This window comes from Streptomyces sp. NPDC001153, assembly GCF_053598315.1.
This window is the reverse complement of record NZ_JBSFJZ010000001.1, coordinates 282,007-339,276: the sequence shown is the minus strand read 5'-3', so window position 1 is coordinate 339,276 and position 57,270 is coordinate 282,007. Positions and strand designations below refer to the sequence as shown.

General features: G+C 70.4%; 45 protein-coding genes and 9 pseudogenes (2 of these 54 cut by a window edge). 24 read left to right on the top strand and 30 right to left on the bottom strand.

What is annotated here, in order from left to right; translation table 11 throughout:
* A protein-coding gene (locus tag ACWDEN_RS01535) for a universal stress protein (RefSeq protein WP_351610952.1) crosses the window boundary here: on the top strand, positions 1–394 show its 3' portion. The gene continues 107 nt to the left of window position 1, outside the view; only the last 394 of its 501 coding nucleotides appear in the window; its start codon lies beyond the left edge, outside the window; the stop codon is at positions 392–394.
* A 94-nt stretch (positions 395–488) separates the two neighbouring features.
* Here the strand turns inward: ACWDEN_RS01535 and ACWDEN_RS01530 are convergent, their stop codons facing one another.
* The 12 genes from ACWDEN_RS01530 to ACWDEN_RS01475 form a co-directional block, all read right to left on the bottom strand.
* The gene (locus ACWDEN_RS01530) at positions 489–1,247 is read right to left on the bottom strand and encodes a FadR/GntR family transcriptional regulator (RefSeq protein WP_351610955.1); all 759 of its coding nucleotides are present in this window, start codon (positions 1,245–1,247) and stop codon (positions 489–491) included.
* Positions 1,238–2,266, bottom strand: a complete 1,029-nt coding sequence (locus ACWDEN_RS01525) for an aldo/keto reductase (protein ID WP_351610957.1) — start codon at positions 2,264–2,266, stop codon at positions 1,238–1,240. Before ACWDEN_RS01525 ends, ACWDEN_RS01530 begins: the two co-directional genes overlap by 10 nt.
* Before the next feature lie 57 nt (positions 2,267–2,323).
* Positions 2,324–3,421 (bottom strand): sugar kinase, encoded by a 1,098-nt coding sequence (locus ACWDEN_RS01520; protein ID WP_351610960.1) that lies wholly within the window; start codon positions 3,419–3,421, stop codon positions 2,324–2,326.
* The gene (locus ACWDEN_RS01515) at positions 3,418–4,047 is read right to left on the bottom strand and encodes a bifunctional 4-hydroxy-2-oxoglutarate aldolase/2-dehydro-3-deoxy-phosphogluconate aldolase (protein WP_351610963.1); all 630 of its coding nucleotides are present in this window, start codon (positions 4,045–4,047) and stop codon (positions 3,418–3,420) included. The genes ACWDEN_RS01520 and ACWDEN_RS01515 overlap by 4 nt, the downstream gene beginning before the upstream one ends.
* Complete coding sequence (locus ACWDEN_RS01510) at positions 4,044–4,805, bottom strand: SDR family oxidoreductase (protein ID WP_351610966.1); 762 nt, start codon at positions 4,803–4,805, stop codon at positions 4,044–4,046. The genes ACWDEN_RS01515 and ACWDEN_RS01510 overlap by 4 nt, the downstream gene beginning before the upstream one ends.
* A gap of 1 nt (position 4,806) precedes the next feature.
* Entirely contained in the window at positions 4,807–5,844 is a 1,038-nt protein-coding gene (locus ACWDEN_RS01505; protein WP_351610968.1) for a zinc-dependent alcohol dehydrogenase, read from the bottom strand.
* Positions 5,841–6,278, bottom strand: coding sequence for an RbsD/FucU domain-containing protein (locus ACWDEN_RS01500; protein ID WP_351610971.1), 438 nt, complete (start codon positions 6,276–6,278; stop codon positions 5,841–5,843). Before ACWDEN_RS01500 ends, ACWDEN_RS01505 begins: the two co-directional genes overlap by 4 nt.
* A complete protein-coding gene (locus ACWDEN_RS01495; RefSeq protein WP_351610974.1) occupies positions 6,269–7,171 on the bottom strand; it encodes an amidohydrolase family protein in 903 nt (300 codons plus the stop codon). The genes ACWDEN_RS01500 and ACWDEN_RS01495 overlap by 10 nt, the downstream gene beginning before the upstream one ends.
* Positions 7,164–8,489 carry an L-fuconate dehydratase gene (locus tag ACWDEN_RS01490; protein WP_351610977.1) on the bottom strand — a complete coding sequence of 442 codons (1,326 nt, stop codon included), beginning with the start codon at positions 8,487–8,489 and terminating at the stop codon, positions 7,164–7,166. Before ACWDEN_RS01490 ends, ACWDEN_RS01495 begins: the two co-directional genes overlap by 8 nt.
* 89 nt (positions 8,490–8,578) lie before the next feature.
* On the bottom strand, positions 8,579–9,622 hold the full coding sequence (locus ACWDEN_RS01485; RefSeq protein WP_351610980.1) for an ABC transporter permease: 1,044 nt from the start codon (positions 9,620–9,622) through the stop codon (positions 8,579–8,581).
* A complete protein-coding gene (locus ACWDEN_RS01480; RefSeq protein ID WP_351610983.1) occupies positions 9,615–11,144 on the bottom strand; it encodes a sugar ABC transporter ATP-binding protein in 1,530 nt (509 codons plus the stop codon). The genes ACWDEN_RS01485 and ACWDEN_RS01480 overlap by 8 nt, the downstream gene beginning before the upstream one ends.
* A 29-nt stretch (positions 11,145–11,173) precedes the next feature.
* Positions 11,174–12,232: a sugar ABC transporter substrate-binding protein gene (locus tag ACWDEN_RS01475; RefSeq protein WP_351610986.1), complete on the bottom strand. Its 1,059-nt coding sequence runs from the start codon at positions 12,230–12,232 to the stop codon at positions 11,174–11,176.
* A gap of 273 nt (positions 12,233–12,505) precedes the next feature.
* Between ACWDEN_RS01475 and ACWDEN_RS01470 the strand changes: the two genes are divergently transcribed.
* A complete protein-coding gene (locus ACWDEN_RS01470; RefSeq protein WP_351610989.1) occupies positions 12,506–14,737 on the top strand; it encodes an alpha-L-fucosidase in 2,232 nt (743 codons plus the stop codon).
* An 85-nt stretch (positions 14,738–14,822) separates the two neighbouring features.
* Here the strand turns inward: ACWDEN_RS01470 and ACWDEN_RS01465 are convergent, their stop codons facing one another.
* Entirely contained in the window at positions 14,823–15,749 is a 927-nt protein-coding gene (locus ACWDEN_RS01465; protein ID WP_351610991.1) for an expansin EXLX1 family cellulose-binding protein, read from the bottom strand.
* A gap of 1,284 nt (positions 15,750–17,033) precedes the next feature.
* On the opposite strand from ACWDEN_RS01465, the gene ACWDEN_RS01460 reads away from it, so the two are divergent.
* The 8 genes from ACWDEN_RS01460 to ACWDEN_RS01425 all read left to right on the top strand — a co-directional run bounded on the left by ACWDEN_RS01460 (position 17,034) and on the right by ACWDEN_RS01425 (position 25,674).
* Positions 17,034–18,080, top strand: a complete 1,047-nt coding sequence (locus tag ACWDEN_RS01460; protein ID WP_351610994.1) for a LacI family DNA-binding transcriptional regulator — start codon at positions 17,034–17,036, stop codon at positions 18,078–18,080.
* 152 nt (positions 18,081–18,232) lie between these two features.
* Complete coding sequence (locus ACWDEN_RS01455; protein WP_351610997.1) at positions 18,233–19,480, top strand: sugar ABC transporter substrate-binding protein; 1,248 nt, start codon at positions 18,233–18,235, stop codon at positions 19,478–19,480.
* A 10-nt stretch (positions 19,481–19,490) separates the two neighbouring features.
* On the top strand, positions 19,491–20,474 hold the full coding sequence (locus tag ACWDEN_RS01450; protein WP_351611000.1) for a carbohydrate ABC transporter permease: 984 nt from the start codon (positions 19,491–19,493) through the stop codon (positions 20,472–20,474).
* On the top strand, positions 20,471–21,295 hold the full coding sequence (locus ACWDEN_RS01445; protein WP_351611003.1) for a carbohydrate ABC transporter permease: 825 nt from the start codon (positions 20,471–20,473) through the stop codon (positions 21,293–21,295). Before ACWDEN_RS01450 ends, ACWDEN_RS01445 begins: the two co-directional genes overlap by 4 nt.
* A 79-nt stretch (positions 21,296–21,374) precedes the next feature.
* On the top strand, positions 21,375–23,111 hold the full coding sequence (locus ACWDEN_RS01440; protein WP_351611005.1) for an amylo-alpha-1,6-glucosidase: 1,737 nt from the start codon (positions 21,375–21,377) through the stop codon (positions 23,109–23,111).
* Between the two features lie 65 nt (positions 23,112–23,176).
* Complete coding sequence (locus ACWDEN_RS01435) at positions 23,177–25,027, top strand: RICIN domain-containing protein (protein WP_351611008.1); 1,851 nt, start codon at positions 23,177–23,179, stop codon at positions 25,025–25,027.
* A gap of 45 nt (positions 25,028–25,072) precedes the next feature.
* Positions 25,073–25,588 (top strand): glycoside hydrolase family 5 protein, encoded by a 516-nt coding sequence (locus tag ACWDEN_RS01430; protein WP_351611011.1) that lies wholly within the window; start codon positions 25,073–25,075, stop codon positions 25,586–25,588.
* Positions 25,585–25,674 carry a hypothetical protein gene (locus ACWDEN_RS01425; protein WP_351611014.1) on the top strand — a complete coding sequence of 30 codons (90 nt, stop codon included), beginning with the start codon at positions 25,585–25,587 and terminating at the stop codon, positions 25,672–25,674. The genes ACWDEN_RS01430 and ACWDEN_RS01425 overlap by 4 nt, the downstream gene beginning before the upstream one ends.
* Positions 25,675–25,743: 69 nt before the next feature.
* Here ACWDEN_RS01425 and ACWDEN_RS01420 read toward each other — a convergent pair whose 3' ends face one another.
* Positions 25,744–26,601 (bottom strand): acetylxylan esterase, encoded by an 858-nt coding sequence (locus ACWDEN_RS01420; RefSeq protein ID WP_450856611.1) that lies wholly within the window; start codon positions 26,599–26,601, stop codon positions 25,744–25,746.
* A gap of 169 nt (positions 26,602–26,770) precedes the next feature.
* Positions 26,771–28,648: an alpha-L-fucosidase gene (locus ACWDEN_RS01415; RefSeq protein ID WP_351611017.1), complete on the bottom strand. Its 1,878-nt coding sequence runs from the start codon at positions 28,646–28,648 to the stop codon at positions 26,771–26,773.
* A 293-nt stretch (positions 28,649–28,941) separates the two neighbouring features.
* Between ACWDEN_RS01415 and ACWDEN_RS01410 the strand changes: the two genes are divergently transcribed.
* Both ACWDEN_RS01410 and ACWDEN_RS01405 read left to right on the top strand, forming a co-directional pair.
* Complete coding sequence (locus tag ACWDEN_RS01410) at positions 28,942–29,073, top strand: hypothetical protein (RefSeq protein ID WP_450856609.1); 132 nt, start codon at positions 28,942–28,944, stop codon at positions 29,071–29,073.
* A 94-nt stretch (positions 29,074–29,167) separates the two neighbouring features.
* Positions 29,168–29,690, top strand: a pseudogene (locus tag ACWDEN_RS01405) (substrate-binding domain-containing protein).
* A gap of 74 nt (positions 29,691–29,764) precedes the next feature.
* Here the strand turns inward: ACWDEN_RS01405 and ACWDEN_RS01400 are convergent.
* The 4 genes from ACWDEN_RS01400 to ACWDEN_RS01385 all read right to left on the bottom strand — a co-directional run bounded on the left by ACWDEN_RS01400 (position 29,765) and on the right by ACWDEN_RS01385 (position 35,360).
* Positions 29,765–31,570, bottom strand: coding sequence for a cellulase family glycosylhydrolase (locus ACWDEN_RS01400; protein ID WP_351611020.1), 1,806 nt, complete (start codon positions 31,568–31,570; stop codon positions 29,765–29,767).
* Positions 31,567–33,066, bottom strand: coding sequence for a glycoside hydrolase family 43 protein (locus ACWDEN_RS01395; protein ID WP_351611023.1), 1,500 nt, complete (start codon positions 33,064–33,066; stop codon positions 31,567–31,569). The genes ACWDEN_RS01400 and ACWDEN_RS01395 overlap by 4 nt, the downstream gene beginning before the upstream one ends.
* Before the next feature lie 37 nt (positions 33,067–33,103).
* The gene (locus tag ACWDEN_RS01390) at positions 33,104–33,256 is read right to left on the bottom strand and encodes a hypothetical protein (protein WP_351611025.1); all 153 of its coding nucleotides are present in this window, start codon (positions 33,254–33,256) and stop codon (positions 33,104–33,106) included.
* 118 nt (positions 33,257–33,374) lie between these two features.
* Positions 33,375–35,360: a beta-galactosidase gene (locus ACWDEN_RS01385; RefSeq protein WP_351611028.1), complete on the bottom strand. Its 1,986-nt coding sequence runs from the start codon at positions 35,358–35,360 to the stop codon at positions 33,375–33,377.
* Between the two features lie 924 nt (positions 35,361–36,284).
* Between ACWDEN_RS01385 and ACWDEN_RS01380 the strand changes: the two are divergent.
* Positions 36,285–36,651, top strand: a pseudogene (locus ACWDEN_RS01380) (1,4-beta-glucanase); the annotation flags it as partial.
* A gap of 104 nt (positions 36,652–36,755) precedes the next feature.
* The gene (locus tag ACWDEN_RS01375) at positions 36,756–37,409 is read left to right on the top strand and encodes a class I SAM-dependent methyltransferase (RefSeq protein ID WP_450856605.1); all 654 of its coding nucleotides are present in this window, start codon (positions 36,756–36,758) and stop codon (positions 37,407–37,409) included.
* A 59-nt stretch (positions 37,410–37,468) separates the two neighbouring features.
* On the opposite strand, the pseudogene ACWDEN_RS01370 reads toward ACWDEN_RS01375, so the two are convergent.
* A pseudogene (locus tag ACWDEN_RS01370) lies at positions 37,469–38,008 on the bottom strand (IS630 family transposase); the annotation flags it as partial.
* A gap of 209 nt (positions 38,009–38,217) precedes the next feature.
* The gene (locus ACWDEN_RS01365) at positions 38,218–41,055 is read right to left on the bottom strand and encodes a hypothetical protein (RefSeq protein ID WP_351622208.1); all 2,838 of its coding nucleotides are present in this window, start codon (positions 41,053–41,055) and stop codon (positions 38,218–38,220) included.
* A 301-nt stretch (positions 41,056–41,356) separates the two neighbouring features.
* Here ACWDEN_RS01365 and ACWDEN_RS01360 point away from each other — a divergent pair, with 301 nt between their 5' ends.
* The 4 genes and pseudogenes from ACWDEN_RS01360 to ACWDEN_RS01345 all read left to right on the top strand — a co-directional run bounded on the left by ACWDEN_RS01360 (position 41,357) and on the right by ACWDEN_RS01345 (position 44,413).
* Positions 41,357–42,073, top strand: coding sequence for a helix-turn-helix transcriptional regulator (locus ACWDEN_RS01360; protein WP_351622211.1), 717 nt, complete (start codon positions 41,357–41,359; stop codon positions 42,071–42,073).
* Positions 42,074–42,104: 31 nt separating this feature from the next.
* Positions 42,105–42,620: a DUF3291 domain-containing protein gene (locus tag ACWDEN_RS01355; RefSeq protein ID WP_351622214.1), complete on the top strand. Its 516-nt coding sequence runs from the start codon at positions 42,105–42,107 to the stop codon at positions 42,618–42,620.
* A gap of 96 nt (positions 42,621–42,716) precedes the next feature.
* Positions 42,717–43,033 (top strand): annotated as a pseudogene (locus ACWDEN_RS01350) (MepB family protein); the annotation flags it as partial.
* A 235-nt stretch (positions 43,034–43,268) separates the two neighbouring features.
* Positions 43,269–44,413: pseudogene (locus ACWDEN_RS01345) on the top strand (globin domain-containing protein).
* A gap of 272 nt (positions 44,414–44,685) precedes the next feature.
* On the opposite strand, the pseudogene ACWDEN_RS01340 reads toward ACWDEN_RS01345, so the two are convergent.
* Positions 44,686–45,018: pseudogene (locus ACWDEN_RS01340) on the bottom strand (cupin domain-containing protein).
* 251 nt (positions 45,019–45,269) lie between these two features.
* On the opposite strand from ACWDEN_RS01340, the gene ACWDEN_RS01335 reads away from it, so the two are divergent.
* The gene (locus ACWDEN_RS01335; RefSeq protein WP_450856602.1) at positions 45,270–46,604 is read left to right on the top strand and encodes a PP2C family protein-serine/threonine phosphatase; all 1,335 of its coding nucleotides are present in this window, start codon (positions 45,270–45,272) and stop codon (positions 46,602–46,604) included.
* A gap of 47 nt (positions 46,605–46,651) precedes the next feature.
* Here ACWDEN_RS01335 and ACWDEN_RS01330 read toward each other — a convergent pair whose 3' ends face one another.
* From ACWDEN_RS01330 to ACWDEN_RS01320, 3 genes and pseudogenes are all read right to left on the bottom strand, one after another.
* Entirely contained in the window at positions 46,652–47,059 is a 408-nt protein-coding gene (locus tag ACWDEN_RS01330) for an STAS domain-containing protein (RefSeq protein ID WP_351622223.1), read from the bottom strand.
* 196 nt (positions 47,060–47,255) lie between these two features.
* On the bottom strand, positions 47,256–48,071 hold the full coding sequence (locus tag ACWDEN_RS01325) for an SAM-dependent methyltransferase (protein ID WP_450856600.1): 816 nt from the start codon (positions 48,069–48,071) through the stop codon (positions 47,256–47,258).
* A 111-nt stretch (positions 48,072–48,182) separates the two neighbouring features.
* A pseudogene (locus tag ACWDEN_RS01320) lies at positions 48,183–48,398 on the bottom strand (DUF6457 domain-containing protein); the annotation flags it as partial.
* A 215-nt stretch (positions 48,399–48,613) separates the two neighbouring features.
* On the opposite strand from ACWDEN_RS01320, the gene ACWDEN_RS01315 reads away from it, so the two are divergent.
* Positions 48,614–49,594 carry an Acg family FMN-binding oxidoreductase gene (locus tag ACWDEN_RS01315; RefSeq protein WP_450856598.1) on the top strand — a complete coding sequence of 327 codons (981 nt, stop codon included), beginning with the start codon at positions 48,614–48,616 and terminating at the stop codon, positions 49,592–49,594.
* A 62-nt stretch (positions 49,595–49,656) separates the two neighbouring features.
* On the opposite strand, the pseudogene ACWDEN_RS01310 reads toward ACWDEN_RS01315, so the two are convergent.
* Positions 49,657–49,746: pseudogene (locus tag ACWDEN_RS01310) on the bottom strand (pyridoxamine 5'-phosphate oxidase family protein); the annotation flags it as partial.
* A gap of 113 nt (positions 49,747–49,859) precedes the next feature.
* On the opposite strand from ACWDEN_RS01310, the gene ACWDEN_RS01305 reads away from it, so the two are divergent.
* From ACWDEN_RS01305 to ACWDEN_RS01295, 3 genes and pseudogenes are all read left to right on the top strand, one after another.
* Positions 49,860–50,624: a YqjF family protein gene (locus ACWDEN_RS01305; RefSeq protein ID WP_450856596.1), complete on the top strand. Its 765-nt coding sequence runs from the start codon at positions 49,860–49,862 to the stop codon at positions 50,622–50,624.
* A 265-nt stretch (positions 50,625–50,889) separates the two neighbouring features.
* Positions 50,890–51,987 (top strand): annotated as a pseudogene (locus ACWDEN_RS01300) (MFS transporter).
* A 36-nt stretch (positions 51,988–52,023) separates the two neighbouring features.
* The gene (locus ACWDEN_RS01295; RefSeq protein WP_450856594.1) at positions 52,024–52,779 is read left to right on the top strand and encodes a hemerythrin domain-containing protein; all 756 of its coding nucleotides are present in this window, start codon (positions 52,024–52,026) and stop codon (positions 52,777–52,779) included.
* Between the two features lie 314 nt (positions 52,780–53,093).
* Here ACWDEN_RS01295 and ACWDEN_RS01290 read toward each other — a convergent pair whose 3' ends face one another.
* The 3 genes from ACWDEN_RS01290 to ACWDEN_RS01280 all read right to left on the bottom strand — a co-directional run bounded on the left by ACWDEN_RS01290 (position 53,094) and on the right by ACWDEN_RS01280 (position 55,058).
* Entirely contained in the window at positions 53,094–53,447 is a 354-nt protein-coding gene (locus tag ACWDEN_RS01290) for a hypothetical protein (protein WP_351604171.1), read from the bottom strand.
* 670 nt (positions 53,448–54,117) lie between these two features.
* Positions 54,118–54,288 (bottom strand): hypothetical protein, encoded by a 171-nt coding sequence (locus ACWDEN_RS01285; RefSeq protein ID WP_351604169.1) that lies wholly within the window; start codon positions 54,286–54,288, stop codon positions 54,118–54,120.
* 65 nt (positions 54,289–54,353) lie between these two features.
* Positions 54,354–55,058, bottom strand: coding sequence for a TetR/AcrR family transcriptional regulator (locus ACWDEN_RS01280; RefSeq protein ID WP_351604168.1), 705 nt, complete (start codon positions 55,056–55,058; stop codon positions 54,354–54,356).
* Positions 55,059–55,134: 76 nt separating this feature from the next.
* Here ACWDEN_RS01280 and ACWDEN_RS01275 point away from each other — a divergent pair, with 76 nt between their 5' ends.
* On the top strand, positions 55,135–56,244 hold the full coding sequence (locus ACWDEN_RS01275; RefSeq protein WP_351604167.1) for an FAD-dependent oxidoreductase: 1,110 nt from the start codon (positions 55,135–55,137) through the stop codon (positions 56,242–56,244).
* A gap of 230 nt (positions 56,245–56,474) precedes the next feature.
* Here the strand turns inward: ACWDEN_RS01275 and ACWDEN_RS01270 are convergent, their stop codons facing one another.
* Positions 56,475–57,270, bottom strand: partial view of an MFS transporter gene (locus ACWDEN_RS01270; RefSeq protein ID WP_351604187.1) — the 3' portion only. 359 nt of this gene lie beyond the right edge of the window; only the last 796 of its 1,155 coding nucleotides appear in the window; the start codon falls outside the window, past its right edge; the stop codon is at positions 56,475–56,477.

Below are 57,270 nucleotides of genomic sequence, written 5' to 3'. Positions count from 1 at the left end.
GGCCGACGTCCCGGGCGCGGCGCACGGCGCCTTCGCCGGTCTGCTCGGCCGCGGCCATGGCGAACGTGACCCCGGCACGCGGGTGGAGCATCTCGCCGCTGCCTCCGCCGAGACATTCCTGGCCGAGGCCGCGCGGCGTCTGGGCCGCCCGTGCACCCGCGTCGAGCGGACCGGCCGCGTCGAGCGGGAGGTCGTCGCCGCTGCCGAGGGAGCCGACCTGCTCATCCTCACCCGCGACGGTGACCGGACCCATCTCGGGCCGCGCAGCCTCGGGCATGCCGGCCGTTTCATCGTCGACCACGCCCCGTGCCCCGTCCTGCTGGTGTGGCCCGAGCCCGCGCCAGGCATCGACACCATCCCGCCCCCGCCACCCCACCCGCCGCACCACCGATGACGGCAGGCACCCGGCATCGGACCGCGCCGGCAGCGAGCCGACGCCCCGTCGACATGGCCTGTAGGGCGTCCACAGGCAGGCCCTCGGGAAGTCCTCACGCCTCCTGGTGGGGAGGCTTCGCCGGAGCACCCCGGCGAAGCCCCGCTGTACCGGTGGCGGGTGACTCCGAGGAGCGCAGGTGTTCCCTCAGCCACTGCTCGGTGTTGTTGACGTGCAGGAGGGCGGTGGCCTGGCTCAGGAAGGCGTCGCGGGTGGACAGGGCCGTGAAGATCGCCTCGTGTTCGGCGAGGGTGCGGCCCGCGGCCTGGTCGTCGACCAGGCCGCGCCAGATCCGGGCGCGCAGCGTGCGGCCCGATATGCCTTCCAGGAGCGTGAGCAGCGAGTCGTTGCCCGTCGCGGAGATCACGGCCCGGTGGAAGGCCGCGTCGTGGGCGTTGAGCTGTTCTACGTCGTCGCGGGCCTCGCGCATGGCGTCCAGATGGCGCTTGACCTCGACCAGTTGGTCGTCGGAGATCCGGGTGGCGGCCAGGGCGGTGGCCGCCGGCTCCAGGAGTCGGCGGACCTCCATCAGGTCCAGCAGCGCGGCCGAGTCGCTCTGGAGGAGTTCCACGGCTCCGCCCAGGCCCTCGAACAGCAGGCTGGGCTCCAGACTGGTCACGTACGTTCCGTCGCCTCGCCGGACGTCCAGCACGCGTGCGACGGCCAGTGCCTTGACGGCCTCGCGGGCGAGGTTGCGGGACAGGCCCAGCTGAGCGGCGAGGTCCGCCTCCGGCGGCAGCTTCGAACCCGGAGGCAGCGCGCCGCTGCGGATCAGCTCACGGATGTGCTCGATGGCCTTGTCGGTCAAAGACACCGCGCACTCCTCCCGCGACCGGCCCGCGCCGGCACGTCCGCCCTCATCAGGCCCCGAGTACGAAGGTCGGCCCACAGACCGTCGGGAACGGGCCGGTGGTGAAGCTCCGCGTTCCGCTCGACCTGTTCGAGGTTTCGCATGCCCAGGGTGACGTTGATGATACTGGGATGCGTGCGGGGGAAGGCCATGGCCGCGGCGGGCAGGCTCGTCCCGTGCTCCGCGCAGACCTGGGCGATCTCGCGGGTGCGCGCGACCAGCTCCGGCGGGGCCTCCCGGTAGTCGTACATCATTCCCTCGGCGGGCCGGTCGTGGGAGAGCAGCCCGGAGTTGAACACGCCGACGGCGACCACGCTTTTGCCGAGTTCCCGCGCGGCGGGCAGGACGTCGTCCAGCGCCGACTGGTCGAGAAGTGTGTAGCGCCCGGCCAGCATCACCACGTCGGCGGCGGTCTCGCGCAGGAAGCGGGCGAGCATCGCCGACTGGTTCATGCCCGCGCCGATCGCGCCGATCACTCCCTGGTCGCGCAGCTCCGCCAGCGCGGGCATGGCCTCCTCGGCGGCCTGCCGCCAGTGGTCGTCCGGGTCGTGCAGGTAGACCACGTCGAGGCGGTCCAGCCCCGTGCGCTCCAGGGTCTCCTCGATCGAGCGCAGCACTCCGTCCCGGCTGAAGTCCCACCGCCTGCGCAGGTCGTCCCGTACGACGAAGCCCTCGCTGTCGACCCCGCGCGGCCGCTCGTTGGGCACGAGGAGCCGGCCCACCTTGGAGGACACGACGTACTCGGCGCGCGGCAGGTGCCGCAGCGCCGCGCCCAGCCGGCGCTCGGACAGGCCGAGACCGTAGTGCGGCGCGGTGTCGAAGTACCGGATGCCGGCCGTCCAGGCCGCCTCCACCGCGGCAGCCGCGTCCTTCGCGGGGGTGGCCTCGTAGAGGTTGCCGATGGCGGAGGCTCCGAAGCCGAGTTCGGTCAGCTGCACCGTGGTGTTCCTGATCTTCCGGCGTCCGATGGGCCGATGGCTCACTTGCGCTCCCTGCGCTGTTCCCGGGTGGCGTTCTGAAGGGCCTGGTCAAAGGCCGGCTCAGCGGCTGATGTGGGCGGATCCGCCGGCGATCAGGGCGTCCACCTCGGCGAGCGATGCCATGGAGACGTCGCCGGGGGTGGTCATGACGAGGGCGCCGTGAGCCGTTCCATAGGCGAGGGCGCGCTGGAGTCCAGGGACATCCGGGGACGGCGGACGCCCGTCGGCGGGCCGTCCGCACCCGCCCGCGGTCAGCAGGCCGTAAATCAGGCCTGCCGCGAAGCCGTCGCCGGAGCCGATACGGTCCAGCACGTGCAGACCGCGCATCACCGGTCCGGCGATGAAACCGGTCTGGGGCGACCAGGCGGCCGTGGACCAGTCGTTCACCCCGGCGGAGGGGACCTCCCGCAGGGTCGTCGCCAGCACTGTGGCACCTGGCGCCCGGGCGGCCGCCTCGGCGAGCGCGTCCGCGACCTCATCGGCTGTGATCCGCACGGCACCCGGGCGGGGGCCGACCAGCCCGAGCGCGCCCACCACCACGTCGGCGTGCCGGACGAGCCGCAGGTCCACCTCGCGGGCCCGTTCCGCGCCGCCGCGGTCGGCCCATAGGCTGGGACGGTAGTTGGGGTCGTAGGACACCGTGACGCCGTGCCGCCGTGCCGCGGCCATCGCCTCGTCCGCCACGTCCACCGTGGTGTCGGACAGACCGGCGAAGATGCCGCCCGTGTGGAACCAGCGCGGACCGGAACCGAACACCGTCTCCCAGTCCACGTCTCCCCTGCGCAGCTGGGACACCGCCGTGTTGGCGCGGTCGCTCACCCCCAGCGCGCCGCGGACGCCGAAGCCCCGCTCCACGAAGTTCAGTCCGTTGCGGGCGATGCGGCCGATGCCATCGCCGGGCACCCAGCGGATCAGTGATGTGCCGACGCCGCCCTGGAGGACCAGGTCCTCGGCCAGTCTCCCCACCGCGTTGTCGACCAGGGTGGTCACAACGGCCGTGCTCAGGCCGAAACAGCGGCGCAGTCCGCGTACGACGTTGTACTCGCCGCCGCCCTCCCAGACCTGGAAGGTGCGGGCGGTGCGGATGCGGCCCTCGCCGGGGTCGAAGCGGAGCATCACCTCGCCGAGTGCGATGACGTCAGGACCGCCGCCGGTCATGTCATGCCCCTCTCCACGGCCTCCGCGGTCAGCCGGCGGACCTCGTCGTAGTCGCCGCGCTCCAGGTGGCCGGCGGTCGCCATCCAGCTGCCGCCGACGGTGACGACCGCAGAGTGGGAGAGATAGCCGGGCAGGTGCACCGGGCCGATTCCGCCCGTGGGCAGGAAGCGCGCTTGGGGGAACGGAGCCGCGAGCGCCTTGAGGAACCCCAGGCCGCCGAGCGGCTCGGCGGGGAACAGTTTGACCGTGTCCAGGCCCGCGCGCAGGGCGCGCATCAGCTCCGTGGCGGTGGCGATGCCCGGCACGACGGGGACCGCCAACTCCCGGCACCTGGCTACGACATCCGCGTCGAAGCCGGGTGACACCACGAAGCGGGCGCCGGCCTCCACGGCCCGCTCCACCTGCTCGGGCGTGAGCACGGTGCCGGCGCCGACCGTCAGCCCGCCGTGCGCCGCCATCGCCTTGACCACCTGTTCGGCGTCGGGGGTACGGAAGGTGACCTCGGCGCACCGGGCTCCGCCCGCCGCGAGAGCGTCGGCCAGCGGAGCGGCGGTGGCCGCCGAGGGCACGGTCAGCACGGGCAGGATCCGGGTTCCGGCCGACACGGAGGCGAAATCCGCAGTCATCGACCCAGCCATCCGCCGTCGACGGGCAGGAGGGTGCCGTGCACATAGGCGGCGGCGTCCGAGGCCAGGAACACGGTGGCGCCCGCGAGGTCGCCGGCGTCGCCCCAGCGCCCGGCGGGGATGCGGTCCAGGATCGCCCGGCTGCGCATCGGATCGTCCCGCAGCGCCTGGGTGTTGTCGGTGGCGATGTAGCCCGGGGCGATGGCGTTGACGTTGACGCCGTGCGGTGCCCACTCGTTCGCCAGTGCCTTGGTCAGTCCGGCGATGCCGTGCTTGGCGGCCGTGTAGCCGGGGACGGTGATGCCACCCTGGAGGCTGAGCAGCGACGCCGTGAAGACGATCTTTCCCTGGCCCCTGGCGACCATCGTCGCGCCGATCGCCCTAGTGAGCGCGAACTGGGCGCTGAGATTGACCTGGAGGACCAAATCCCAGTCGGCATCGGAGTGTTGCGCTGCGGGGGTACGGCGGATCGTGCCCGCATTGTTGATCAGGATGTCCACCGGTCGCTCGCGGCCCGCGAGGTCCGCGCCCAGGGCGCGTACGGCGTCGGAATCGGCGAAGTCGGCGCGGATCGACTCGAAGGAGCGCCCCGCGGCTCGTACGTCCTTCTCCACCTCGCTGCCGGATGCCTCCAGTTGGGCGCTGACGCCGATGACGTCGGCGCCGGCTTCGGCGAGGGCTCGGGCCATGGCCCGGCCGATGCCGCGCCGGGCGCCGGTGACGACGGCGAGCCGGCCGGTCAGGTCGAAGAGGGGCATCTCAGGCTCCCTTCGTGTCGTTGCCGCAGTCCACGAGGATCTTCATCACGTCGCCGCCCGCCTCCAGGGCCTCGAAGGCCGCGGGTGCCTCGGTGAGCGGTACGACCTTGCTGATCAGCCGTTCGGCGGGAACCGTGCCGTCCGCGACCAGTTTCACGGCTTGTTCGAAGTCGCGGCGGTCGTACAACCGGGCCCCGACGAGGGTGAGTTCGCGCCAGAAGAAGCGATGCAGATCCACCTCGCGGGGCCGGGGGTGGATCGCCACCAGACACAGCCGGCCGCGTACGCCCAGCACCTCCACGGCCGTTTCGACACCGGCCGCAGCACCGGAGACCTCGAAGGCGACGTCCGCGCCCGAGGCTCCGGTCCACCGCCAGACCTGCTCGGGCACGTCGTCGGTGGCCGGGTCCCAGACGGAAAGGCCCAACTGCTCGGCCAGCAGGCGCCGGTGGGCGCTCGGCTCCACCACGCGGACTTCGGCGCCGGCGGCCCGCGCGACCAGCGCGATGAGCACCCCGACCGGTCCGCCGCCGACCACGACGACCCGCTCGCCCTCCCGGACCCGGGCGCGGCCGACGTCGTGCACGGCCACGGCCGTGGGCTCCACGAGGGCGGCCCGGTCCAGGGCCAGGGATCCGGGTAGCCGGACGAGGGTGTCGGCGGGCACCGTCCAGCGCTGCTGCATCGCGCCGGGCGAGTCGATGCCGATGAAGTCGAGGTGCTGGCACACGTGCCGGTGCCCGGCGGCGCATGCCGGGCAGGTGCCGTCCCAGCGCAGCGGCATCACGGTCACCGGGTCACCGGGCCGCCAGCCCTCCACGTCCGGCCCGACGCGCACGATCCGGCCGGACATCTCGTGCCCGAGTACGGCGGGTGTGTTGACCCGGGCGTCCATGTCGCCGTGGAAGATGTGCAGGTCGGTGCCGCAGATGCCGACGTAGGCGGGGGCCAGTTCCACCTCGCCGGGGCCCGGGGAGCGGGGCTCGGCGGGTGCCGTGCCGAGGGTGCGGGCGGACGTGTAGCGGACGGCGAGTGTCATCGCGGGGTCAGGGTCCCTTCAGCGCGGACGCCGATGGTCAGCAGCAGGTTGGCGTAGGTACGGATGTCGGCGGTGACGACCGCCAGCGCGAGGTCGGGGGAGCGGGCGGCGTCATAGAACTCGAGCCGGCCGAGCGTCTCCACCGGGAGAGGTGCCAGCCGGGACCGGTACTCGGCGATGGCGGCCGGCTCCGGTTCGCCCTCGGGCGGCACCATCACCTGCGCCGACTCCACGGGAATCGCCCGCAGGAGGACGTCGAGAACACTCGTGACGTCCAGCAGGCCCGGCCTGAGGTTGAGGTGGACGGTAGTGGCCCGCTCGCCGGTGGCCGTACTGGCGGGGTAGTGGCCGTCGGCGAGCAGGACGCGGGAGCCATGGCCCGCTCCGGCCAGCGCTTGGAGGATTCCGGGGTGCAGCAGTTCGGTCAGGAGCATGGTGTCTCCTCCTTCGCCGGGGCAGGCGTCAACTGGTAGAAGGCCGTCGCGGTGCCGGCGAGCACCGCGTCGATCTCGGTGCCGGAGCACTCGCCCAGGAGTTCATCCACGGCGGCCGCCCAGCGGTTCCAGCCGCCGGCGAGGACGCAGACCGGCCAGTCGGAGCCGAACATGAGCCGCTCGGGGCCGAAGGCGGAGAGCAGGACGTCCCACACCGGGCGGATGTCGTCGACCGTCCACCTCTCGTGGTCGGCCTCGGTGACGAGTCCCGACACCTTGCAGCGCACCTGGGGGTGTCTGGCCAGCGTCCGCACCTGCCGGGCCCAGTCGGCGAGTTCCCCCCGTGCGAGAGGCGGCTTGCCCGCGTGGTCCAGGACGAGGGACAGCTCCGGGAGCCTTTCCGCGAGCCGGATCGCCTGCGGGAACTGGTGGCTGCGGATCAGTACGTCGTATCCGAGTCCGCGCCGTCCGACCGCGCGTAACCCCCGCTCGACGTCCGGCCGCCCGAGCCAGTGCGGGTCGGACTCGTCCTGCACGAGGTGCCGTACCGCCCGCAGGTAGCGGCCGCCCGGCCCGGCCCGCAGGTCGTCCAGCACGTCGCCGATCGCGGGGGACGTCAGGTCCGCCCAGCCGACGACGGCGCCGATCAGCGGGTCGCTTTCGGCGAGGGCGAGGAGGTCGCGTGTCTCCGGGACGGACGGGACGCACTGGACGACCACCGTGCTCGTCAGCCGCCGCCCTGCGATCGGCCGGGTGGCGGCCGAGTGCAGGGCGTGCGAGCTGAAGCTGCGGCGGATCGGCTCGTGTCCGGGTTCGTCCAGCCAGGGCTGCGGCCGGAGCGACAGGTCCCACACATGGTGGTGGGCGTCGACGAGGGCCTTGGTGTCAGACACGGGTGCTCCAGACGGGGCCGTCGGGGTAGGCGTATTCCTTGAGGGACTCCGGATGCATCTGCGCGCCCAGCCCGGGAAGCTCCGGCGCCAGGTAGCGGCCGTCGGCGATGCGCACCGGGTCGACGAAGTGCTCGTGCAGATGGTCGACATACTCGATGACCCGGTCCTCGACGGTGCCGGAGACCGCGACGTAGTCGAACATCGACAGGTGCTGCACCATCTCGCACAGGCCCACACCGCCCGCGTGCGGGCACACCGGCACGCCGAACTTCGCGGCGAGCAGCAGGATGGCGACGTTCTCGTTGACCCCGCCGACCCGCGCGGAGTCGATCTGCACGATGTCCACCGCGCCGGCCTGGAGAAGCTGCTTGAAGACGACCCGGTTGGCGACGTGCTCGCCGGTGGCGACCTTGACGGGGCCGACGGCCTCGCGGACCGCCGCGTGGCCGAGGACGTCGTCCGGGGAGGTGGGTTCCTCGATCCAGTACGGCTGGTACGGCGCCAGGGCGCGCATCCAGTCGATGGCCTGTCCGACGTCCCATCTCTGGTTGGCGTCGACGGCGATGCGGATGCCGTCGCCGACCGTCGCGCGGGCGGTGCGCATGCGGCGGACGTCGTCCTCCAGCGACGCGCCGACCTTCAGCTTGATCTGGGTGAAGCCGTCGGCGACGGCCTCGCGGGCCAGGCGGGCCAGTTTCTCGTCGGAGTAGCCGAGCCAGCCGGGGGTGGTGGTGTAGGCGGGGTAGCCGCGCTCCAGCAGGCGGGTGATCCGCTCCGCGCGGCCCGGTTCGGCACGGCGCAGGATGTCCAGGGCCTCCTCGGGAGTGAGGGCGTCGCTGAGCCAGCGGAAGTCGACCTGCGCGACCAGTTCCTCGGGTGTCATCTCGCCGAGGAAGCGCCAGACGGGCTTGCCCGCGCGCTTGGCCGCCAGGTCCCAGGCGGCATTGACCACCGCGCCGGTGGCCATGTGGATGGCGCCCTTCTCCGGTCCCAGCCAGCGCAGTTGGGGATCGTGCACGAGGGAGCGGGAGAACGCTCCGAGGTCGGCGCAGACCTCCTGGACGGACCGGCCGACCACATGGGGGGCCAGGGCCGCGATGGCGGCGGCCTGTACGTCGTTGCCGCGTCCGGTGGTGAAGGCCAGTGCGTGGCCCTCCAGTCCGTCTCCGGCGTCGGTGCGCAGGATCACGTAGGCGGCCGAGTAGTCGGGTTCGGGGTTCATCGCGTCCGACCCGTCCAGATGCTCGGAGGTCGGGAACCGCACGTCCAGGACGTCCAGGGCGGTGATACGGGCGGATGAGGGCGCAGCGGTGGACATGGCAGCAACTCCTGTGAGAGCAGGTGGGACAGGGGCCCCCGCGACGGAACGGGGCGGCGAGCGGTGGCCGGCGGCGACGGCCGCCCGGTTCACTCCTGGACCTTGCCGCCGGTGATGCGCGAGATGGTCAGGGCGACCAGGATGATCAGGCCGTTGAGGGCGCCGATCCACTGCGCGGGGACGCCCGCGAGAGTCAGCACGTTCTGGATCATGAACAGCAGGAGGATGCCGCTGAAGGCCCCGAACATGGTCCCCTTGCCGCCGTTGAGGCTGATCCCGCCGATGACGGCGGCGGCGAAGACCGTGAAGATGTAGCCGTTGCCCTGCGCCGAGGCGACGGAGGCCAGGCGCCCGGACAGCAGGAGTCCGGCCAGGGCGGCGAGCACGCTGCCGGTGACGATGACGATCCACAGCACCCGGTCGGTGCGGATGCCGGCCGCCCTCGCCGCGTCGACGTTGCCGCCGATGGCGTACAGCGAGCGCCCGAAGCTGGTCCAGCCGAGCACCACGACGGCGACGGCGAACAGGGCCAGACAGATCCAGATCGACGCCGGCATCCCGAACCATTCGGCGGTGCCCAGATAGAGCATCGACGGCGGGAGCTGGAAGAAGGTCTGGCCGCCGGAGATGCCGGTGAGGATGCCGCGCAGCACGATCAGCATGCCCAGGGTGACGATGAAGCCGTTGAGGCCGAAACGGATGATCAGCAGGGCGTTGACCACGCCGACGAGCGCACCCACGGTGAGGGTGACGGGGACGGCCCAGGCGCCGGGCAGCAGCCCGAGTCCGTGTCCCGCGCCGGCGGGGACGACGAGCCAGGCGGCGACGCCGGGAGCGAGGCCCATGGTGGACTCCAGCGACAGGTCCATCTTCTTGACGATCAGGATCATCGCCTGGGCGAGGACCAGCAGGGCCATCTCGGACATGGTCTGCAGGACGTTGACGAGGTTGTCCGTCTGCAGGAAGACCGGGTTGACGATCTGGCCGACGATCGCGATGACCACGATGGCCGGGACGAGGGCCAGATCACGCAGCCGGGCCACGGGTATCCGGCCGCCGAGCAGACCGCTGCGCCCGGCCTTCGGCCCCGTGGCGCCGGGGGTGGGGGAGTCCGCGAGGGCGGTCTCAGGCATGGAGGTCCACTCCTTCCATCGCGGCGACGAGGTCGTGGTCGTGCCAGCCGCGGCCGATCTCCGTGGTCACCCGGCCCTGGAACATCACCAGGACCCGGTCGCACATGCGCAGGTCGTCGAGTTCGTCGGAGGCGACGAGCACGCCGGTGCCGGTCTGCGCGGTCTCCTCGACCTTGCCGAGGAGGAACTCCTTGGAGCGCACGTCCACGCCCGCCGTCGGGTTGATGAGAACCAGCAGACGGGGATCGTCGGCGAGGGCGCGGGCCATGACGACCTTCTGCTGGTTGCCTCCGGACAGCGAAGACACGGGCAGGCCGGGCCCGGGGGTCTTGATCGCCAGCTTCTCGATCACGGTCTCGGCCAGTCGGTCACGGCGACGGGCGCTGATGAAGCCGTTCCGGCCCAGCCTGCCGGGCACGGAGAGCGTCGCGTTGTCCGCGATGGACATGTCCGGTACGAAGCCCTGGTGGTGCCGGTCCTGCGGGACGAAGCCCGCGCCCGCTGCGAGGGCGGCGGGCACGCTGCCCGGTCGTGGCCGCCTGCCGGCGATCTCCACCGCGCCGCTGCCGGCGGCCCGCAGTCCCACGACGGTCTCGGCGACCTCGGTGCGCCCGCTGCCCGCAGCCCCCGCGAGTCCCACGATCTCCCCGGCCAGGACGCGAAAGGAGACGTCGCTGTAGGTCTCGCCGCTCAGGCCGCGGACACTCAGCGCGGCCGTGCCCATGGAGTCGGCGGTGCTTGCCCGCTCGGCGCCCCGCTCGGCCGCCGCCTCGCCGGTCATGGCGGCGACGAGTTCGCTGCGGGGCAGTTCGGCGACCGGCGAGGTCAGGATGTGCCTGGCGTCGCGGAACACCGTCACCATGTCGCAGATGTCGTAGATCTCCTGAAGGTGATGGCTGATGAACAGGAAGGTGACGCCCTGGCGTTGCAGGTCGCGGATGCGGTCGAAGAGCCGGTTGATCGCGGCGCCGTCGAGCTGGGCGGTCGGCTCGTCGAGGATGATGAAGCGGGCGCCGAAGGACAGCGCGCGGGCGATCTCGACGAACTGCCGCTGCTCCACGCCGAGTTCACTGGCGAGGGTCTGCGGGTCGACGTCCACGGACCAGGCCGAGAGCAGGTCCCGGGCGTGGCGGCGCAGATCCTGCCAGCTGATGAGCCGGTGACGGCCGCGGTCGTGCCGGTTCAGGAAGAGGTTCTCGGCGACGGTCAGCGTGGGGATGATCGTCGACTTCTGGTAGACACACGCCACGCGTCGCCGCCAGGCGTCGCGGTCCGTCAGCCGTGGTGCCGGGTCGCCGCCGAACCTGACCGTGCCCTCGTCCGGTGCCTGCAGGCCGGTGAGGACGGACACCAGGGTCGACTTGCCGGCGCCGTTGCGGCCGACGAGCGCATGTGTCTCGCCGGGCCTGACGGTGATCCGGGCGCCGCTCAGGGCGACCGTCGGACCGAATCGTTTGACAATACCCGTCGCCTCGACAACGGGCGGGTCGCAGGTGCGGCTCGCACGCTCCCCGTCGTTCATCTCAACCACCTTGTGTGCGCCGCGAGTTGTCAGCCGAGGTTGTTGCCCCACAGCGACTTGTCGCCGCTCTTCAGGCTGGGGACGCCGCCGTAGGTGCCGCCGTCGGCGGTGACGAGCGGGGCCGCGAGCTGGTCCTCGAGCAGCCCGTCGCGGACCTTGACGATGGTGCTGTCGTGGTCGGTCCTGCCGGGCCGGAACGTCCTTCCGTCGATCGCGGCCTTCAGGTAGTACAGGGCGTACTTGGCGTAGAGGTCGGCCGGCTGGGACACGGTGGCGTCGATGTGCCCGGCGGCGATGTCCTTCAGTTCCTCGGGGATGCCGTCGTTGGAGACCACGAACACGTGCTTCGGGTCCTTCGGGCCGACCAGCAGGCCCTTCTGCTTGAGTACCTGGAGGGTGCCGGACAGGGCGAAGCTGGACTGCATGTAGACACCCTTGACGTCCGGGTTGGCGGTCAGGTCCGTCTGGAGCTTCTGTGCGGCCACGGCCCCGTCCCAGTTCGTGGCCTCGCCGAGCACCCTGATCCCCGGGTAGTCGGCCTTCATGCAACTGTTGAACGCCTCGGTGCGGTCCCGCCCGTTGACGGAGGACAGGTCGCCCTGGAGCATGACGACCTTGCCCTTTCCGCCGAGCCTGGTGCCGAGGTACTTGCACGCCTTCTCGCCGTAGGCGCGGTTGTCGGCGCGGACCACCATGTAGACCTTGCCGGTGTCGGGGCGGGTGTCGACGGTGACGACCGGGATCTTCTTCGCCTCCAGCTGCGCCAGGGTCGGCGCGATGGCGGCGGTGTCCTGCGGGGCCATCGCGATGCCTTTGACCCCCTGGCTGATGAACGTCTGTGCGTCGGCGGTGAGTTTGGCGACGTCGTTCTGCGAGTTGGTGGTCTTGAGCGAGAGACCGAGGCGCTTGGCGGACTCGGGCGTGTACTTGATGTACGAGTTCCAGAAGTCGGTGTCGGAACGCGGGTAGTCGACGCCGACCAGTGGCGCGCCGCCGGACGCGGTACCGGAGCCGCTGTCGCATGCGGTGAGCAGCGCCAGGGCGGACACGGCCGAGGCGGCGGAGCAGAGGGCTGTTCTGAGTCTCATCGGTGATTCCTCGCGCTGGTCCGGGAGCAGGAGAGATGGGATGTATGTATAGGGCGACTGCTGTGATGCTGTCCAGACCCCGGGATAATTTGCTGCAAGAGAGGCTCTCTTGACCATGCGTGGCGGCGACTGGTTTGAATCCATCCCATCAATGATGCTGCAAGCCCGTTGACATCAGCGCGTCACATGGTCGAACTTCGTGCGTGGCGACCGGCGTTCCACAGCCGTGAGCGTCGTGCTCTTCCCTCTGTCCCCCACTTCAGGGATGTCCTCATGTCGAGCTCGTTCAACAGACGCCGGTTCCTGGCCGGTGCCACAGGTGTCGCGGCGGCGGCCGTCGGGGGCGGTGCCCTCGGGGCGGGCGTCGCCCAGGCGGCGCCGAGCACGTACACCCCCGCATGGCCCTCGGTCGACCAGCACCCGCCCGCCCCGGAGTGGTTCCGGGACGCCAAGTTCGGCATCTACTTCCACTGGGGCGTCTTCAGCGTTCCCGCCTACGACAACGAGTGGTACCCGCGCAACATGTACATCGCCGGCAGCGCGGCCAACCAGCACCACATCGCGACCTACGGCGACCCCTCCGTGTGGCCGTACCACAACTTCATCGACGGGGCGAAGGACAAGGCCGGGAACACCGTGCAGTTCGCGCCCAGGCTGAAATCGGCGGGCGGGAACTTCGACCCCGACGCGTGGGCACAGCTGTTCCTCGACGCGGGCGCGAGGTTCGCCGGACCGGTCGCCGAACACCACGACGGCTTCTCCATGTGGAACAGCCAGGCCAACGAGTGGAACTCCGTCGCCAAGGGCCCGAAGCTCGACCTGCTGCACCTGTTCGCCACGGCGATCAGGGCCAAGGGCCTGAAGCTGCTGGTCGCCATGCACCACGCGTACCACTTCAACGGCTTCTACGACCACGTCCCCGCGCAGACGGATCCGAGCCTGCAGAAGCTCTACGCGCAGCTGGGAACCACGAAGGAGAACCAGCTCTGGTACGACAAGCTGAAAGAGGTCGTCGACCAGGCCCAACCGGACATCCTCTGGCAGGACTTCAAACTCGACGCGGTCGACGAGACCCAGCGCCTGAACTTCCTCTCCTACTACTACAACCAGGCGGACGCCTGGGGCCGCGAGGTCGTCGCGACCTACAAGGACGGCCTCGACGCCAAGGGCGAGGTCTTCGACTACGAACGCGGCGGCCCGGCCGACATCACCACCCCGTACTGGCTGACCGACGACAGCATCTCCAGCTCGAGCTGGTGCTACACCCAGGGCATCGGCTACTACACCGTCCAGCAGATGCTGCACTCGTTCATCGACCGGGTCAGCAAGAACGGCAACATGCTGCTCAACATCGCGCCGATGGCCGACGGCACCATCCCCCAGGCGCAGAAGGACATCCTGCTCGGTATCGGCGACCACCTGAAGCGCTTCGGCGAGTCGGTGTACGCGACCCGGGCCTGGACGGCGTACGGCGAGGGCCCGACGAAGATGGGCGGCGGCTCGTTCACCACCCCGCATGCCGGCACCGCGCAGGACATCCGCTTCACCCGCAACAAGGCCGGCAACGTCCTGTACGCCACCGCCCTGGGCTGGCCCGGCAGCTCGCTGACGATCAAGACCCTCAGTTCGGACCGGATCAACCTGTCGTCGCTGACCTCGGTGAAACTCCTCGGCACCACCGCAGGCACCTACCTCGACCTGCCCGCGCCGGTCCAGAACCCCTCCGGCCTCACGGTCACCCTGCCGTCCTCGGCGCCGTACAGCGCCAACGCCTACGTACTGAAACTCGCCTTCTCCGGAACGATCCCGGGCCTGCGACCGCTCGCCGGCGCCGTCGCCTTCACGGACGTCAACTACAGCGGCAGGGCGGGCGTGTTCGAGGTCGGCGACTACACCGCGGCCGACCTGACCGCGGCCGGACTGGGCGCGCGAACGCTCTCCTCCCTCCGACCGGCCCCCGGTTACCAGGTGGTCGGCTACTCAGGAGACGACTTCACCGGCACCTCCTGGACCTTCATCGACGAAAGCCCAGACCTGCGGGTCACCGGCAACAACGACCAGATCACCTCCCTGAAGGTCCAGTTCAACCCGGCCACCTACTTCCGGCTCACCAACATCACCGACGGCCTCGTCCTGGACAGTGGCGGCAACGTCGCCTCGGGCTCCGACCTCAAGCAGTGGACCTGGGACGGCAGTTCCAACCTGCAGTGGCAGGCGGTGGCGGTCGGAGACGGCTACTACAAGCTGGTCAACCGCACGAACGGCATGGTCGCCGACGGCTGGGGCGCCACCGCCGACGGCTCCGCGGCCAGACAGGCCGCCTGGAACGGCGGCACCAACCAGCAGTGGACGATCACCCACCGGGGCGACGGCCGCTATTCGATCGCCAACCGCACCACCGGCCTGGTCCTCGACGGCGGCGGCAAGGTCGAGTCGGGTTCCGTCGCCAAGCAGTGGACGTACGGAAGCAGCACCAACCTGCTGTGGACCTTCACGTCGCCCTGAACGCAGGTCCGGCATGGCAAGCGGCTGCGGCGGTGCCACGGCGATCCGCTGCGCCGGGACGACGGATCGGACGTGGGTGGCCGGATCAGTGTCGGGCGAACTGGACCTGGGTCGGCTGCACCACGTTCGGCCGTAGCGCGATCCCGCTGATGGTCAGCCGCTCTCCATAGATGTCCGTGAGCCTGATCGCGCTGCCGCATCCGCGGCCGTCGGCGGAAACGAAGTAGTTGTAGTCGGTGCGGGGCAGTTGCCGCCAGCCGTCACCCGCGCGGACCTCCAGCCGCGCGACCGGATTGCGGTGGCCGATCGCCTGGATACCGCACCAGTAGGGGCTGGAGCCGGTCTTGTACCGGATGGAGACGGTGCCGGTCGTGCTGGGGCTCAGCAGGCTCCAGGTGATCGGTATCCGACCGACTTCGAGCGGGGCGAGCTTGGCGAACGCCTGCTGGCTGAGGTCGAGTTGACCAGGTGCACAGGGAGCCGGGCACTCGTTGGTGATCCGGACCGTGATGGAGGCGCCGTTGGCCGCGTGGACGCGCACGTACGCGCCGCACGCCCGGGACGTCTCGTAGTCGGTGGTGTTCATCGCGGCGATCATGAGGTCGCTGCTCGGGCCGAACAGACAGGCGCCGTTTCCGTCGCCGGCCTCGTAGGCGGTGGCGACCCCTCGGTAAGTGGCCCCGGGCCGGATTCGTCCCGTCGACGGTGCCGCGGTGGACGCCGTCCGCGGGGGCCGAGAGGTGGCTTTGGCCGACCGTCGTGCTGCCGCGGTGCTGGACCTCTTGGGGGTCGCCGACGCGGTCGGGGTGTCCTTATCGGTCGCGGTGTGGGCTCTCACCTGGGCGGTTGCGGCAGGTGTGGCCGCCGCAGGTGCCGCGTTCACCTTGTGGTCGGGGAGCAGCCCCATGACCAGGTAGGCGAGGACGCCCGCGGCGGTCAGCCCCACCGTGGTGCCCAGCATCAGCCTCTGTCTGCGCCGGCGCTGCCGCGCGGCCTGCCTCGGTGTCGTCATGTCCGTCCGTTCGGAAGATCGAATCGATGGTGCACTGTCCAGTGGCCGCCGGCAGCGGAAAGGTTGCCGCCCAGGTCGCGGGGATCTGCACCTGCACGGGACTTTCATGTGTGGCGATGATGACATCCGGAGCCGCTGCTGGGGCGGTGCGGCCCAGGCGGCGGGGCTGATGGGCACACAACGTCCGGGGGGCGACGCGGGCAGCACCAACTGGCTGATGGGGAACGGCCGACCCGGACGTACTGGCGATCGCCGTGGACGACCTGGAGGTGACGGAGCTGACGTTCCCCGACGGCACCGGCCTGGTGGGCACGGGCAGCCCAACTCCGCAGCCGGTGCAGTCCGTCACGAGCTGACGGTCACGCGGCGCAGGGTTCCGAGGTCAAGCCGTGAGACATGGGCACAAACCCATGTGAGAGGGCTCGTGATCTCTCCTGGTTCGGCCCGCGTGACGATCGAGGTGCCTTACCAGCAGCTTCCGGTTGACCAGTCGGACGTTCGCCGACCCCGTCTCGGCTGTTCAGCCTGACGTGCCTGTCGGCGAGACAATCGAGTTCCGGCAAGCATTCGATCCCACTTGAACAGTGGGTCCTGGGGGAAGGACCCGCCGACGCAGCCGGCGGTCGTGGCCGAACCGCCGAGCAGGTCCTTGGCCTCGACGGTCGTCTTGGCGGTGCCCAGGACTTCGCGGCGCAGTAGGACGTACGCGCCGTCGTAGGCGGGTGTCCCGCCGGGAAGGCCAGCGCCGTGCCGCCGTCCGTGCCGGCGACGGACCGGGCTGTGGAGCCGTTCACCAGGGTCGCTGTGAGGCCGCTGCCGGAACTGTCACCGATCTTGCCGGAGGTGCGGTCGTCCTGGTCGAAGGTGTAGCGGGTGCCCGGCAGGCCCGCGTCGGGAGTCAGTGCCACGACGCCCGGTGCGTGGCACCGGGCGGATCCGTCGGCGGAAGGCATGGATCACGTCCTCAATCCTCGAGTGCCGGCCTACGTCGAACCGATGGATCATCTATGCCGCACTTCATCGAACTTCGTCGAACCGGTTCGGTGAAGCTCACACCGGGCGACCCGGCCGACAATCCCCTCGACATGATCTACCGGCTCCGTTTCCGGCCCGGAATTGCGGGATTGCGGTCGGGGGTGTTGACAGGCCTCCGGGCGGTTCCTACCTTCACTTCATGCGAACCGGTTCGACGATCCGGAGACCGCCTCTTCACCGTTCCCAGCCCTGGACGCCCGGCGCCATGTTCCTCCCGGAGCAGCGAACCGGTTCGAGCAAGGAGTTCCCGTGAACATCGGTGAGATCGCCAAGCGGGCCGGTGTCTCGCGGAGCACCGTGTCGTACGCTTTGAGCGGCAGGCGCCCGGTGTCGGAGGAGACCCGCCGGAAGATCCAGCAGGTCGTCGACGAGCTGGGCTACCGGCCCAGCGCCAGTGCCCGCGCGCTGGCCAACGGCCGGACCAGCACGATCGGTCTGGTCTTCCCGCCGGCCGGGAACCACTACACGGGGATGCAGCTGGACTTCATCGGCAGTGTGGTGGAGGCGGCCGCGGCCTACGACTATGACGTGCTGCTGTCACCGAGCGGTGTGGACAGTGACCGCTCGTTCCAGCGGCTGCTGGGGGAGCGGCGGGTCGATGGGGCGATCCTGATGGAGATCAGGCTGGCGGACGACCGGGTCGATCACCTGGCGGAGCTGGACTTCCCCTCCGTCGCCATCGGCCGTACCGCTCATCCTGAGGGCGGCTGGTGGGTGGGGCTGGACCACACCGCGCTGGCGGCGGCGTGTGTGCACCACCTGGCGGATCTCGGCCATCGTCGGGTCGCCTTCGTCAACCGGCCCGAGCAGCTGCTGCGGACCGGGTACGAGTCCGCGCACCGGGGCCTGGACGGCTTCACCAAGGCCGCCGCCGAGCGCGGGCTGACGGTGCGGACGTACTGCTGCGGTGACGACGCCGCATCGGGCCAGGCATGCGTGGAGCGGATCCTGTGCGACGACCCGGCCACCACGGCCCTGGTCACCCTGAACGAGGCCGCTCTGGGCGGCCTGTACCGAGGGCTCGCCCAGGCCGGCCGCCATGTGCCGCGCGACTTCTCCGTCACCGGGGTCGTGGCCGGCCGGTGGGCGGAGACGGTGACCCCGCAGCTCACCGCGGCGGACGTACCGGCGGCGGAGATGGGACGTCGTGCCGTCGACCTGCTGGTGGAGCGGCTCGGCCATCCCGACGCGCCGCCCCGGCACCATCTCCTCACGCCGCCGATCTCCCTGAGGGCCAGCACCGGGCCCGCGGGAGTCACACCCACCGCGGACGCGGGCTCTGGTACGACGCCCTGACCGACCCACGTAACCGTCTTCACCCCATCCTCATCACCTCTCGTCTCACCACCGGGCGCTCGCACCGCTCGACGGTGCCGTTCGCCGTGCCCGTCTCTCCTCGTCGCACCGTGCCTCGGCAGTGTCATGCCCAAAACAAAGGAATCCTTGCAATGAACCACTCCTCCAGACAGCGTCGTCTGACCGCCGCAGCCCTCACCGCCCTCGCCGTGGCCGTCACCGCCACCGCCTGTTCCTCCGGTTCGGGCAGCACCGACGCCAAGGGCGCCGGCAGCGGCACGTACACCATCTGGGACCCGTACCCCCAGTTCGACAAGGGCTCGGCCTGGGTGAAGCTACTGGACCGGTGCGGCACCGAGGCCGGGGTGAAGATCAAGCGGACCGCCTTCGACACCAGCGACCTGGGCAACAGGACACTGCTCGCAGCGCAGCAGGGCAACTCGCCGGACGTGCTCATCGTGGACAACCCGGTGGTGTCGACCCTGGCCGAGGCGGGCGTGCTCACCACGACCGACGACACCAAGCTGGACACCTCGAAGGTGGACCCCAACCTGCTCGCGGCCGGCCAGTCGGGCGGCAAGACGTACGGCACGCCGATCGGCGCCAACACCCTGGCCCTCTACTACAACAAGAAGGTGCTGAAGGAGGCCGGGGTGGACATCGCCTCGGTCAAGGACTGGACGTCGCTGACGGCGGCGCTGGCGAAGGTCAAGAAGGCGGGCAAGAAGGGCGTCACGTTCTCGGCGATCGGCACGGAGGAGGGCAGTTTCCAGTTCCTGCCGTGGTTCTGGGGCGCGGGCGCCAAGCTGACCGGGCTCGACTCCGCGCAGGCCGTGTCCGCCCTGTCGCTGTGGACGGACTGGCTCAAGCAGGGCTACGCACCCAACTCGGTGCTCAACAACACCCAGACCACCAGCTGGCAGGAGTTCGCCGGCGGCGACTACGCCTTCGCGGAGAACGGCACCTGGCAGCTCGCCAATGCGAGGAAGGCCGGGCTCGACTACGGGGTGCTGCCCATCCCCGCCGCGACGGGGGGCAACGCTGCGGCCCCGACCGGCGGCGAGTTCGTCACCATCCCGGTCCAGGACGACACCGCCCGCTACACCACCTCCCAGAAGCTCACCACCTGCCTGACCAGCAACGGCAATGTCTACGACACCGACACCGCCCTGTCCTACGTGGCCCCCACCAGCGAGGTCCAGAACAAGCAGGTGAAGGCGAACGCCGAGCTGAAGCCATGGGTCGACGCGGTCAAGTCGGCCAAGGGGCGCACGAGCGACGGCCTGGGCACCAAGTACCCCAAGATCTCGGAGCAGATGTGGAAGGCCGTCCAGTCCGCCCTCAGCGGCTCCAAGTCGCCCAAGGACGCGCTCACTTCGGCGCAGAACGCGGTCAAGTGAGGTGGGTTCGATGAAACAGACCACCCATCCGCCGGACCGGTGGTCCGCGCGCGTCCTGAACGGGGCGGCCACCTCCGCCCCGCCCCCGGCCCGCACCAGGACACGCCGCCGTCCGACCTCCCAGCAGTGGGCCGCCTGGGGATTCCTCGCCCCGGTGACCGTCTATCTCGCCCTCTTCTACGCCTATCCGCTGTACCGCAACCTCGACCTCAGCCTGCGCCACTACACCGTCCGCTCCTTCGTGCAGGGCAACGCACCCTTCACGGGCCTGAGGAACTATCAGACCGTCTTAGACGACCCGACCTTCGCCCCCGCCCTGCTCCACACGGCCGTCTTCACCGCCGTGTGCCTGGTCTTCCAGTACGCCATCGGCCTGGCCCTCGCGGTCTTCTTCAACCAGCACTTCCGGCTGTCGGCCACCCTGCGCGCCCTGTTCCTGGTGCCCTGGCTGCTGCCGCTGATCGTGTCCGCCTCCACCTGGTCGTGGATGCTCAACAGCGACTCCGGCATCGTCAACGCCCTGGCGAGCGCCGTCGGCATCGGGCCGGTGAACTGGCTGACCTCACCGTCCTGGTCGCTGACCTCGGTGATCATCGCGAACATCTGGATCGGCGTCCCGTTCAACCTGGTCGTGCTCTACAGCGGCCTGCAGTCCATCCCCGCGAGCCTCTACGAGGCCGCCGCCCTCGACGGGGCGAACGCCTGGCAACGTTTCTGGCGCGTCACCTTCCCGCTGCTGCGCCCGGTGTCCGCGATCACCCTGCTGCTCGGGCTGGTCTACACGCTCAAGGTCTTCGACATCATCTGGATCATGACCAAGGGCGGACCCGCGGACTCGTCCACCACCTTCGCCACCTGGTCCTACCAGCTCGGCTTCGGCAACCTCCTGCCCGCCTTCGGCCCGGGCGCGGCCGTCGGCAACCTGCTCGTGGTCGCCGCCCTGGTCTTCGGCCTGGTCTACGTCCGGGTCCAGCGGAAGCAGGCGCTGTCATGAGTCGAAGCACCAGCCGAACGTGGTGGAAGACGACCGTCGGTGTCCTGCTGACCGCGATCATGCTCTTCCCGGTGTACTGGATGCTGAACGTGTCCTTGACCCGCGACCAGGACATGCGCAAGAGCCCACCGGACCTGCTCCCTGTGCACGGCACCCTGGCCGGCTACCGCACCGTCCTCGACGAGCAGTTGCCCTACCTCGGCACCAGCCTCGTCATCGGCCTGGGCACCGTCGTCCTGACCGTCGCCCTGGCCGCCCCCGCCGGCTACGCCCTGGCCAAGCTGCGCCCACGCGGCGGCGGCATCCTGAGCTTCTTCCTGCTGGCCGCACAGATGATCCCCGGCATCATCATGGCGATGGGCTTCTACGCCATCTACCTCCAACTGGGTCTGCTCCAGTCCGTCCCCGGGCTGATCGTCGCCGACTCGACCCTGGCCGTCCCGTTCGCGGTCCTGATCTTCACGGCGTTCATGTCCGGCATCCCCGGTGAGCTGCTCCAGGCCGCGCAGATGGACGGGGCGAGGGTCCTGCGCACCTTCTGGTCCGTGGTGCTGCCGATGAGCCGCAACGCCGTCGTCACGGTCTCCCTGTTCGCCTTCCTGTGGTCCTGGTCCGACTTCGTCCTCGCCAGCACCCTCGTGGGCGGCGGCGCCCACGAGCCGATCACCCTCGGCATCTACCACTACATCGGCAACAACAACCAGCAGTGGAACGCCATCATGGCGACCGCCGTCGTGGCCTCGCTGCCGACCGCCGTGATCCTCGTCCTCGCCCAGCGCCATGTCGCCGCCGGCGTGACCGCCGGCGCCGTCAAGGACTGAGTCCTTCCCTCCCGTCACGACCGCTCCGGCTGCATGTCGGCCGGCCGGTGCCCCCTGCCCGAGAAACGAGTGACGCTTCATGACCGCCGCCCCGTCCGGCCCGGCCTTCTCCGTCCACGACATTCCGTTCAGCACGTACGGATCCTGGTTCGACATCTCGCCCGTGGTGGCGGAGAAGACGTACGCCGAGGACCTCCACCTCGTCTCGCACCAGAACGGCATGCACGGCGTGCTGCGCCTGGTCCCGCTGGACCCGGCGACGGGCGAGCGGGCCGCGGCCCGCGTCGAGGCGACACCGGGCCTGCTCAGCTGGATCGGCGAGGGCGGGCACGTCGACCTCGCCTACGAGTCGCCGGACACCGTGCGGCTGCGGGGGAGCGGCCTGGGCATCAGCGTCTTCGCCGCCGCGCAGACCCTGACCCCGTTCAGCGGAACGTACTTCTTCCACGACCCCGCAACGAACGGGCACGTGTTCACCTCGTACGAGACCGGACGCCGATACCGCGTCACCGTGCTGTCCGGCGCCCTCGCCGACCCGGCCGGCGCCCAGGCCCTGGGCAGCGGCGACCGCGGTCTCGCCATGGCCGCCGCGACGGACGGGACCTGGGAGATGGCGATCGAGGAACTCGACACCTCTCGTCCGCCCTACGCGTCTCCGGCACCCTTCGACGAGATCGTGGAGGCCACGAAGAGAGGCTTCAGAGACTTCGTCGACGCCGTGGCTCCCTGGCGCTCGTCCGCCACCCCGGCCGCCGAACTCGCCGCCTACGTCGTCTGGTCGGCGACCGTACGACCGACCGGGCTGGTCACCCGGCCCGCCGTGCTGATGTCCAAGCACTGGATGGACAAGGTCTGGAGCTGGGACCACTGCTTCAACGCCCTTGCCCTGGCGCGTGGTTGTCCCGAACTGGCCCTGGACCAGTTCACCCTGCCCTTCGACCACCAGGACGACAGCGGCGCCCTGCCCGACTCGGTCACCCACTCCGAGGTGCTCTACAACTTCGTCAAGCCGCCCATCCACGGCTGGGCCTTCGGTCACCTGCGCCGTCGCCTGCCGACACCTCCCGACGAGGCTGAGCTAGCAGAGATTTACCACCGGTTGGAGCGCTGGACCGACTTCTGGCTCACCGCACGACGGGCCCCCGGTGCCGAACTTGCCCACTACCAACACGGCAACGACAGCGGCTGGGACAACGCCACCACCTTCGACCCCGAGCGCGTGGTCGTCACCGCCGACCTGGCCGCCTTCCTCGTCCTACAGCTGCACGAACTCGCCGAGCTGGCAACGGAGTTGGGCAGGGTGGACGAAGCTCGCCGGTGGACGCGGGCGGCCGAGGAGACCCAGACGGCACTGCTGGAGCAGCTCTGGAGCGGGGACAGGTTCGTCGCCCAGGGCGTCGCCGGCGGGGACACCTGGAGCAGCTCGAGCCTCCTCGACCTGATGCCCATCGTGCTGGGCGAGCACCTGCCCGGCCAGGTCGCCGGCGCGCTCGCCGACCACATCAAGGCTCATCTGACCCCGTACGGCCTCGCCACCGAACTGACCACCTCACCGCACTACCTCTCCGACGGCTACTGGCGCGGCCCGATCTGGGCCCCCGCCACCGTCCTCGTCGAGGACGGCCTGCGCCGCGCCGGCCACCACCGGCTGGCGGACGACATCAGCGCCCGCTTCCGCGCCCTGTGCGAGACCCACGGCTTCGCCGAGAACTTCGACGCCCTCACCGGCACGGGTCTGCGCGACCGCGCCTACACCTGGACCGCCAGCAGCTATCTCCTGCTGGCCGAAGCACACGCACACCGAGACGGCCGCTGACCGGCTGCCTCCCCCGTGGCCCCCGGACCGTCCGGGGGTCGCCACACTCATGCAGGAGCCGCACCATGAAATCGCCCCGGATACACCCCAGCCCCACCACCCGCACCGGACGCCGAACGGTCCCCTCCGTCGCCGTCCTGCTGACCGCCCTGGCCGCGACCCTCGTGCCCGCAGCCCCGTCACAGGCCGCCGACACCGGCGTCACGGTGGACTTCGCGACAGCCGGAGGTGCGCCCACCTACCGCGCCTCCGGCATGATCTACGGGATGACGCCGAACGGGTCGCTGCCGCAGGACCACTTCTTCAAGGACATCAAGTGGCACTTCATGCGGGCCGGCGGCGCCCAGCTCAACAGCGGCGGCTACGGCACCAGCCTCGCCGACTACCAGACCCGTTGGAACGCCACGCTCGCCCAGTACAAGCGCACCGCGGCCCTCGGCGGCACCTTCGTGCTGCTCCCGCACGACCTGTGGGGCGCGGACAGCACCACCAGCCAGGGCTGGCCCGGCGACAACGGTGACTGGACGAAGTTCGACAACTTCGTCACGCAGCTCATCAACGACGTCAAAGCCAACAACATGACCGTCGAGTGGGACCTGTGGAACGAGCCCGACGGCAGGGGCTTCTGGGCTCCCTCGCAGAGCCAGTACCTGCAGATGTGGTCGCGCTTCTACGCCCGGGTGCGGGCGGCCTTCCCGGGCCAGCTCATCGTCGGCCCCAGCATGGCGGGCCAGCCGACCTCCTCCAACTCCTGGTGGACCACCTACCTCAACTACGTCAAGGCCAACAACGTCGCCCCCGACATCTACAGCTGGCACGACGAACCCGCCGATCCCGTCCCGGGCGTGGCGGGCGCCAACTCCACCCTCGCCGCGGCAGGCCTGACCAACACCCGCCCGTACCAGATCAACGAGTACGCGGCGCTCTCCCAGCAGAACCCCGGTGGCGGTGCCTGGTTCATCGGCCGTCTGGAGCGCGCCGGCGCCGACGGTCTGCGCGGCAACTGGGCCTCCGGCACGAACCTGCACGACTACGAGGCCAACCTGCTCACCAAGAACAGCTCCGGCCAGTACCTGCCGCTGGGCGAGTGGTTCATGTACCGCTACTACGGATCGCAGACCGGCAACATCGTCAACCTCACTCCGGGCGCCGGCACCGACGGCCTCGCCACCAAGGACAACACCGCCAAGAACGCCAAGGTCCTGCTCGGCAGCAACGGCAACACCGGCAATGTGACCGTCAACCTCACGGGCCTGAACACGACTTCGGTGGTGGAGAGCGGCAAGGTCCGCGCGGTCGTCCAGCGCGTCCCGTACAACGGCGGCGCCGCGGTGGCCGGGCCCGAGACAATCTCCGACACCACCCTGACCGTCAGCGACAACGCGGCCTCGGTGAGCGTCCCCTGGAGCAACGCCAAGGACGGCTACACCGTCACCCTGCTCCCGCCGTCCAACACCACCGTCCCGACCGTCGCCGTCAGCGAGAACAGCGGCCAGTGCCTGGACGACACCAACCTGAGCACCGCCAACGGCACCCAGTACCAGCAGTACCACTGCGAGGGCGGCTACCAGCAGATGCTCGACCTCAAGCCGGTGACGGGGAAGACCAACACCTACACCGTGGTCAATGAGCTGAGCGGCAAGTGCCTGGACGTCTCAGGGGCGTCCACCGCCGACGGCGCCGCCGTCATCCAGTACACCTGCAACGGCGGTACCAACCAGCAGTTCACCCTCAACCCCGTCACCGCACTCGGCAACAGCAAGGACTACCAACTGGCCGCCGTCCACAGCGGCAAGTGCGTCGACGTCAGCAACATCTCCACCGCCCCGGGAGCGCTGATCCACCAGTGGACCTGCGACCCGTCAAGCGCCCTCAGCACCAAGAAGAACCAGATCTGGCGACTCCCCGGCAAGTAGACTTTTTCAGGCTCCGGATCGAAGCGCAGACGCAGGCTCGGCCTGGTGATCGGTACGCCGCTGGCGTTGGTCTCGGCAGGCGTTCTGGCCTACGGCGCGGTCTTCGGGACCTTCGGCGACGATTCCCGGCCCCAGGCGTCCGCGGCGCCCCGGGTGCCCGACGACGCGACGGCGGCCGTGGCGTCGATGCAGCCGGGCCGCGCGCAGGGCTTCCACAGCGTCCGTATCCCGGTGACCTGGAGTGGTCACCAGGCGGCGGCCCCGGCCTACACGATCGACCCGGCGTACGTGAGCAGGGTCAGGCAGGTCGTCGACTGGGCCCTCGACGACGCCCTCTACGTCATGCTCGACGTTCATCACGACTCGTGGCAGTGGGTCAAGAAGATGTCCGCCGAGCACGATCAGGTGCTGGCCCGTTACCGCGCGACCTGGTCCCAGATCGCCAGGGCGTTCAGGAACGAGCCGGCCACGCTGCTTTTCGAGAGCGTCAACGAGCCGCAGTTCGACGAGGCGAGCGCCGCGCGCGAGGCCGAGCTGCTCCATGAGCTGAACAACGGGTGAAACTCACCTTCCATTTCTGGAGCGGCACCACCGCGACGTACTACGTGACCAAGTCCGGAACCTCCTTCACCGGTACGACGGCCTGACCGCCCCGCAGCAGCACGTTCCGTCCAGGGAAGGGGGCCGGCGCTTGCGCCGGGCCGGCTCCTTACCCCCTACTGCTGCGGAGCCAGCCCGCGTTCGCGCAGCCACTTCAGCTGCTCCGCCGTGTTGAAGCCGAAGTCGCCGCCGTGGTCGGCGAAGGGCCAGGCGGTCATGGTCCGGTCCGTCCCCGCGTAGTGGTTGAAGGCGGCGTAGACGGTGGGAGGCGGGCATGTCGGGTCCATGAGGCCGACGCTGAACAGCGCCGGCGCCGTCGCACGCAGGGCGAAGTGGACACCGTCGAAGTAGTCGAGTGTCGCGAAGGTCGCCTCCAAGCGGTGCGGATTGTGCCAGCGCAGGTATTTGGCGAGCTCCAGATACGGACCGTCCCGAGCACCGCCGCCACCCGGTCCGGGACGAGTCCGCCGACCGCAAGGGCCAGGCCGCCGCCCTGGCTGCCGCCCGCGACGACGACCCGCCCGGCATCCAGCCCGGGCAGTTCGGCGAACGCGTCCACGGCGCGCACACAGTCCGTGGGGTGAGTCGATGCCGCGGGTCATGAAGCCTTCGACCCATTGTGTGCCGTCGCCCTCAGTGCGGTCCGGGGTGTCGTGGCCCTGGCCACGGCTGTCGACGACGAGTTGGGCGTAACCGGCCGCGGACCACAACAGGTGGTCGGTGGGCAGCCCCCGGCCCGCGCAGTAGCCCAGGAAGGTGACGACGACCGGCAGCGGCCCTTCGATGCCGCGTGGGCGCAACAGCCAGGCGGCCACCGGTTCGCCGTTCCAGCCGGGGAAGCGGACGTCGTCCACGTCGACGGTGCTCAGCAGATACCGGTCGGTGACCCGCTCGGCCTTCACCGCTCCGCCTCGGGCGCGTGCTTCGGCCAGGGTCCGTTGCCTGAAGACGTCGAAGTCCTCCGGCGGGGACATCTCCGGCCGGTCTGATGGGGACGGTACTGGGTTGCCACGGCCGGAGAGCGGGGAGACTCCGCGCCTCGGCGCCTGGGACGTCCGGGACTTCGTCACCTCCTGAGGATGTTCCCGGGAATCGGGGCTTTGGCTGTCGCGGCCGAAGCCCCTCGGGCCGGCTCTCCTGCGCTTACGATCCCAGCTCGGCGGAGAAGGGCCGGTCGTAGACCTCGAAGTTGCGTATGGACGCCCATGCACCGGAAGGCAATCCGGTGACCGTGACACGCACATACCGTGCCCGGGTCCGGAACATGGCCACCTGGACCTGACTGGTGCTTGTGGTGGCCGTGTTGTCGGCCAGCGTGCTCCACCTGCGGTTGTCGACGGAACCCTCGATCGTGTACCGGTAGTTGGTCCCCTCCAGTTCCCAGGCGATGCGGGTGCCGGTCAGCGAGCGGGGCGAACCGAGGTCGACCTTGAGCCAGTGGCCGGTGCCGCCGTTGTTCGCGCACCACCGGGTGGCGGTGGAACCGTCGACCGCCCTCGCGGCGGTGTTGCCCTTCGAGGACTCCTCGCTGTCGGCCGTCGCCGTCCGGCCGACGGCGATGTCGGCCGGCTGCACGAACCGGTCCAGCGTGACGCCGACGACGCTGTCCTCGGGATGAGTGGTGCGGTCGATGCCGGTGATCGTCACCCGGCCGTCGCCGCCGGCCGAGTACGCCAGGCCGGCACCGGTGCGCACATCGAAGGCCCGCACGATCCTGGCGTCGCCGAGCGACGGGGTGGTGAACGAGGTTCCGCCGTAGCCGGGCAGCAGGTGCACGTAGAAGGTGTCGTCCTTGCAGGTGAAGCCGTACTGGCCGTCGACCGGGTTCCACGGGCCGCCGCGGGTCCCGTAGACGGACCGGCCACAGGACGCCATGAAGGTGCCGATCCGCCGCAGCAACCCGGCCTGGGCGTCGGACACCGTGCCGTGCCGGTCCGGGCCGACGTTGACCATCGCGGTCATGTTCCGCACCCAGCAGTTGACCAGGATGTCCATGGCGGTGCCGTAACTCATCACGGTGGCAGCGGAGTTGTAACCCCAGGTGCCGTCGACGGTGAACACCTTCTCGACCAGGCCGGTGCGGATCGCCCCGCTCGGGACGGACGGGCCCTCGTCGCTGGCGTAGTCGCCCGTCCAGCCCGAGCGTGAGGTGGCGACGATACCGGGCTGGTGCTTGCGCACCATGCCCATCAGCCCGAGCGGCCTGCCGTCGCCGTCCGTCTCGCCGTAGACGGCGTCCACCGGCCACTCGTTGGCGGGGTCGCGGTACCGGCCGGGCTCCCAGAAGAACGCGCCGTCCGCGTCGCTGCCCTGCTCCGCCACCCAGCCGCCGTCCCACCACAGGTCGTCGATCGGGCCGTACCGGGTGACCAGCTCCTTGACCGACTGGTACACCTCGGTCTTCATGACCCGCGCGTTCTCCTTGTGCGCGGGATCGGTCGTGTAGTTCCAGGGGTTGGGCGCGCAATGGGTGCCACGGACGTCGTAGTAGCCGGGATAGCGCCAGTCGATCGGCGAGTAGTACAGGCCCACCTTCAGCCCCGCCGCCCTTACCGCCGCGACATAGTCCTTGACGAAGTCACGGCCCAGCGGCGCCTGCCCGGAGTTCCAGCTGTTGGGATGGTTCAGCGGCCACAGTGCGAAACCGTCGTGGTGGCGCGTGGTCAGCGTCACGTACCTTGCTCCGAAGTCCTTGGCCAGCCGTGCCCAGGCCTCCGGGTCGTAGGCGTCCGCGGTGAACTGCTCGTCGGTGGCGTCGGTGACGTATGTGCGGTAGTCCGCCGGCGTGACCGGGGCGTTGTGCATCCACCACTCGCCCTTGGCCGGGCCCGAGTACACGCCCCAGTGGATGAACATGCCCAGCTTGGCGTCGTGGAGCCACTGGATCGCGGAGTCCGGCTGCTGCTCGACGCCCATGTCGGTCCTCGGGATCCGCAGAGCGGGCAGCGGCAGCGGTGCGTCGGGCGCGGCGTACGCGGGTGCCGCCACCGTGACGGAACTGACGGCGGTGGCCGCCGTCATGGCCGCCATGGCGGCGAGTACCGATCTGCGTGACGTGGATTCCGGCAACGTAGTTCCTCCTGTTCGGCTGTTCTCTCAAGACATTGGATGAATTAATGAATGCCGATGCCATGTCTGTCGAGGCTTGTGACGAATGTTGTCGTGAAACAGCGGTAGTTGGTGGACGGGTTGCCCCTATCGCGAGCGGTGACATGGGATGTATGTGTTGCACCGGGGCGGAGCTGTCTCCATCGAAAAGATCAAGTCACCCTTCGGCGGACGACCATGGTGAGCGAGGTTCGGGACCTGCTTCGGTGACGATCGCGTACATCGCCGAGTCCGCGGGTGTCTACCGCAAACCTCCCAAGAACCGCAGCAAACTCGTGGAACTGGTCTTCCGTGAGCTGGAGAGCATGTGGGCCGTGGAGATCATCCGCGATGTCTAGCGCGTGGCCCGCAGGAACCGGGTCGGGGTGCTAACTCACCGCTAAAGGCATCCCGTTCGTCGTCTTCGACGCGATCGACGAGCTGCCCGACGACGTGCCGTTCGTCAGTGCCACGAACTGGCGAGGCGGTCAGACGGCGACCCGGCACCTGCTCGAACTGGGACACCGGCGCATCGCCGTGATCAGCGGGCCCGACCACCCCTACTGCCGCGTCCGGCTGTCCGGTTGCCTGCCGACGGCGTCCGATCAGGTGGTGAAGGCCCAGCTCACGCACGAGCACGGGTCCGCCGCGGCGGTCGAGCTGCTGTGCCGTCCCGATCGACCCACCGCCGTCTTCACCGCGAACGACATGCAGGCGCTCGGTGTCTACAAGGCCGCGCGAGCTCGGGCTGCGCATCCCGCGCGATCTCAGCGTCGTGGGCTACGACGACGTCCCGGCCGTCGTCTGGGTGGATCCGCCTTTGACCACGGTCCATCAGCCGCTGGCCGAAATGGCCGTAGCAGCCACCGAACTGGCCCTGGCGCTCGGCCGCGGTGAGGAAGTACCGCAGGTGGGACTGGAGATCGCGACCACCCTGACCGTCCGGGAGAGCACGGCTCCGCCGAAGGAGGCGTGAGGTCGCGCCGGGACACGGGTTGTGCCCTGGTTGCCCGGCATGCGGCGGGGGCGACCAGGGCGGAGGCCGGTCGGTCAGGACGCCGTGCCGGTCACCGAGCTCCCGGACTTCGTCACGTGGTACGTGACGGTGGCGCCGCTCCAGAAGTGGAACTTCAGCGTCACCGGCGCGTTGTCGTGCACCGCCTTCAGGAAGTCGGACGTCAGGGTGATCCTGCCGCCCGCGTAGTCGGGCGAGAAGGACTGGTTGAACTGCTGGTACGGGGTCCAGTCGGCCGGGCCGGCGTTGCTGCCGTCGGCGTACGTGGCCTCCATGGTCGCCAGCACGTCACCGCGGTACTGCGTGGGAAGTGCGAACGAGCCCGTCGTGCCCGTGGCGCCCGACAGCACCGGGGTGTCGTAGGTGATGACGTCGATCTTCCAGGGCAGCCCGCGGGAGAACCGGGCCTGGAGCGTCGCGTTCACCCCGTACGCGCGGTTGCCGGTCAGCCGGGTCAGTGCGGTGGCCGTGAGGGTGAGCCGGTCGCTGGACACGGTGTAGTCCCGTCCCGCGACCAGCTTCTCGCTGCCCTGCCACAGGCCCCGGAAGGTGGTGCCGTTCGGGTTCAGGGTGAGTGACTGGGCCGTGATCGGGGTCGACTTCGCCACGAAGACCTTGTCGAGGGAGGCGGTAGCCGAGCGGGTGGTCCAGCTCGACCTGATCCAGGCGAACAGGGCGGGGTCACGCCACTTGAGGGTGGAGCGGTTCAGGTAGGAGAAGGGGTCCCACAGGGCGGTGGTGACCCCGGCGACCCGCGCCTGGTATCCCAGCTGCTCCAGGTACTTCAGTCCCTCACCCCGCTCGATGGGGTCGGGATGGTTGTAGTCGGGCCAGCTCAGCGTGCCGTACTCGCCGAGGTAGACCGGGATGCCCTTGGCGACGAACGTGTCGTGCATCCGGGCGAAGGCGTCGGTCAGGTCCTTCTCGGCGGTGGCGTCGTACCGGGTGCCGCCCGCGATGTTCACGCTGAACGGGTACCAGCTGTAGTAGTGCACGGTGGCGACCAGGTTGCGGTCGTGCAGCGCGCCGATCGTGGTGGACAGGTCGTCCATGAGGTTCTGGGCGGGTGTGCAGCCCTGCGTGGGCAGGACGAGCAGGCGGTCGGTGTTCCCGCCGCCCGTGGCGCGGACGACCTTGTGGAAGGAGGTGTTCAGCTCGTTCAGGAACTGGGTCTTCTGCGCGGGCGTGGCGTTGTTGAACTGCGGCTCGTTGACGCTCTCGAAGAGCAGGGTGCGCGGCTCGTTCCGGAACGTGGTGGCGATCTGGGACCAGGAGGCGTCGAAGCGGGCGAGCACCTTGTCGTGGTTGGTCGTGATGCCAGCGATCCACTGCCACGAGTCGTGGTGGACGTTGATCACGACGTACAGGCCGTCGGCCAGCGCCCAGTCGACCACCTGCTTGACGCGGTTCATGTACGTGGCGTCGATGGTGTAGGGCGCGGTGGCGGACTGGTGGTCGGTCCAGGTCACCGGGATGCGGACGCTGCGGAAGCCCTGCGCGCGGATGGTGTCGAACAGGGACTTGGTGACCGCGGGATTGCCCCAGGAGGTCTCGTCCGGGATGGCGTCCAGGGTGTTGCCCAGGTTCCAGCTGGGCTGCATGGCCGCCACGGCGTCCATGGCGGAGGCCGGAACCCTGACCTGCGACCGCGCCGGGTGCGCGGGGCCGTCGGCAGCCGCCATCGTGGTGCCACTGGACAGGCCCGCGATGACGAGCAGCGTCAGCAGCAGGGCGGCCAGGCGCCCGGGGCCGCGGCTGCGGTGGTGTGCGGGGTGCCGTATGTCCTTCACCTGTTGTTCCTTTCGGTAGGTGGTCGGGCCGGTGGTCGGGTCGGTCGTCATGGTCTGAGGGGCTCGTAGTCGAACCAGTCGAAGTGGACGGTGCCGACCGCGGCGTACATGCCGATGACGCGGCCCGTGAATCCGCCGGCGACCTCGGTCGACAGGTAACGGCCGTCGAGGGTCGCGAGCACGGTGAAGGTGCCGTCGGGCTGCTCGACGCCGAGGGAGACGACGTCGGGGCCGGTGCGGGAGTCGTGCGGAGGCGGAGGGTCGGTGACCGTGAGGCCGAGGACGACCGGCCCGTCGGGTACGGGCTGTGCGGCCACGACCGTGCGCAGGGAGCCGACGCGCGCGATCACCCGCACTTCGCTGCCGGACGCCTCGATCGCGTAGTGGTGCCGCTCGTCCAGCCGGACGGCCAGGCCGCCGGTGCCCCCCGAGGGGTCGACCAGGGTGCGCGCCCGGCAGGACAGGTGCTGCTGGCGCCGGCCGGTGAAGACGACGTCGGGTTCGTCGAGGTCGACGCCCCGCGCGCGGAGCGTCAGCCATCCGGGGCGCTCCTTGGTGGTGCAGAGTTCGGCCGGGCGGTCCCGCACGGAGATCCACGACGGCCCCAGTTCGCTCAGGTCGAAGTCGTCCCGCGGCTCCTCGACGGGGCCGGGGACAAGGGGCCACGGGAGCTGAGGCAGGTCCGGGGCGACCTTGCCGACGACCGGCCAGCCGTTCCCCCAGGTCACCGGCGCCAGGAAGGTCTCCCGGCCGAGCACGTGCCAGCCGGGCGTGCCGCCGCCGGGCCGTACCCCGAGCAGCACCATCCACCACGAGCCGTCGGGTGCCTGGACCAGGTCTGCGTGCCCGGTGTTCTGCACGGGGTGGTCGGTGCCGCGGTGGGTGAGGATCGGGTTGGCCGGGCAGGGCTCGAACGGGCCGCTCGGTGTGAGGCCGCGGGCGATCGCCACGCCGTGGCCGCGCTCGGTTCCCCCTACGGCGATGAGCAGGTACCAGTAGTCGCCGATCCGGTACAGGTGCGGCGCCTCCGGGGCTTTGTCGCCGGGTGCGCCGGACCACAACTTCCGCGGTGGCCCGTACGTCTCGCCGGTGTGCGGGTCGATGCGTACCTGCGCGACCCCGGCGACGGTGCACCAGCAGGTGCCGTCCTCGTCCCAGGCCAGGTCGGGATCGATGCCGGGCCCGCCGGGAAGCCGGATGGGGTCCGACCACGGTCCGGCGGGGTCGGTGGCGGTGACGATCAGGTTGCCGCCACCCTCGCTCACGTTGGTGACGATCAGCCAGAACCGTCCGTCGTGGTGGCGCAGGGTGGGGGCGTAGATCCCGGCGGAGGACGGCACGTCGGCCGCCAGACGCAGCTGGCTCGGCCGGTCCAGGGCGTTGCCGATCTGCGTCCAGTGCACCAGGTCACGGCTGTGGAAGAGGGGTACGCCCGGGAAGTACTCGAAGCTGGAGCAGGCGAGGTAGTAGTCGTCGCCCACCCGGCAGATGCTGGGGTCGGGGTGGAATCCGGGGATCACGGGGTTGGCGGGGCCGGTGTCTGACAAGCCACCAGGTCCTTTCGGTATACGGGATGTGCATGTCTCAGCCGGATGTTTCGTCCGGGGAGGGCGCGTTGAGGCGGCTGAGCCGGAGCAGCACGGCGGAGGGCGCGGTGGGCAGGGTCACGGTGAGGTGACCGGTGTCCCGGCGCCGGCTGGTGGTGGCCTGGCTGGAGGACGGGTAGAGCAGGTCCACGCGTCCCGAGGTACGTCAGGAGGGAGCTGCCGTTCTCGTCAAGGGTGATCTGGAGCTGAAGGGCGTCGTGACCCCAGCGGATCGTGCGCTGTTCCTCGGTCATGGCGGTCTCTCGGAGTCAGGTCCTGCGCAGCACCGCGCAACCACCGGGGGGCAGCTCGTGGACCGTGGCGCCGGTGAGCAGGTCGTGAGCGGGATCCGGCAGCGGCACGGTGTCCGAGCGGTGGTTGAGCAGGAACTGCCAGTGACGGCCGTCGGACGCGTGCCGGGTGACGGCTTCGACACCGCCCGGCAGGCCCGGCAACTCCGGCTCGGCACCAGCCTCCTGAAGCAGCCTGCGGACCAGAGCGCCGTAGTCGGCATCGTCCAGGCGAGTGGAGACGTACCAGCCCTGTCCGGTTCCGAAGCGGTGCCGCGTCAGTGCCGGGCCGTCGGCGAGCATGCCGTGGGTGTAGGCGGCGAGCGTCTCGGCGCCCTCGCTGCGCAGGGACTCGCTCCATACCGAGCCGTACGAGCCGTCCGACAGGGCGATCCGCTCATCCGTCCGCAGCGGGCGGTGCTCCTCGACACGGATGCCCAGGGCCTCGCGCAGCGGCCCGGCGGGATAGCCGCCGAGCCGGGCGTGCATGCGGTCGTCGACGCATCCGTTCGCGTGCTGGACGAGGAGCGTCCCGCCGCCGGCGACGTAGCGGCGCAGGTTCTCGGCGCCCGCGTCGGACAGGAGGAACAGGGCCGGCGCGACGACGAGCGCGTAGCGGCTCAACTCGTGCTCGGGATGGGCGAAGCCGACCGTCACGCCGGCGTCCCACAACGCCCGGTGTGCCCGGCTCAGCTCCCCGTGGTAACCGAGGTCGGCGGAGGGCAGGCCGTCGACGCTCAGGGCCCACCAGGCGTCCGCGTCGTCCAGGACGGCCACGGACGCGTCGACCGTGGAACCCGCCAGCTCGCCGAGCCGGGCGACCGCCTCCCCGACCTGTGTGACCTCGCGGAAGATACGGCTGTCGGGGCCCGCGTGCGGGACCATCGCCGAGTGCCACGTCTCGGCACCGGCCCGGGACTGCCGCCACTGGAAGAAGAGGGCCCCCTCCGAACCGCGCGCGATGTGGCCGAGGGTGTGGCGCAGGATCTCCCCGGGCTCCTTGCCCAGCACACGGTCGCTGTCGTAGACGGTGTTGGTGCCCTGTTCCATCAGCAGCCATGGGCCACCGCCGCCCAGGGAGCGGACGCGGTCGGCGTGGAAGGCGGCGTCGGAGGCGGCGTCCAGACCCGGCGAACCCGGGTAGTGATCGGAGGCGACGACGTCGAGTTCGCGGGCCAGGGCCCACAGGTCCACGTTCTGGTAGGCGGGCAGCATCAGGTTGGTCGTCACCGGCCGGTCGCTGTGGGCGCGGATCGCGTCGCGCTGCTCGCGGTAGGCGGCGACGGTCTCGTCGGACCAGAAGCGGCGGAAGTCCAGGCTCTGGCCCGGGTTCTTGTGCCACTGCGTCGCCCGTGGTGGCAGCACCTGTTCCCAAGCCGTGTAGCGCTGGCTCCAGAAGGACGTTCCCCAGGCCTCGTTGAGGACGTCCAGCGAGCCGTGGCGGGCGCGCAGCCACGCCCGGAAGGCCGCCGCCGCGTGCTCGCAGTAGCAGAGGGTGGCGTACTCGTTGTGCACGTGCCACAGCGCGAGGGCCGGGTGGTCGCCGTACCGCTCGGCGAGGGCCGAGGCGATTCTGCGGGCCGCGTTCCGGTAGGCGGGTGCGGTCAGGCAGTAGGTGTCGCGGCTGCCGTGGGTGAGGCGGGTGCCGTCGGGTGTGACGGGCAGGGCGTCGGGGTGGGCGAGGGTGAACCAGGGCGGCGGGGAGGCCGTCGGTGTGGCGAGGTCGACGGCCACCCCGTTCGCGTACAGGCGCTCCAGGTGGGCGTCGAGCCAGGCGAAGTCGTAGCGTCCCTCCTCCGGTTCGAGCAGGGCCCAGGAGAAGACGCCCACGGTGACCAGGTTGACCCCGGCCCGGCGCATGAGTGCGTCGTCCTCCTTCCAGACCGGCTCGTCCCACTGCTCGGGGTTGTAGTCCCCGCCGAAGGCGAGCCCGCCCAGACGGTCGGTGATGATGCGAGTCGTCATGACGGTCCTCAGGTACGCGGAGTCGTGTCGGGCTCTGGCGGGGGAGCGGTCCCTGTCACGCGGCGGAAAAGCGTCGAAGCGCTTCACCTGACGGTCCGAAGGTAACGGACATGTTTCGTGCGAAACAAGAGCGAGAAGCTAGGGAATGTTTCCTTCCGCAGGTACATTGACAGCCCGTCATGACCATGGCCAGCGTCGATGCGCTTCGACATTCCCGGCCTTCAACCGGACATCCGCTCCCGCTCGTCGAGGGGTCTGACTCGTGGGTTCTCCTCCCGTCCCGCAACCGCCAGACTGCCGTTCCGTGATCCCGTGCTTCCGCTCGGGGAGCGTCGACGACCTGCTGGACCGGCTCACCCTGGACGAGCGGCTCGCCATGCTGCACCAGTACCGGCCTGCCCGGGACCCAGGAGGCGCTGCTGGGTGCGGTTGCCGCCGTCCGCCCGAAGACCGCCGTGGTCATGGGCAATTACCCCTACGCCGTCGCCTGGGCCGACGCCATCTGCCGGCCGTGCTGTGGACCTCCCACGGCGGACGGTCGTGATCCCGTCCACGCACGGTACCGGCGATGCGGCGCGCTTTGACGTCCACCGCTGGGGCGACCGCCTGTCACGATCGACAGCCGGCACCCATGGCGGCTGCGGACGGGTGGTCCCGACGGCACTCTGCACACCGCCGCGGCAGGGTCCGCGACGGCCGAGTTCTCGGTCGGCGGTGCGGCGGTCCGCGGACACGAAGCTCCCAGTACCGCCGCAGCACCTTGCGTCGTGTGCCGTCCGCCGCTCTGCCTGACGGGTCGCGCAGATCCCCGCCCCCTGATCCCAGCTCGACTTCCCCTGCGTAAGTCCGAGGTAAGTCATGAGCACGTTTCACCTCGGCTGACGCTCTGTTCTTGCCGGTTCCGGTTCCGGTGCCGCCGCCGCGATCGCTTCTCTGCCGACGGTTGCGGGGCAGGCCCTGCCCGCCGCTCCGGCGGCCGTAGCGAAGAGCGGCTATCGGTGGCGCAACGCCGCTAGGGGCGGCACCGGGTTCGTCACTGGGGTGCTGTTCCACCCGTCGGTGCGAGGGCTCGCCTACGCCCGGACCGGCATCGGGGGGCGCCTACCGCTGGGACGCCCCGACCGACCGCTGGATCCCGCTGACCGCCCACCTCGGCTGGGACGACTGGAACCTCCGCGGCGTCGAGATCATGGCCGTCGACCCCGCCCACCCCGACCGTGTCCGTCTCGCCCTCGACGCCTACGCCCAGTCCTGGGCCGGCAGCGGAGCCGGGCTGCGCTCCGAGGACCGCTAGTGCCGTGACGTGACGGCTCGGTTTCGGCAGCGGTGAATGTCGCGCAGGTCAACTCGAGGTCGTGACACGGCCTGTCAGTTCTCTGGTCTAGGGTCGACCGCATGACTGAGCCCTCCTTTCTGAGCGCCGTCCGCGAGTCGTACGACACGGTCGCCGCCGATTACGTCGAACGCGTCCCGCCTCCAGCCGAGATGGACCCGCTGTCACGCGCGATGCTGGCGGGGTTCGCCGAACTGGCGCGGACGGCCGGTCTGGGGCCGGTCGCGGACCTGGGATGCGGCCCGGGCCGCGTGACGGCGCACCTGGCCGGGCTGGGGGTGTCCGTCTTCGGCGTCGATCTGTCGCCGAAGATGGTCGGGCTGGCCCGGCACGCCTATCCGAACCTGCGGTTCACCGAGGGCTCGATGACCGCGCTGGAGACGAGGGACGACGAGCTCGGCGGCATCCTGGCCTGGTACTCCACCCACCACACGCCCCTGCAGTGGCTGCCGGCGGTGTTCGCCGAGTTCCACCGCACGCTCGCGCCCGGCGGCTACCTGCTCTGGGGAGACTATGTCGGCGATGAACGGCTGCAGCCGACCCAGGGCTATGGCCGTCCGGTGTCCTACGAGTCGTATCTCCTGCCCCTGGACCGCATGGTCGAACTGCTGGACCAGGCCGGACTCGTCGTCACCGCGAGACTGGAACAGGAGCCCGGCGGACGCGTGAACAGACCGCGCGCCTGCCTCCTGGCCCGCAAGCCCGGAACGCCCTGACGGGGCGTTCCCAGGGTGAGGCCGCTCGGCTGAACCGCCGACGATCACGGGGCGGACGGTCAGGCCGCGGGGGTGGGAAGGCGGCCGCCCCAGCCGACGCCTTTCTCGCCGCGGACACGGGCGCGTTCCCGGCGCGGCGCGGCCAGGACGCCTGGATGGCGTGCGTTCTGGTTGCGCCAGTGCAAGTAGTGATGCAGCGCGCGGGTCTGGACGGTGTGGTTCGGGTGGTTGGAGTTGGTGAGGGTGAACGGTCGCAGCGGCCCGAAGTGCGCCTCGATCGGGTTGGTCCAGGACGCGTTGGTCGGTGTGAAGCAGAGCTCGACCTTGTTCCTGGCCGCCCCGGATGCCCTTGAGTGCGGCGAGGCTGTGGTCGGTGCATCTGCGGCGCCGGTTGACGCCCCAGAGAGTGTCGTCGCCGACGGAGTAGCAGCCGTGGAAGTAGCGCACTCCGTGGGTGCGGTGATAGGTCGCCGGGCAAGCGGTCGGGCTCGCCCTGCTTTGCCCAGCACAGGCCGGCGGGGGCGGATGCGGAGCGGGCCGAACTCGTCGAAGGCGAAGGTGTGCTCGGTGGACTCCTTCCACGTCTTGGTCCGCTGGAACGGCGGATGACAGTGCGGCGCGGGGTGGCCGGAGTCGGCGTGGACGGTTCGCCGTCGGCGCTCTCGCGGACCTGAAGGTTGACGACCTCGGGCTTGATCAGATCGTTGGGGGGACTCCAGGATGTCGCAGAGGGCAACGAGAGTGTTCGGTGGGCGCAAGCCACTGACGGCCAACAGCATTGGCGCTCCCGGGCCGTTGGGGTTGAGCATCAGGATGCGTCGTCCGTGGGGCAGGCGAAGCGGTCATCGGGGCCCCAGTGGGTGACGCGTTGCGCGCCCTTGGCGAGTACACCGCAGGTGAGGTCGGTGAGTGGCCCCCCGTTGGGGGGAATCTCGCGCACGTGGATCTCCTTGTCCGGCGGGTAGTTGTGGTCGCTGTTCAGCGTGATGACGCCGGACTCGCCGACGTACTGGGACACGCCCGGGTCCTGGAGCTGGGTGACCAGGGAACTGGGCGTGAACTCAGGATCGGTGGTGAAGATGGCGTCCATGACGTCGGAGAGGACGTTGACCGCGTCGTAACCGACGGCCGCGTCGTTCTCCGCGGAGAGGTGGAACGCCGCTTGGAAGAGTCCGGCGAACGGTCCCTGGGGGTCCGGCAGGCTGAACTGGTTGTAGAACAGCGTCAGCGCGTCGTACTCCTGGTGCATCCGTTCCGGATGCAGGGTCAGGTCCGGGGCGGGACTCTCGGCCATGACCGCCACCCGGTTCTGGCGGGCGCGGCATCCCGGGTCGCCCTGCATGTAGTGGAACAGGTCCTCCATGACGCCGGAGCGGCCCGCGTACAGGACGAACCCGTTGGTCCGGTGAACGAGCGCGCAGACCGTCTGGGCGACGTCAGAGGTTCGCCGGTCGTCCACCTCGCCGTACGGCACCCGGTACACCGGCCCGGCCGCGTGGTAGTCCGTGTCGAAGCGGTTGGCCAGGTCGTTGCTGAAGTACTTGTCGCTCGGGTCGTAGACGACCACGGCGGCCGGCGCGGTGTGGCCCGCGGTGGGTTTGGCCAGGGCCCCCAGCCGGGGCGAGTGCTGGGCGAAGGCGGCCATGACCGAGGCGATGCGCGCATCGGGCGGGGAGAGCTGGAAGTAGGACACGGGCGATTCGCCCTCTACCATCCGTTGGCCCGTGACGCCGGTGCCGAGCACGGCGAGGCCCTTGGTACCGAGTTCGATCGCGGCCTGCTGGGACTCCGGACGGCTCTGGGTCAGGCCCATGACGGCCGCGATGTGGTCCGTGCCCGCCCTGTCGAGGATCATCTGTGCGACGTCCACGTTGGTGTGGTTGGTGGTGTTGAGACCGCCGCTCGAGCCGTAGCTGAAGTACTCGCCCGCGTTGGCCACGAGCAGCCGGACGGGCACCTGGGACTTCAGATGCCGGTCGTTGACCTCCTTCTGGGCCAGCAGGGCACCGCGCAGCATCTGGAAGCCGGTGGGTACGGTGCGCTTCGACTCCGAACCCACACTGAGCGGTGCGAAGAAGACGAGCGAGCGGTAGGGGCGGTTCGTGTCGACCAGCGCGTTCTGCTGACCGAGGGTCCGCTCCAGCTTCCGCAGCTCCGGCGCGTACAGGCCATGAGCCAGGTCGCAGCCGTCGTTACCGTCGGTGAGACCCACGACCTGCCCGGTCGCCACCTGCCGGCAGGAGGCGGCGGAGCGTCCGCCGGGCAGGAGGGACTGCACCACGCGGTAGCCGGAGAAGCCACCGGCGAGCACCAAGGTGGCCGCGAGGGCGGCGGCCACAGGCCGCCACCAGTCCCAGGCGCCGGCGCGGCGAGACCTGACGATACGGTGCCCGGCGAGCCACTCCGCCGCGGTGCCGTCGTCCGGGGTCCGGGGCAGCGGCAGCACATGCACGGCCTCGGTGTTCCGGCCGGCCATCGCCGCAGAGAACAGCGCGGCCACCGCCCGGCCCGCTCGGTAGGCGCGGGAACCGTTCTGGGCCGGTACGGCCTGGGGTGGGGGAGGCGTGGCGTACGACGGGATGTCATCCGTGGCAGCGCCCAGAACCAGCAGAGGGCTGGGACCGGCGTCGCCGGCTGTGGCGGCATAGGTGTCCAGAAGCTTGCGGCAGGCGGACCCCTCGCCGCCCACGGTCGGCAGCAGCAGGACGAATGACCATCCCCGCCGTGGGCGCCGCCGGCTCCACGCCGGGGGCCGTGCCGCCTTGGCCAGGTCGTGGATCAGCGCGATGAGCAGAACCTGGCGGACCACCGCTTCGTCGCGGGCCGCCATGGCGGCCGACTCCGGGGGCTGGGTCTGTGCCGTGTCATGGGCCCTTGAGTACTGGTGCGCCGCGCGCAGGGCCAGCGCCGCATCGAGGAAACTGCGGCCGGGCTGGTTCAGCCGGGAACCCAGCCAGGGTTGCTGCCGGTCGACGCGTATGCCGTACCACAGGCGCCAGAGCCATCCGACCGGTACAGCGGTGACCCACCGCACGGCTGTCGCCCACGCTCCACCGACGGCCTCACCGAGCTGCGCGGCTCCAGGGGCCGGCTGGAACCTGCGGGCTTCCCTGTCGACGAGCATGTCCCGCAGAGCTTTCCGGCCGGCGTCGGCGTCGTCCCCCGGTGCCAGCGGGGCACGCAGCACCGCCAGGAGTGTGCCGAACTCGCGGAGCCGTAACGCCCCGGCCCGGTCCGGCATGGAGGCGCGCAGCTGACGGGCCACTTCGTCCAGGAGCAGCACATGTGGCCCGCCCGCCTCCTCCTCCCGCGGGCCGCCCCTGGCGAGAAGTCCGTCGTCGACGACCGCGTGCGGTGCCAGGCCCGCGAGGTGCTGCACCGGCTCATGTCCCGTGGACAGCAGCCGCTGGCGGTACGCCAGGACCAGAGCGGTGAGTGCGGGGTCCGGTTCGGCGGCGCCTGCCACCGGGTCGCCCTCCGGCTCGCGTGCGAGGAGCACGGCCGGTAGCCGGCGCCCGCGGGAGCGTGCCCGCCATGGCAGGCCGGCCCGTCGGTCGGCGACGTAACGGTCGAGCACGCGGACGACCGCGTCGAACCCGTTGGGCAGGACGAGCTGTTGCGCGTCCTCTGGGGGTGGGTGCAGCACGCAGAACCTCCGTGGGTCATATGTCGGCGGACCGTTCGGCGAGCCTAGGGACGCGGCCGGGGAGGCGGGTGATTTATTGTTATTCGATCGCTTCTGAAACAAAGTGAGTGCGTTCTGCCTGCGGATGGCGCGGATGGCGCTTCCCGCGCTGGCAGCAGTCGTGCAGGGCTCCGGTTGCCCCTGCCGGATCGCATCACCGCTGTCCCGGTTCGCCAGGGCGGGGCCGGTGGGTCGAGTACGGCCAGGCGGGGCTGCGTCCCGCCCTTCTATCTCGTACCTGCGTTGTTCCTAGAATGGCGGGGTGGAGGACATCGACGCGATCGCGGCGTTGCAGGATCCGGTCCGGCGCCGTCTGTACGAGTACGTGGTGGCACAGGGCCGTGAGGTCGGCCGCAACGAAGCCGCCGAGGCGGTCGGGGTGGCGCGCACGCTCGCCGCGCACCACCTGGACAGGCTGACCGGGGCCGGCCTGCTGGAGAGCGGCAGCCGTCGGCTGACGGGCCGCTCGGGGCCGGGAGCGGGACGTCCCGCCAAGGTGTACACGCGGGCGCGGGCCGAACGGGCGGTGTCATTGCCCGCCCGCGACTACCGCACCGCCGCCGAACTGCTCGCCGAGGCCGCCGAGCAGGCCGGGCTCGACGCCGGGCTCTACGCGGCCGCGCGCCGCCGGGGCGAGGCCCTGCGCGGCTCGGCGGCGCCCTGCGGCGGCCTCGAAGAGGCCATGGCGATGCTGGCGGCTCGCGGCTATGAACCGTACGCATCGCATCTGAAAGGCACCGCGGACGCCCAGGGCACGGAAGGCGCGGAGGAGGCGCCCGGAGAAGTCGCGCCGGTCGTGCGTATGCGCAACTGTCCCTTCCATGCCGTTGCTGAACGCTTCCCGCCGCTCGTATGCGGCATGAATCTCGCGCTGTTGGAGGGGTTGCTCGGCACGGACGGTCCCGTCCGCGCCCGCATGGACCCCCGGCCGGGGGAGTGCTGTGTGGTGGTCGAGGCTTCTAAAAACAATATGGATTGACTTAGAAAAGTGCCCGTGCTGGGATGTGGCCATGACTGCATCCGTGCATGCCGCCCACCTCGCCCAGCTCAACGTCGCCACGCTCCTCCACCCGCTCGACGACCCACGCATGGCGCCGTTCGTCGAGATGCTCGACCCGGTCAACACCGCCGCCGACGGCGCGCCCGGCTTCGTGTGGCGGCTCGTGGAGGAAGGCGCCGCCGACGCCACCGCCCTGCGCCCGGCGGGCGAGGACGTCATCGTCAACCTGACGGTGTGGGAGACCCAGGAGGCGCTGTGGGACTTCACCTACCGCAGCGGGCACCTGGAGGTGTTGCGGCGGCGCCGCGAGTGGTTCGAACGGCATGTCGAGGCACACCTGGTGCTCTGGTGGGTCCCCGCCGGTCACCTCCCGGGCGTCGACGAGGCCTTGGAACGGCTCGCGGACCTGCGGGCCAATGGGCCGTCCCCCCGCGCGTTCACCTTCGCCTCCTCCTACACCTCCGCCGAGGCCGCCCAGCACCTTCAGACCGTGCCGCAGGGGCAGCCCCAGGGCTCTGTCCGATGAGTCGGCCATCGTGGGATCTGCATCTGTCCAACAGCCCCGGGCTTTGTCCGGGGATGGACCTCGGATGCGAGGCGGCGGTTGCGCGACTGGCGGCATGAGGGGCCGATCCGGCCCTTCGACGTCTGCGACGGGGTGGACCTCTTCGTCATCGGCAGCCGCGACGACGACGGCTTCGGACAGTTGGTGTTCTCGCGCGAGGTGTTGTGCGAGCGCGGCATCGTCTCCCGCAGCGGCTCCGGCGGAAAGCGCGGATTCCGCGTCTGTCCGCCGTGGGTGACCACGGCCAACCGGCAGGCCCGCAGCCCCGGGGACGGCAGGTGAACTACTTCTTCGACCTCGTTCCTGCGGTCGTGGCGCTTGGCTGCCGGGACCGCCTGGAGCTGGCCGGACGCTCATGCTCCCGGAGGCGGTGATCGGGGCGCGCCCGGCGCGGTTTCCGCCGAAGGGGCACCGGTTTCCCCGCCTGTGACGGGCATCATGTCTCGCCGGGGGGCGGGACCGACGGGCCCAGTCCTCCAGGGCGGTTCGGCCCTGTTCCGGGTGACGGCTGCACCGGATGATCTATGTGCCGGTCGGACCCGTACGACGGATCCCGGCTGTGGCGGTGAACGCCGTCCCCCCACCTAGCCACATCTCAGGGGGAGTCCCATGCTTTCGCCCGAGTCGGCCGCTGTCGTACGCGCCACCCTGCCCGCCGTCGGCGGCGCCCTGGACGAGATCACCACCCGCTTCTACGGCACCATGTTCACCGAGCAACCCGAGCTGCTGGACGGCCTGTTCAACCGCGGCAACCAGGCCAGCGGCGCACAGCGCCGGGCGCTGGCCGGATCGAGCGCGGGCTTCGCCCAGGCCCTGCTGGCCGACCCCGACGCCCGGCCGGACGCGCTCCTCGCCGGATCGCGCACAAGCACACCGCGCTGGGCGTCACGGAGGACCAGTACACGATCGTCCACGAGTACCTCTTCCGTGCCATCGCCGACGTACTCGGTGAGGCGGTCACCCCGGACGTCGCCGCGGCCTGGGACGAGGTCTACTGGCTGATGGCAGGTGCCCTCATAGCCCAGGAGGCCCGCCTCCGCGAGGAAACCCCCGACGTGGCCTCCTTCCTGCTGCGCCCGGCCGATGACGGCCCCCTGCCCAAGGCGTGCGCCGGCCAGTACGTCAGTGTCCGGGCGCTCATGCCCGACGGCATCCACCAGACCCGCCAGTACAGCCTGTCCGACGCTCCCGGCGACCGCCTGCGGCGCATCACCGTCAAGCGGGTGGCGAGCGTCGCCGACGCCCCCGAGGGCGAGGTCTCCAGCCAACTGCACCGCACCGTGCGGGCCGGCGACGAGCTGACCCTGTCGGCCCCGTTCGGAGACGTGGTCCTCGACGACGCCGACACCCCGCTCGTACCGGTCTCCGCCGGCATCGGCTGCACCCCCATGGCCGGCATGCTCGAACACCTCGCCGCCACGGGCTCGACCCGGCCGGTGTGGGGCCTCCACGCCGACCGCACCCAGGCCGACCACGCCCTGCGCGCCGACACCGGGCGCCTGGTCGAGCAACTGCCCGTCGCGGGGGCGGAGTTCTGGTACGAGGAAGAGGCCGCCGAGGAACCCGGCGCCCACACCGGCCTGATGGACCTCGACGGGCTGGACCTGCCCACGGACGCCGACGTGTACCTGTGCGGCTCGCTCCCCTCCATGCGGGCCGTCCGCACCCAGCTGCTCCGGGCCGGCGTCCCCGCGCGCAGCATCCGCTACGAGGTCTTCGGCCCTGACCTGTGGCTCGCCCACGCGGAGGGCTGAGAGTCTTCGCCGGCGCCGGGACGGAGTGGCGAGTGCGGCTGGGCCACGTCGAGGTCGACCCGACGGGCCCGGTGCTGATCCACGAGGGGGTGCTGAGGCGCGTAGAGGGGCCGTCCTGGAGGCGGTCGTCATCGCGGCGGCGGCTCGTCGGCGGCCCGACGGCGGCCCTCCGCTGACCGTCGTCGGGCTCAGCGCCGTCGTGGTCGTGTTGCTCGCCGTGAGCGTGCTTCGTCCCCCGCACCGGCTGCGGAACGCGACGGGCGGCCGGCGGATCAGGGGATCTTGGCGACGGTCAGCAGTACGGCCGCGTCCTCGAGGGCCTCCAGGCTGTGCCGGGCGGGTGGCACGAGGAGCAGATCCCCGGCCATGCCCTCCCACGCGTCGTCCCCACTGCGCAGCCGTACTCGGCCACGCAGCACCAGCACCGTTGCCTCGCCGGGGTTCTCGTGCTCGGTCAGAGCGGTGCCGGAGCGCAGTGCGACGAGGGTCTGGCGCAAGGCGTGTCAGTGGCCGCCGTAGACGGTTTCGGCGCTGCGTCCGGCGGAGGACGCGGCGGCCCGTTCCTGGTGTTCGCGGACGCGGGCGTCGAGGGAGATCTTCTGCATGGTGATAGGTCCTTTCCGTGTCACAAGGGGCCGCTGATGCGGCGCCGGCGGCGTCCGCTGGTGCCGTCTTCGGGGCTGCGCTGGGCGTGTCAGGCCGGTTGAGCAGACCGAAGGAGCACCGTACCGGCCGGCCCGCTGACCGCCGTGCCTCCCGCCGTGTCGCGGAGGCCTGCCCATGGTCGGGTGAGCGCGTAGGGTGACAGGCAAGCGCGGTGATGACGGCGTCGGCAGGCGCCGGGAGGAATCTCACCATGGTGCACGATCCGTCCAACAGCAGCCCGCGGTCCGGGGCCTTTCCGGTCGGCGAGGCGTGGCAGGCGGCCCGGGACGGAGTGACCGCGCATGCGTCGCCGCTCGTTCTCGACCCACAACGGCTGCGGCGGCTGCTCGGCGCGGTCGTGGCGCTGAGCGGCGACATGGACACCCGCACCGTACTGCACCGCATCGTGGAAGCGGCCACCCATCTCGTCGGCGCTCGCTACGGGGCCCTGGGCGTCCTCTCGGAGAGCGGCAAGGTGACCGACCTGATCACCGTGGGTGTCGACGACCCGCACCTGTGCGCTGCCATGGGCCTGCCGCAGGGCCATGGCCTGCTGCACACCATGGTGGACGACCGGCGGCCGTTGCGGGTGGCGGACGTGACCGCACACCCTCGTTCCGCGGGTTTTCCGGCCGGGCATCCGGTCATGCGGACCCTCCTGGGCGTTCCGCTGATGGTCCGCGAGACCGTCTACGGCGACCTCTACCTCGCCGACAAGATGGACGGCACGCCCTTCGACGACGATGACGAGCACCTGCTGACCGCACTGGCCAGCGCCGCGGGCATCAGCATCGAGAACGCCCGCCTGTACGAGCACCTCAAACGCGCCGCCGAGCACTTCCAGCGCCGTATGCTGCCCGTCCTTCCTGACCTGTCGCCGCTCGAGGCCGCAGCCCGCTACGAGCCCGCATCCGAGCTGCCCAGACTGGGCGGGGACTGGTACGACGCCATGGTCCTGCCCGACGGCGCCACCTGTGTGGTGGTGGGCGACGTGACCGGCCACGACGTCGAGGCCGCCCCGCTGATGAGCCAGATCCGCAACATGCTGCGGGCGCTCGCCTTCGACCGGTGCGGGCCGCCCGGCCTGGTCGTGTCGCGCCTGGACCGTGCCCTGACCATGTTCGAGGAGCCGCCGACGGCCACCCTGGTGTTCGGCCGCGTCGAACGGACCCGTGAGGGATACACCTTCGGCTGGAGCAATGCCGGGCACCCGCCTCCGCTGCTGATCGGACCGGACGGCAGCACCTGCTACCTGGCGCCCGCCCGGCACGGGATCCCGGTGGGCATCGATGCGTCCGTCCCACGGTTCAACCACACGCACCCGCTCCCGCCGGGCGCGACCCTGCTGCTGTTCACCGACGGGCTGGTCGAGCGCCGCGATCAGGACATCGACACGGGGCTGGAGGACCTGGCCGAGCACGCCGCCCACCTGGCCAGGGCCCCGCTGGAGGAGCTGTGCGACGCCCTGATCACCCGGAGCCGGCAGGTGTTCGACGACGACGTCGCCGCCCTCGCCCTGCGCACCCCGGACGGTCCAGCCCACTGAGACGGCCGCCCCCTCCGACCACGCTCGCCGACTCGGAGAGGCGTTCCTCAACTGGTCGACGGGTGCGGCCAGTGCGCGAGGCTGCCGAGCGAGGGAGCGGATCGCGTCGCCTCCTCCGACGAGTGGAAGATCTCGTAGCTCTCGCGCATTCCGCTGAGGTCGAAGATCCGGAGTATCCGGCTCGGGACGGCCGCGATGCGCAGCGAGCCTTCGTGTTCACGGATGCGTTTGGTGACCGCCACGATCACACCCAGCCCCATCGAATCCATGAAGGGGACGAAGCCCAGGTCGAGGACGAAGTGGCGGTGTCCGTCATCGAGGAGTTTGATCACCGCTTCACGGATCATGGGGGAGGTGTGGGCGTCCATGTCGCCGTCGACCTCGACAACGGTCCAGCTGTTCACCACGTCGTAGCTGGCCATCATGCTCTCGTGCCGGACGATGTTCGTTCGCATGGCAAACCCTCTCCACGTCTGAGGACGGCGTCAGCCTCACCGCCAGCATCCCGCGTCTTCGTCACCGGTTCTTGCTGAGCCGTTCGGCCGGACAACGAGGTCGAGGCGGTCCTGGACGACCGGGATGACGACCGGCAGGGCCGCGGCAGCGGGACAGGTCGGTGATCACGGTGGCGGACATGCGGGTCCCATCTCCTCAGGACATCGACGGGGTGCGGGTGGCGATGAGGCTGATCGCGCCCAGATGGGCCTGGTGGCGGCGGCCGACGCGGCGCATCTCCAGCACCCGGTGCCGGACCACCGGGTCGCGCAGGGTCCGGCCGGCGATGCCCACGGCCTGCGCGAACCCTTCGTCGACGATGAGGCGGCGCGGTTCCAGCAGCGCCATCGGCGTCCTCAGGCGGGCGGTGACGGTGAAGCCCTCGGCGGCGAGCAGGGCGACCCAGCCGCGCAGGGTCAGGGGGCGGGCGCCGACGTGGACGGCCTCGCCCAGATCCCTTGTGATCTCCTCGGCGTGTTCGGCGTCGAGGTCCTCGGGCAGCAGGCACATCTCGTGGATGCCGTACCGGCCGCCGGTGTCGGCGAGCAGCCGGTGTGCCTCTCGCATGATGCGGCGCTTGGCGGGCTCGGGCTGCATGGTCAGCATGGCCTCCCCGTACACCACGGTGGTGCTGCCGGACGGCAGACCGGTGTCGGCGGCGTCAGCCCGCACTGCGGCCACCTCGGTGGGCCCGGCGGCGGTGAGGGTGCCCAGCCGCGCCACCGCTGCGGGGTCGCGGTCCACGGCGGTGCAGGCGGCCGGGACGCGTTCGAGGGCCAGCCGGGCCGTGGCACCGAGCCCCGCGGCGAGCTCCACCACCCGGTCGCCGCTGCCGATGTCCAGGGCGTCCAGCATCCAGCGGGTCAGTTCCAGGCCGCCGGGGCGGAGCACCCGCTTGCCCAGGCGGGCCAGCAGCCAGTGGCCGGGTACGAGGGTGCTCTCGTGGAGGGCCCGAGGGTCCGTCGATGCCATGTTCGTGCCTCGCTCTCCCACGCAACCGACCTGTGCTTAGGTGAACCTAACTCGGAGTGCCGTCCGCGCGCGGGGGCCGAAGGTCCCGACCGAAGGGCCCTGTGGGCAGGGCTAGCGGGTACCGCCGGGTGTTCCGGCGGCGCTCGGACGGTGGTCGTCCTCGGCGGCCCACCTCGCCGCGAGTTCTGCCGCACGGCGGGCGGCGGCGGTCACCGCGTCGGGACCACCGCCGGCCCGGCCCGCCGCGTATCCGACCAGGAAGGTCGTGAGCGGCGCGGCGGGTCGGGCGACGCCGTGGGCGGCATCGCCCGCGAGGCTGAGCAGGAGCCATCACCGGTGCCGATCAGGGAACCGACGTACGCCGCCACTCGCCGCCCGCGACGGGCAGCCGGAATGCGGGACACGGCCTCGGGCCCGGGTCGTCCGGTCCGCAGTGGGGGACGGACGGCCCTCGTCAGGCGTCCTGTGACGACCGAAGGTAGAGGACCTACGGGGAGCCCCGCACATCCCTGCGGCTCCTCACAGGAGTTGAGGAGCCGCGCATGCAGACCCGGGAGATCGACGCCAGCGTGCTGGAGACGCTGATGACCGCGGCCGTGGCGGCACCGTCGATCCACAACACGCGACCGTGGTGCTTCGGGCTGCAGGCCGCCACCCGGTACATCGAGGTCCGCGCCGACAGCAGGCGCGCACTGCCGCTGGCCGATCCCGATCGGCGCGCCCAGCACCTCTCCGTAGGAGCCGCGGTCTTCAACCTGCGGGTCGCCATTGCGCACCTGGGCTGGGACCCCGTGGTGCGGCTGCTGCCCGAGCCCGGCGAGCCCGACCCGCTGGCCACCGTACAGCTGACCACGCCCGCCGGAGAGTTGCCCGGCTACCGGTGGCTGTACCCGGCCGTCGAGCGGCGCCACACCAGCCGGATGCCGTTCACCGGCCGCCCGGTGCCCGAGGCGGTCGTGGCGGAGATGGCCGAGGCAGCACGGTCCCAGGGTGCGCGACTGTATGTGCCCGGCTTCGCCGAGACACGGCTGCTACTCGGTCTGACAGCGACGGCCGAAGCGCGCAACCAGGCCAGCCCGGCACGCACCGCCGAATCCCGTGCCTGGATCACGGTCCCTGGTGCGCATGTGCCCTACGGCATCCCGCTCAGCGCTCTCGGACCGCGGGACTCGGACGGACGGATCCCGATGCGTGACTTCACCGGCCGACTGCCCGTACCGCGGCTGCCGGACCAGCACTTCGAGCGCCACGCCCAGCTGGCCTTGCTGTGGACGGCCCGCGACCGGCGAGAGGACTGGCTGCGGGCGGGCCAGGCCCTGGAGCACGTGCTGCTGACCGCGACCGCGCACGGAGTGCGCACCTCGATGCTGCACCAGGCGATGGAATGGCCGGATCTGCGGGCGGCGGCCTGCCTGCCGCAACGGCGTTGTTGCGCCCAGTTGCTGATCCGGTTCGGGTACGGACCGGACGGCGGGCGTACACCGCGCGCCTCCGCGCGGACCGCCCGGCATCGCGCGGACTGAGGGGGCCGGCCGACCTCACACGGAGTGCTCTTCATCGTGTTCGGCGGGATCGGTCACCGCGGGGTGTACACGATGCGGCCGACCGGCACCTTGGCCAGCAGGCGCAGGCACTCCAGCCGATCGAGTGCAGGGAAGCCGTCGTTGTGGGACATCGGTCCAGACTCCCTCACGTGGTTGTCGGCTCCGGCGGTGGTTGAGCTCCGTTCAGATCGGCCTACTCGTCCTGGCCAGTCGCCCGTCATCTGTCATCTGTCATCCTCGAGTCATGCAGAAGCCTGTCCCCGACGCTCCCCGCTCCCCGGACGCTCCTGTCGACATACGCTTCCCGCTGCTCACCCAGCAGTGGCTGGATCTGACGTTCATCCACTGGGCCGTCGAACCGGCCATGGTGGCAAAGCTGATGCCACCCGGGACCGTTCCCGACATGCACGGTGGGGTCACCTACGTCGGGCTCGTCGCTTTCCGCATGCACAAGGTCGGCTGGTTCCGGCTGCCCGGGCTGCCCTACCTCGGCTCGTTCCCGGAGACCAACGTCCGCCTGTACTCGGTGGACGCGCACGGACGCCGCGGTGTTGTCTTCCGCTCGATGGACGCCTCGCGTCTGATCCCGGTGGTGATGGGACGCATCGGCTTCCGCCTTCCCTACCTGTGGTCCCGTATGTCCTTGCGCACCACCGGTGACACCGTCACCTACACCAGCTCGCGACGCTGGCCGAGTGTGCGCGGCGCGTACAGCCGCGTCACCGTACGCCCGGGCGAACGCATCGAGGAACCCACCGAGTTGGAGCACTTTCTCACGGCCCGTTGGGGCATGCACAACGCCTTCGCCGGTGGTGCGGCGTACCTGCCCAACCACCACCCGCGCTGGCCCCTGCACCGCGCCGAGCTGATCACCTGCGAGGAGAACCTGCTCACCGCGGCCGGCCTGCCCGCGCCGGTCACCGCCCCGGTCAGCGTCCTGTACTCACCGGGTGTCCCGGTTCGCCTCGGCCGCCCCGTCCGCCGGCTGAACTCCGAATACGGGAGCTGACACAGCGTCTCAAGGCTGCCTCTCCGGCTCCGATGCTGCGGATCGCTCCTGTGGTCCGAGTGCGGCGGCGCACGGGCGGGGACCATCGGCCCTGACAGCTTGCCTCTTGGGGTGGCCCCTATGGTCCCCGCGCGAGGACCGGTCGGACCGGCGGGAGGCACCCCGTCGGCCCCGGGCATGACAGCCCCGGATCGCGAAATCTGGACCCGGGCCGCCGAGCCGTCAGGGCGCGGACGGCCGGGTCACCGTGATCAGGAGGTACACGATGGTGCTCCAACGGTCTGGGAGAAGCGACGCAACGCCGTCGGCGCACGAGCCGGTGCCGGGCCGCGCCAGGCTGATGCTGGCACTGGCCACGGTCGGCTTCGCCGTCAACTTCTGGGCCTGGGCGCTGCTCAGCCCGCTCGGCGTTCCCCATCGTGTCGGCAACCACCATCGTGCCCGTGCTCCACCTCGGCCTGGTCGGTCACTCTTCCCTCGCCGCCCTGCTGGTCGGCGGATTCTTCCTCGGCATCGGCGGCACCGCGTTCGCCGTTGGTGTCCCCTGCGTCACCGCCTGGTTCCCGCCCGAGCGGCGCGGTCTGGCCATCGGTACCTTCGGCGCCGGCATGGGTGGCACCGCCATCAGCGCCCTGACCACCGTCAGGCTGGTCAACGCGCACAGCGTGTCCACCCCGTTCCTGATCACCGCCGTGATCCTGGCCGTGTACGCCGTGACGGCCGCGTTGCTGCTGCGTGACGCGTCCGGCTGGGCATCACCTGGCAGGCATCCGCGCTGTACGCGGTCGCGTTCGGCGGCTACGTCGCCTTCTCGGCCTACCAGCCCACCTACCTCAAGACCGGTTACGGCCTGCCCCAGGCGGACGCCGCGGACCGCATGGCAGGGTTCGTGCTCCTCGCGGTGGCCAGGCGCCCGGTCGGCGGCTGGCTGCCCGACCGGCTGGGCCCGGTCCGGGTGCTGGCCGCGGCGCTGTCCGTGGTCGTGGCGGGGGCGGTCGTGCAGTCCTTCACCCCGGCCCTCGCGCCGGTGGGAACCATCGCCTTCCTGGCCATGGCCGCCGCGCTCGGCGCGGGCAGCGGCGCGACCTTCGCCCTGGTGGTCCTGCGGACCCCGGCCGGCAAGATTGGCTCGGTCACCGGCGTGGTCGGCGCCGCGGGTGGTCTGGGAGGCTTCCTGCCGCCGCTGGTGAGGGGCTCGCTGTACGGCGAGTACGGGTCGTACGCGGCCGGTCTCGCCCTGCTCGCGGTCGTGGCCACCGCCGCACTGGCCTACACCCTCACCGGTGTCCGCGCCGCAGCCGAAGGGGGCGAGCGCAAGCAGCGCACCAGCCGCCGGCATCACAGCGGGTTACCGGCGGATTGAGAAATGCAGACTGGTTTGGGAAGAAGGAGAAGTCCGGTGTGCGAGTACTGCGGCTGCCAGTCGCTGGCGGCCATCGATGAACTGACCCGGGAGCACGACGAGGTCGTCCGCCTCATCAGCCACCTCCGGACTGCCCAGCAGGAGGGCGGGGTGGCCCGGATGGCAGAGGTCGCCCGGGAGATCGCGCGGGTGCTCGAACCGCACACCCAGGTCGAGGAACACGGCCTGTTCCCCGCGCTGGCCGCCGACTTCCCCGACCAGATAGCCGCTCTGGAGGCCGAGCACCGTCGCATCGATGCGGTGCTATCCGAGGCCGCCGGCGGCGCGACACCCTCGGACCCGACCTGGCCGGACCGGTTGACCGAGGCGATGGACATGCTGCGCGACCACATTCTCAAGGAACAGGACGGCGTCTTCCCGGCCGCACGGGCCAACCTCGGCACCGAGGAGTGGGAAGCGGTCGAGGCCACGCGTGCCAAGGCGGGCAGCACTGCTGCAGATGTACCGGGAGGCCAAGGCCCGGATGGGAGACCCGGTGACCGCCCGGTGGGACATCGTCTCCGACCTCGTGCGCGCCCGGGGCTACCAGCAGGTGCGCGGCAACGGGGGCCGGGTTCGGGCGAGTTGGGACGAGGCGTGGAGATGGTGGCCGCCGGGCATGTGCACACGATCAGGGCGTACGGTCCGGTATGGGGTGAGCCGCCCTTGGCCGACGGGCGCGCCGAGCCGCGTGGCGGCGTGAAGCGGGCCGCCTCGCTCGGGGGCATGCCTGGTCCCTGGGTGAGGGGGTGAGGGGGTGAGGGCGGGACGCAGGGACATACCCGCGTCGAGTGCGCCTACGGCGGCGACCCGCGCCACTCCGGCCGACCAGGCGCGGCGGCCGCGATGCTGCCGTCCCGGAGACGATCTCGCCGACCCGCGTCCCCTCCGGTCAGCAACTCCGCTGCCTGGTGCTGTGTGTGTTCCGCGGCCAGTTGGGCTTCGGCAACGACGTCACCGCGCTCGCGTATCAGTTCCTCATAGATCGGCGGGTGATCGTTCCCGCTTGCGCTGTGTGTCATGGTCGGACCTTTTCCATGGTGATCAACAATGAGGCCGGTCCACTGTCAGGCCCGGTTGAGCCGGGCAGCGATCCCATGGCCGATCAGCAAATACATGACGGCCGGGAGACCATAATCAAGGGCAACGCGTAGGCTTTCCGTGTTCATCGTGAAAATGTCCTGTGACCACCAGGACAGCCAGTCCGCCGTACTCCGCACGAATCCGACGAACACATTCGCGCGGTTCGCGTCGAGCAGGAACAGCACGATCCACAGGCCCAGCAGTCCCGCCGCGGTGTCGGCGATTGTGCAGATGGTGATGGCCGTACGCCGCGTGGTGCCCTGACGGCGCACGGCGCGGTAGGGGCCCGAGCGCTCGTTGTATTCCCGGTATCCGGGAGCCGGGTCGATGTTGCTCACAGGGAAATCCGATCTGACGTAGTGCCATGTCTGTTGTGCTCGTGCCGGGGCGCCGAAAATCAGCCGGGCCGGCACCTCGCTTCTCCCTGGTTCTGCGTTCCGCAGGCACTGCGGCGTTACACCGCCGCCTGTGATGTCTCGAATAGGGCTGCCTGTGCGTGCACTTACCTACATGTTCCTGTGTCAGGGCACTTATCCGGACTATATGGCGGGGTGTGATTCGGGAAATGCCGCAGTCCTCGGTCGCCGGCGTTTGCGTATTGCGTGACCGGATTGCGAAGGAGGCAGGGGTGTTCCTTCATAAAGTTGCCGGTCTCGCAACCATCCCCGTTCTCCCGTGACACTCCTGACGTGCGGTGCGCTGTTGGAAGTGACCCCGGGCGGGGTCATGGCGCCCATCCTCCGGGGGGAGGGTCTGCAGGCGCCGACGTGCTGGGGCAGGCCCGGTTCCCCCCGTGCCGGGTCTGCCCCTGCTCTCCCAGCGCGGACAGAGCCGTGTGGCGGTAGGTGCCCGAGGCTTGACGGCCGAGCAGTCCAGTGCGTTGTAAGCGTGGGCCCAGGGACCCAGGGGCCCGTGACATCTGCTCGCCCCATCGGGGGTGGTGACGGGTGGTGATGCCTGCAGCAGGCCGGTGGGTATGCGGTATGCGCAGGGTGGTGGGCTGACGGGTCACAGAAGCAGCTGCTCCAGCGGGTGGACGTGCTGCCGTCCACGGCGTTGGAGGCGGCGCAGAAGGCGTCCTCGGTGGGCGGCCCCGGCGTTGTGGCCCTGGGACACCAGTGTCCCGCTGGTGGTGGTGGCGGTCACGGCAGCCGACTGCGAGGAGGTGTTACCGGCCACGCCCACGTTGTCGGTGGAAGCGGACCAGCTCAGAGAAGCGCTCGTGTCAGATCCATGGCGCTCCGTCAGTTTCCGGCGCCCTTTGGCGAGGACCTTGAGATGCCGGCTTCGATGCCGTCGAGCAGGAAGTCGAGACCGATCCGGAAGGTGTGGTCGGCGTCCAGGTGGGCGGCATCGCGCACCACCGTGGCCAGCGCGGGGAATCGGCCAGTGGCGAAGGTTCGCTGCAGATAGGGCCCGAGTGAGGCCTGCCAGCGCTTCTCGTCCATCCCGGTGGCCCGCTCGGCACGCCGCTCGGCGATCTCCCGACGCACCGCGCCGATCACGTACGCGTTGACTGCGGCGACCACCGGCATGACGGCGTCCACGTCGACGGCGCCCATCGCGGCCACCACGGTCTCCCCACTGGCCAGCGCGTGCGGTCCGAGCTGGGGTCGGCCACCCAGTAGATCGGCGAGCCATTCGTGCTCGTGAGCGGCGTGCCGAGTGGCTTCGGCAAGAGACCGGAGTACCTCCCGCCAGCCGTCTCCGACCGGCCGGATCTCGGCGTGGGCGGCGTCGACCATCAGGTCGAGCAACTCCTCCTTACTGTCGATGTAGCCGTACAGCCGCATCGGACGGACGTCCAGCGCGGTGGCGACCTTGCGCAGCGACACCGCGTCAAGGCCGTCCGCGTCGGCCAGTTGGATCGCCGCCCGCACGATCCGCTCCCGGCTCAACGGGGCCGGCACGGGTCGATTCGGTGGCTCCGGCCTCTCCCACACCAACATGCCTCTAACGATACACCGCATCGGGCGATACAGTGTATCGACCCAGTACGGTGTATCGAAGGGGAGGCGGGCAACCATGACCATCGCCATTGTCGGAGCCGGCTTGGGCGGCTTGGCCCTTGCCCGGGTGCTGCACGTGAACGGCATCGACGCCGTCGTGTATGAACGTGATTCGTCACGCGGTGCGCGCGGTCAGGGCGGCATGCTCGACATCCACTCCGGTCAGCGAGCCCTGCGCGAGGCCGGTCTGATCGACCAGTTCTACGCAATTGCCCGTGGTGAAGGCCAGGACATGCGTCTTCTCGAGCCGGATGGCACCCTGCTGCTCCAGGAGGACACGCCCCACGACGCCCCGCTGGAGCGACCCGAGGTGGACCGTGCCGATCTGCGCAACCTGCTGCTGGACTCTCTCCCCGAGGACACGGTGCGCTGGGGGCACGCGTTCGAATCCGCCGACAATGATGCGCTGCACTTCGCTGACGGCAGCAGTGCAACGTATGACCTGCTGGTCGGCGCTGACGGCGCGAACTCCCGGGTCCGCGCACTGCTCACCGACGCTCGACCGGAGCACATCGGCCAAAACGTTGTCGAGCTCTGCATTTCCGACATCGACCGTACCCATCCCGACCTCGCGGCGATGGTCGGGCGCGGCAACTACTGGGTGCTCGGCAACGGACGATCCCTGGCGGCGCAGCGCAACGGCGACGGCCGCGTACGCATCGGCCTCAGCTTCTACCACACCGCCGAGGACTGGTTCGCCACCAGCGGGATCCCGTTCGACGACCCAGCCGCTGCCCGGGCACGGCTGATCGAGGAGTTCAGCGGCTGGGACCCACGGTTCACCGCACTGATCGCGGCCTGTGACGACACGGTCGTGCCACGGTCGATCACCACTCTCCCGGTCGGCCTGACCTGGCCGTCGACGCCAGGCGTCACGCTGCTTGGCGATGCCGCGCACCTGATGCCACCGGTGGGGGAGGGTGCCAACATGGCGCTGCTCGACGGCGCCCTGCTCGGCCTCGCGCTGGCCGCCCGCCCGGACGACTTTCCCGCCGCCGTCAAAGAATACGAACGCGAGATGTTCGAACGCACCAGTGCTGCCGCCCGGATGTCCGCGGACGTGCAGGAATTGCTGATGTCGCCGGACGCCGCCCAGAAGATGCTCGCCTTCTTCCAGCCTGGCTGAAGGTGACCACATACGACGAGGAGCTTCCCTGTGCCTCTTGTACCAGCGGAGCGTTCGCCATGGTGCAGCGGACTTCAGCAACCCGACGGGGCCGTTCCCCAAGCTCGGTCACCGACGACGATCGCCGGGGCCGGGGGCCGCAGAGGGTTCTCGCTACCCCTCAGCCCCCAGAGGAGCGACCAGCCCAACCCGCCGGCCTCAGAATCAGGTCCTCTAGGACTTCGGTCTCGTCAACGCAGGTCGTCAGCGGAGGACGGGCCGCGGGAGGGCTGGTGCGGGCTCCCAGGTAGCAGCCGGCTGCCGAGCAGTACTGCGCAGGCCCCGACGGTCAGCAGCCCGCCGGCGAGGAAGGTGCCCCGTACCCCGGCGAGCGGCAGGACCAGTGCCCCGAGTGCGGCGCCGGCTGCGATGCCGGCGTTGTAGGCGCCGGAGTTGGAGGCGAGGGCGAGATCCGTGCGGCCGGGCGCGTAGTGCAGCATCTCGTTCTGGGTGACCATGAACACCGGCCCGAGTGCACCGCCCATCAGAACCAGGAACATCACCGCCGCCACCGGATCGGTGCCGAGCGCGCACAAGCCGAGCATGCCCACCGCCTGCGTGGCCACTGCCGTGGGCAGCGCGGAGTGCAGGAAGCGGTCCAGCAGCGCCCCGGTGATGCTCACCCCGGCCAGACAGGCGACCCCGAAACCCACGAGCAGCACGCTGACCGTGCTCGGGGAGAACCCACTCACGTCGCCCAGGAACTTCACGATGTAGGTGTATCCCGCGAACCCCCCGGAGGCGGACAGGGTCCCGGCCGCCAGCACCGTTCCGAACCGCCGGACGTCGGGACTGGTCGCGTAGGCGGCGGGTTCTTCTTCCGGACGTGAGGTCGGGAGCAGAACGGCGATCGTCACCAGGGAGACGAGCCCCAGGGCCGCCGGCATGGCGACGGGCACCTGCCAGCCGCTTTGCCGGCCCAGCCAGGTCCCGGCAGGAACACCGAGGACGAGGGCGAGCGAACCTGCAACGGACAGCGCCCCGACC

Coding starts and splice junctions, on each gene's coding strand:
- ACWDEN_RS01520 (WP_351610960.1), bottom strand. CDS start 3,421: ATGACCGGCGGCGGTCCTGACGTCATCGCACTCGGCGAGGTGATGCTC.
- ACWDEN_RS01515 (WP_351610963.1), bottom strand. CDS start 4,047: ATGACTGCGGATTTCGCCTCCGTGTCGGCCGGAACCCGGATCCTGCCC.
- ACWDEN_RS01510 (WP_351610966.1), bottom strand. CDS start 4,805: ATGCCCCTCTTCGACCTGACCGGCCGGCTCGCCGTCGTCACCGGCGCC.
- ACWDEN_RS01505 (WP_351610968.1), bottom strand. CDS start 5,844: ATGACACTCGCCGTCCGCTACACGTCCGCCCGCACCCTCGGCACGGCA.
- ACWDEN_RS01500 (WP_351610971.1), bottom strand. CDS start 6,278: ATGCTCCTGACCGAACTGCTGCACCCCGGAATCCTCCAAGCGCTGGCC.
- ACWDEN_RS01490 (WP_351610977.1), bottom strand. CDS start 8,489: ATGTCCACCGCTGCGCCCTCATCCGCCCGTATCACCGCCCTGGACGTC.
- ACWDEN_RS01485 (WP_351610980.1), bottom strand. CDS start 9,622: ATGCCTGAGACCGCCCTCGCGGACTCCCCCACCCCCGGCGCCACGGGG.
- ACWDEN_RS01480 (WP_351610983.1), bottom strand. CDS start 11,144: ATGAACGACGGGGAGCGTGCGAGCCGCACCTGCGACCCGCCCGTTGTC.
- ACWDEN_RS01475 (WP_351610986.1), bottom strand. CDS start 12,232: ATGAGACTCAGAACAGCCCTCTGCTCCGCCGCCTCGGCCGTGTCCGCC.
- ACWDEN_RS01470 (WP_351610989.1), top strand. CDS start 12,506: ATGTCGAGCTCGTTCAACAGACGCCGGTTCCTGGCCGGTGCCACAGGT.
- ACWDEN_RS01465 (WP_351610991.1), bottom strand. CDS start 15,749: ATGACGACACCGAGGCAGGCCGCGCGGCAGCGCCGGCGCAGACAGAGG.
- ACWDEN_RS01455 (WP_351610997.1), top strand. CDS start 18,233: ATGAACCACTCCTCCAGACAGCGTCGTCTGACCGCCGCAGCCCTCACC.
- ACWDEN_RS01450 (WP_351611000.1), top strand. CDS start 19,491: ATGAAACAGACCACCCATCCGCCGGACCGGTGGTCCGCGCGCGTCCTG.
- ACWDEN_RS01445 (WP_351611003.1), top strand. CDS start 20,471: ATGAGTCGAAGCACCAGCCGAACGTGGTGGAAGACGACCGTCGGTGTC.
- ACWDEN_RS01440 (WP_351611005.1), top strand. CDS start 21,375: ATGACCGCCGCCCCGTCCGGCCCGGCCTTCTCCGTCCACGACATTCCG.
- ACWDEN_RS01435 (WP_351611008.1), top strand. CDS start 23,177: ATGAAATCGCCCCGGATACACCCCAGCCCCACCACCCGCACCGGACGC.
- ACWDEN_RS01420 (WP_450856611.1), bottom strand. CDS start 26,601: ATGTCCCCGCCGGAGGACTTCGACGTCTTCAGGCAACGGACCCTGGCC.
- ACWDEN_RS01415 (WP_351611017.1), bottom strand. CDS start 28,648: ATGACGGCGGCCACCGCCGTCAGTTCCGTCACGGTGGCGGCACCCGCG.
- ACWDEN_RS01400 (WP_351611020.1), bottom strand. CDS start 31,570: ATGACGACCGACCCGACCACCGGCCCGACCACCTACCGAAAGGAACAA.
- ACWDEN_RS01385 (WP_351611028.1), bottom strand. CDS start 35,360: ATGACGACTCGCATCATCACCGACCGTCTGGGCGGGCTCGCCTTCGGC.
- ACWDEN_RS01375 (WP_450856605.1), top strand. CDS start 36,756: ATGACTGAGCCCTCCTTTCTGAGCGCCGTCCGCGAGTCGTACGACACG.
- ACWDEN_RS01355 (WP_351622214.1), top strand. CDS start 42,105: ATGACTGCATCCGTGCATGCCGCCCACCTCGCCCAGCTCAACGTCGCC.
- ACWDEN_RS01335 (WP_450856602.1), top strand. CDS start 45,270: ATGGTGCACGATCCGTCCAACAGCAGCCCGCGGTCCGGGGCCTTTCCG.
- ACWDEN_RS01330 (WP_351622223.1), bottom strand. CDS start 47,059: ATGCGAACGAACATCGTCCGGCACGAGAGCATGATGGCCAGCTACGAC.
- ACWDEN_RS01325 (WP_450856600.1), bottom strand. CDS start 48,071: ATGGCATCGACGGACCCTCGGGCCCTCCACGAGAGCACCCTCGTACCC.
- ACWDEN_RS01315 (WP_450856598.1), top strand. CDS start 48,614: ATGCAGACCCGGGAGATCGACGCCAGCGTGCTGGAGACGCTGATGACC.
- ACWDEN_RS01305 (WP_450856596.1), top strand. CDS start 49,860: ATGCAGAAGCCTGTCCCCGACGCTCCCCGCTCCCCGGACGCTCCTGTC.
- ACWDEN_RS01280 (WP_351604168.1), bottom strand. CDS start 55,058: ATGTTGGTGTGGGAGAGGCCGGAGCCACCGAATCGACCCGTGCCGGCC.
- ACWDEN_RS01275 (WP_351604167.1), top strand. CDS start 55,135: ATGACCATCGCCATTGTCGGAGCCGGCTTGGGCGGCTTGGCCCTTGCC.